We start from the raw sequence: 55,388 nt of genomic DNA on the forward strand, positions 1-55,388 counted from the left end.
TCTCGCGCGTGCTGCACAGATCCCATTGGTCCTGCCGACCAGCGCCGAAGCCTGCCCCATGGGTCTGGCACCGACGACGAGCACCCTGCTGCAACTGGCTCTAGGCGACGCGCTCGCCATCGCTCTGCTGGAAAAGCGCGGGTTTACCGCCCGCGATTTCGGAGCTTTTCATCCCGGTGGCCTTCTCGGCGCCCGGCTACGCCCCATCAGCGACCTCATGCATACCGGCGACGCCCTGCCTCTCGGACAGGGCAGTCTCCCCCTCCGCGCCGTTATTCTCGAGATGACACGCAAGTCATTCGGGTGCATGGGTGTCATTGATGACAATGGTGAACTTCAGGGCCTTATCACAGACGCTGATCTGCGCCGCGCCCTCTCCGGCGACCTCGACGCGACCACGGCGGCGGACGTCATGAATCCCGCCCCCGTCACCGCAAGCGCCGACACACTGGCGCAGGACGTGCTGCATCTCATGAACCAGCGCGAGCGCCCCATCACAAGCCTCTTCATCGTGGACGCAGCACACCGTCCTGCGGGAATTGTCCATATTCACGACCTCCTGCGCAGCGGCCTGTCATGAGCGATCCCACGCCCGATAATGGCGAACACCGCATCCGCCGGGAAGATTTCGACCCCAACCGGACCGAAAGTCTCGCCCGTCTCGACAGCCTGCGCCGTGCCGCCTTCCAACGGATTCGACAGGCCCCCAATGCTCAGGAGCTCGCCCGACGCCGCTCGCTTCTGGGTTTCGCCAAATGGGCACTGCCGGGGTTGGCCCTCGTCCTTCTCAGTTCCATTGCCGCCTGGCCCGAGATTTCCCATCTCATGAACCAGAACCGCGCCGCCCTGAAGGAAATGGCCCGTCTGCGCGTAGAAAGCGGCAATATGGAACAGGCCACATATCGCGGCCTCGACGCCCACGACCATCTTTACATGATCACAGCCCGCACCACCCACCAGCAGGGGCCCGATCGCGTAGACCTTGTTGAGCCGGTTGCCGACATCCAGCTTTCGGGGAATTCGTGGGCACATATCAAGGCTGATCGTGGCGTCTATATGCAGCACGAACAGACGCTCGATCTCGACGACAACGTCGTGCTCTACCGCGATGACGGCTTTCTCCTGAATGGCCCTTCCGCAGATCTGGACCTTAAGGCGGACGTCATCGCCTCGCGGGACTGGGTCCATGCAGAAGGTCCGTTCGGCACGCAGGATGCCCAAGGCTATTTTCTGGACCAGCATGCGGGTATCATGCAGTTTACGGGACCCGGACTAACGGTCCGCAACGATGATAACGGCCCTCCGAGTGCGGCGGCCCGCCTGCACCTGCAAGGACTGAAGACAGAGAAATGACCCGCCGTTCCGCAGCCTTCCTTCCGCTTCTGATTGCCCTTCCTGTGGCTCTCTCTTCCGCCCCTGCCCATGCGGACGGATTGGACATGTCCCACGGTGAAGCGGTGCAGCTCTTCTGGAAAAAGGAAGAAGTCTACGACCGCAATGCCCAGACCGTGACACTCACGGGCGGAGCGCGGGCCGTGCGCGGGGATACGACGGTCGATGCGGACACGCTGATCGGATATCTGCGCAAGAAAGCGCCTGCTCCCGGTCAGCCCGCACCTGCGCCAACACCGGCCGATGGCAAAAGCGCCAGCAGCAATGACCCGATGGGCGGTTCGCTTGAACTGTACCGGATCGAAGCGCGCGGCAACGTCCATATCTACAACCAGACGGATCAGGGCTGGGGCGACCGTGCGCTGTACGACATGGATCAGGGCGTCATGGTCATGACCGGCAAGCATCTGAAGCTGACCACACCGCAGGACGTTCTGACGGCCCGCGACGTCATGGAATATCATTCCAAGACGCGCATGTCAGTTGGGCGGGGCGATGCGACCGTCACAACCAATGACGGCAAGCAGGTCAAGGCAGACGTACTCGTCTCGTTCAGCAAACCCAACGACGCGCCTGCTCCGGCACAGTCTGCAAAACCGGGACAGGCGGCCGCAGATTCGTCCAATCCGATGGGCGGCGGTTCCTCGAAGCTCGACCGGGCCTATGGCTGGGGACATGTCATTTTGCGGACACCGACCCAGACCGCCACGGGCGATCGTGGCGTCTATGTTTTCGATACTCAGATCGCCCGCCTGATCGGCCATGTGCATGTCACGCAGGGGCAGAACCAGAACAATGGCTCACAGGCCATCGTGAACATGAAGACCGGCATCGCAACCATGCTGCCGGGCACGGATTCCCCCATTCAGGGGCTCGTCGTGCCAAACGAGGCCAACAGCAGCCAGGCACCCAAGTGACAGACAGCCATATCCCCTCTCAGCCGCCCGCAACCGGCCTGGTCGCAAGCGGCATCGGCAAGTCCTACAAGAAGCGCGCCGTCGTCAAAAACGTCTCGCTTCAGGTGCAGCGCGGTGAAGCAGTCGGCCTCCTCGGCCCGAACGGTGCGGGCAAGACGACCAGCTTTTACATGATCGTCGGTCTCGTTCAGCCTGATACCGGCACCATCACTCTGGATGGCGCGGACATCACGCAGCTTCCGATGTATCGCCGCGCGCGCCTTGGCGTCGGCTACCTCCCGCAGGAAGCCAGCATTTTCCGTGGCCTGAATGTCGAGCAGAATATCATGGCCGCTCTTGAGGTCGTCGAGCCCGACCCGGAAAAGCGTGACCTGATGCTCAACGGCCTTTTGGCCGAGTTTGGCATCACCCATCTTCGCCGCTCTCCGTCGCTGGCCCTTTCGGGTGGTGAGCGCCGTCGTCTGGAAATCGCCCGGGCGCTGGCCAGTCAGCCGAACTACATCCTGCTCGACGAACCGCTCGCCGGTATTGATCCGATCGCCGTCGGAGAAATCCGCGATCTCGTTTCGCATCTGAAAGATCGTGGCATCGGCGTGCTGATTACGGACCATAACGTCCGCGAAACGCTCGAAGTCATCGACCGCGCCTATATCATGCATGGCGGTCAGGTGCTGATGGAAGGCACGCCCGAAGCCATCGTTGCGAACGAAGATGTCCGCCGGGTCTATCTCGGAGAGAATTTCTCGCTGTAACATGCCGGGATGCTTGTCCCGGGCCTGATCCAGCGTCAGTCGCAGTCTCTCGTCATGACGCCTCAGTTGCGTCAGGCGATTGCGCTTCTGCAATACACGCAGTTCGATCTCGCCCAGCATCTGCGACAGGCCTGTGAAACCAATCCACTCCTTATTCTGGAGGCGGGCGACACAGCGCCTGATCCCGTATCCGCTTCGGAAGAATTTCACGACGACGACCCGGACCGCTTCACCACAGCCTCTGATCGTCCGGAAGCCGCGGCCCCGCTTCCATCCGCCCGGGACGATCTGATCCTCCAGATTCGCCTCTCTTTTCCTGCGGACAAACAGGATGCGGCGCTGCATCTTCTGGACAGTCTGGATGAAAGCGGCCGCCTTCCCGTTTCGGTAGCGGATCTTGCAGGCGACCTTCGCATGGAGGCGACAAGGCTCGAAGCGATCCGTCAGACCCTCATGTATTTTGAACCTGTCGGGCTTTTCGCCCGATCGCTTGAAGAATGCCTGGCCGCACAGCTCCGGGTCCGCAATCGCCTCGATCCCGCGATGCAGATTCTGCTCGATAATCTTGACCTCCTCGCCCGGCGGGACTGGCGCAGGCTGCGGGAAAAATGCGCTCTTGAACAGGATGACCTGCTGGAGATGCTCGCTGAGATTCAGGCGCTCGATCCGCGTCCCGGACTGACCCTACCACCGCCTGAGCCCCCCATCGAACCCGATCTGATCGTCCGCCCCAACGGCACTGGCTTCCGCCTGACCCTCAACACGCGCCTGCTGCCAAAACTCCGACTTGATGACACGATGCGCGCACAACTCAATGGGGACACGGACGCCGGTAAGGCCCTCCTCATCTGTGCGGCAGAAGCCACGGCCCTGATCCGCGCGCTGGACAGCCGCAAGCAGTCCCTGCTCACGGTTGGCCGCGCCATTGTGCAGCATCAGGCCGATTTCCTGCGCGATGGCCCCAGCGCCCTGCGCCCGCTGAGCATGCGCGACATCGCCGGGCGCACAGAGCTGCATGAAAGCACCATCAGCCGCATCGTCAGCAACAAATATATCGACACCCCGCGGGGTACTGTCCTTCTCAGGCTGTTCTTCTCGACAGCCCTAACGTCCGAAGACGGCACGTCCCAGAGCGCCCATGCGGTCCAGCATCGTCTTCAGGCTCTTGTTTCGGCTGAAGGGGATGACGTTCTATCCGACGATGCCCTGACAGTTCTTCTGCAAAAGGAAGGCTTCTCCATCCAGCGCCGTACTGTTGCGAAATATCGCGAAGGTCTTGGCATTGCGAAATCCAGCCAGCGCAAGCGGCTGCGCCGGACATCTTGAAAACCTTTTATGTCAAACCATGTTTAACACACGGCGATATTTTTATCGCTTCATGCCCTGACAAGGAATTACATTTCATGGCCGATCATTCTCACGCACTTCCCTCCCAGCAGCAGCTCGAACATCGTCTTAAAGAAGTTGAACGCGACCTTGCACGGGCTGAAAAGTCAGAACCCGAACGCATCCACGCTCTCAAAGCCGAAATCAAGAAAATCCAGGCTGAACTTCAGGACTGACCACATCCCTGTTTTGCCTTTGGCGGCATTCTGCCGGGAACAATGCTCTCATTTGGACAGAATGCCGAACCTTCCCATCCTGCGCTTTGGTGGCTAGCGTCCTGCGTCATGTCTCCATGACGTCGAAGCAGGATAGTCCCACTGTCTATTATTGAAATTCCCTGGAGACCTCCCGAACAGGCACTCTCCGCCATGACTGCCGAACCTTGGGCGGCGTTTCTCGATAGTGGTGGCCCGAACACGGACGCACGCGCGCTCTGGTCCTTTCTCTGCCTTTCCCCTGCCGAAACCCTCGACTGGAGCGCAGCAGATCTTCGCAGGAATGGTATGTCCGTACAGGGCGATGTCTGGATGCATCTTCGTGATATGACCGCAGCCGCGCGCCACTGCCCTGAGGCCGAGGGTGTCATTCCCTTTACGGGCGGGGTGATCGGGATGGTGAGCTACGAGGCGGGCATGGCGCTTGAAAACGTCCCGTCCCGTCATGTTTCTTCTACACCCAGACTGGTGGCGGCCTCCTTTACGGACGTACTGGCTTTCGACCGGCGTGCAGAACGCTGCTGGTGGATCAGCCAGACTTATAACCCAGTACCTGATCTGACCCAACCCGCCGTCCGCTCTACAGCGTTTTCCCTGCGCTTTACACCTGAACAGTCCCGGAATGTCTGGACGGGGGCTGTTCGCAGCATCATCGATTTCATTCGGGCCGGAGATATTTTTCAGGCCAATCTGACGATGCGCTGGATTGCGAACTGTGTTGACGATTTCGATGAACATGCTGCCTATCAGACGCTGCGGCAGACCTCTCCGGCTCCATTCGGGGCGTATCTGAAAACACCGGATTTTTCGCTGCTCAGTGCTTCTGTGGAACGGTTCATTTCACTCTCGCGGGATGGGCTGATTGAGACGCGCCCCATCAAAGGTACCATTGCCCTGGGGCACACTCCGGAAGACACAGCCCGGAACAGCCGGAAACTGCTTGCGGACGAAAAAGAGCGTGCCGAAAACCTGATGATTACGGATCTGATGCGAAACGACATTGGTCGTGTCTCGCAAATTGGTTCCGTCTGCGTTCCGCAACTCTCGAATGTTGAGCAGTTCCCACACGTCCTGCATCTGGTCTCGGCCGTTCAGGGACAGCTCCGTCCCGAGCTGGACGCCATTGATCTGCTTCAGGCCACGCTTCCGCCGGGTTCCGTCACGGGGGCACCGAAAAAACGGGCCATGGAGATTATCGACCTTCTGGAATCTTCGGCTCGTGGGGCCTATTGCGGCAGCCTGTTCCGTATCGGGAATGATGGTGCGATGGACAGTTCCGTCATCATCCGCAGCATGGCGAGATCGAGCGATACCGTTTCCGTCGGCGCAGGGGGCGGCATTACCGTACTGTCAGATCCGATGCGGGAATATGAGGAAATGCTTCTGAAAGTCGCCCCGATCCTGAAGGCGTTTGAAGCATGAGCACGACAGTCTGGCTCAATGGGTGCCTTCTGGACATTGCAGATGCACATATTGCCCCGAATGACCGGGGCTTTCTGCTCTCGGATGGTCTGTTTGAAACAATCCGCGTTGCTAACGGACAAATGCCTCATCTGGCACGGCATCTCGCACGGCTGGAAGAAGGATGCGCGATCCTTCGTCTGCCTGCGCCGGACCGGACTCTGCTAATACAGGCCATATCCGACCTACTGCACGCCACGAAGCTGTCAGATGGATCACTGCGTCTGACGGTCACGCGCGGCACCGGACCGCGTGGCCTTGTGCCGCCTGCCACGCCGCATCCGACAGTTCTCATTCAGGCAACGGCTTCCTTAATGACCGTGCCGCCCCCCGTCAGGCTGGGTCTCAGCCGCTACCGGCGCGATGGAACTTCACCTCTGGCACGTGTCAAATCGATTGCCTGTCTTCCCTCCATCATGAGCCGTATGGAAGCCGTCGCAGCGGGAATGGACGATGCGCTCCTTCTGGGAACGACAGGGGCTATTGCTGAAGCCAGCGCGGCCAATATCCTGTTTTTGCGAGAGGGATGCTTACAGACGCCCCCCATCCCTGACGGCACCCTGCCGGGAACATCGCGCGCCCGATTACTGGAAGACGACTTCTGTACGGAAGGCCGTCTTCTGCCGCAGGAGCTCAAAACGGTGACGGGGGCGTGGCTGGTCAATGCGTTGTCCCTGACAGCCGTTTCGAGCATCGACGGCCATGATCTTTCCTTGCACGCAGAACTGGACCGGCGATTACGCGCGTTTCTGTTCCCTGCCTGAACCGGCCCCGCTGACTGCGCTTATTTCAGCGCGGCAATCGCCGTCATTTCGACGCGCCATTCCGGAACGGCCAATTTTGCTTCAACCGTGGCACGGGCTGGTTTGCTGTCGGTATCCAGCCACGCATCCCAGGCCCGGTTCATCGCCCCGATTTCCGCGATATCCGTCAGGAAGATCTGCACCGACAAAATCCGGCTCTTATCCGTCCCCAGCGACGCCAGAAGCGCGTCGATCTGGCGCAGGATATCGACCGTCTGTCCTTCCGTATCGAGCGTGGCATCGTCCGCGACCTGACCGGCCAGATAGGCCAGCCCGTTATGGACAACAACACCCGCAAGACGTTCTTCTTCGAGATGACGGGAGATATCGGCGTTTTTGCTCATGGGTGCGGACCTTATGAAGGGAATTACTGAAGAAGCGTCGGGATCATTTCATGCTCGAGGATGGCGTCGAGTGCGCTTTCCTCGTCTTCCGCAACGGCCATCGGTGTGCCGTCGGCGGCATGGATGGCCACGAGCATTTCGCCGTCATGCATGACGGATCTGACATAGGCGAGGCGGGACATGCCCAGCGTCAGAAGCTGCGGCCCCGTGATGCGGCGCAGATCCGCAGGGAGTTTTTCGTCCGAACGATCACCGTTTTCGAAGGGATTGTTCAATTCAGGTTCCTTTTGGAGCCGCAGCGGCTTCTGCCGCCCGGCCTTGGGTTCAGTCTGTAAAAGATAGGGTCGGGCGACCGGTCTTACTCGTCGTCGATATCGCGCGCAGGACGCGTCGTACGACGGGTTTTCACGACGGGTGGGACCACTTCGTGATGAACCGTCGGCGCGGGTGCCGGGCTTCGCCGTCCCTGCGAAATCGCAATCCGCTTGACCCGAACTTCGGGCTCGGGACGCAGAAGATCGATATGCAGCAGGCCGTTATCAAGCCACGCTCCGCCGATTTCGATGCCTTCTGCCAGTACGAAGGCTTTGTGGAACTGCCGCGCCGCAATGCCGCGATGCAGAAAAATGCGCCCCTGACTGTCATCGGTCTGACGCCCGCGAATCACGAGTTGGTTGTCTTCCTGCGTGATCTGAAGGTCGTCCATGACAAAGCCCGCAACCGCCAGCGTAATCCGCAGGGCCGTGGAGCTGAGCTGCTCGATATTATAGGGGGGATAGCCGTCGGACGTCGATTTGGCAGCACGCTCAAGCATCTGCTCGAGGTGGTCGAAACCGAGGAACATCGGGGACGTGAACAGGCGACCGGACATAGGGCGAGAGCCTCCTCCATGAGCGAGACGTAAAACAGAGCCAGTCCCATTATGCGGCAACCGGCTGACCCTACGATATGGTGTCCACCCCTGCGGATGCAAGCTCTGCTCTCAACGGAGCACATGCAAAACCGACGTTAATGGCATGTTGCCCTGCATGTTGCACTGGCATTTGACGCCCACGCTCGCTACATCGCAGGGCATGAGCGAATTCGATTTCCTGTCCGGCATCGACAATGTGCCGCCCACCCCGATCCTGATCGCCCCCCAGCCCGTGCTGCGGGAGGTCACCCGCGACGTCCGCCCCGAGGATATCGCCTTCATCCGCGATCAGCTTCCGGGCATGTTTTCCGCCATGTACAAAGCCCCCGGCATCGGCCTCGCCGCGCCGCAGGTTGGTCTTGGCATGCGGTTTGCTCTGGTAGATGTGGCCGAAGAAGATGCGCCGCGTGAGCCCATGCTGCTGATCAATCCGGAAATCGTTACAGATTCAGAGCAAATGGCAGCTCGCGAAGAAGGCTGTCTTTCGTTGCCCAACCAGTATGCCGAAGTCGTCCGCCCCGAATCGATCCGCGTGCGCTACCGCAACCTCGCGGGAGAGACGATCGAGCGTGATGCATCCGGCCTTCTCGCCACCTGCATCCAGCACGAGATGGACCATCTCGACGGCATTCTGTTCGTCGATCATCTCTCGACGCTCAAGCGCAACATGATCATGCGCCGTCTTGCCAAAGAGCAGAAGCTCGGAAGGCGCTGATTTCCGATGCGGCTGATTTTCATGGGAACGCCGGACTTCTCGGTCCCGGCGCTGCACGCTTTGCTCAACGCTGGGCATGAGGTGGTTGCGGTCTATACACAGCCGCCGCGTCCTGCAGGGCGAGGCAAGGCACTGCGCCGCTCGCCGGTTCATGAAGCGGCCGAAGCCGCTGGGATCGAAGTGCGGACACCCGCGCGCGTTCGTCGGGACGCGACAGAGCACGCCGCTTTCGCCGCCCTGAATGCTGACGCCGCCGTAGTCGCCGCCTACGGCCTCATTCTACCCAAGGAAATGCTGGATGCCCCGCGTCTGGGGTGCCTGAACATCCATGCGAGCCTTTTGCCGCGCTGGCGTGGCGCCTCGCCCATCCAGTCCTCCATTCTTGCCGGAGACAGCCAGAGCGGCGTCTCCATCATGCAGATGGATGAGGGCCTCGACACCGGCGCGGTTCTACTGGAAGAGATCACGCCCATCAGCGCGACCGATACCGCCAGTACACTGCATGATCGTTTGTCCGAAATCGGCGGCCGTCTGGTTGTCCGCGCGCTTGCCGAACAGCCGACGCCCGTGCCGCAGTCCGCAGACGGTGTGACCTATGCCGAGCGCCTGACACGCGATGACGGCCGTATCGACTGGACACGCACGGCAGCCGAGATTGATCGTCAGATCCGTGGCCTCACGCCTTGGCCCGGCGCATTTACGACGCTCGATGGTGTTGTGCTAAAAATCGGCACGGCCACTCCGCTGCCGGACGCAGTCCACAACGCCCCCCCCGGCACCACGCTCGACGGCGCGCTGACGATCGCCTGTGGCACCGGTGCGATTCGAATCGACCGCCTTCAGAAGCCGGGCCGCAGCATGATGTCCGCCGCCGACTTCTTGCGTGGTCAGCCTGTGCCGAAAGGGACGGGACTTGTCTGACGCACAGGCTCAGGAGCATGAACCTTCCGGCCTGAACCGCTGGGCCTTACGCATCGAATATGACGGCACCGGCTATCTGGGCTGGCAGAAGCAGAATGACGGCGTCTCCATTCAGAGCCTGATCGAAGCTGCCGCGTCGAAACTGGTCCGCAACCGGCCCGTGCCCAGCATCACTGCCGGACGCACGGATGCCGGGGTCCATGCCGCAGGGATGGTCATCCATCTCGATTTCCCGGATGACGCCCCGACCGACGCCCGCCAGATCCGCGACGGCATGGGATATCATCTCAAGCCCCACCGCGTTGTTGTGCTCGAAGCCGCGCAAGTCGGGCCAGAGTGGAATGCGCGCTTTTCCGCCACATGGCGCAGCTATCGCTACACGATCCTCAACCGCCCTGCCCGTCCCGGTCTGATGGAAAACCGGGTGTGGCATATCAAGCGTCCGCTGAATGTGGATCTCATGCAGCAGGCCGGGAACCATCTTCTCGGCCCGCATGATTTCACATCCTTTCGTGCGGTCGCCTGTCAGGCCAGAAGTCCCGTCCGCACGCTGGACATTCTGACCATCCGTCGCGAGGGCGAACTGGTCATGATCGACACGAAGGCGCGCTCTTTCCTACATCATCAGGTCCGCAACATGGCCGGAACCCTGATGATGATCGGCGCGGGGCTGTGGCCGGTCGAAAAAATGATTGAGATTCTCGAAGCGAAAGACCGCTGCGCCGCAGGGCAGACGGCGCCGCCGGAAGGACTTTGTCTGATGGATGTCGGCTATCCCGACAATCCTTTCAGCAGGACCTAAAACGAGATCCCGAGCAGATCCACCACCGCATTGTAATGCGGCGGCAGAAGCCACAGAACCCAGAGAAATGCGGCCACCGGCAGGGTCTGAAGAAGCGTCATAACGAAGGCCTGCCACCCTGTCGTCAGAAGCCCGACTTTCGTGACGTACCAAGTCAGCCACAGCGTATAAAGCTGTGCCCCGAAGGCGAGACCGGCCAGCGCCTGACCGGAGGCCGCAGCCCCCGGGAACACGAGATGCAGCACACCCTGCGCCACAATAAGCATGACCAGTGGCAACCAGCCGCACCACAACGAGGCTGTCGCATAGCGCGTCCACAGCCCCTTGCGGCTTAGAAAAACCGCATAAAGCTCTGAAACCACAAGCTGCAACAACGTGCAGACCAGCGGCACCACCGCCCGTACCAGCCCCATGACCCGTTCGGCAGGAGGCAGCATAAACGCCATCCACACGCCAATAAGCGCCAGTGCGATTGTCGGCGCCAGAGCCGCGAACAGCGCCCCGGCTCCCGGAGCGAAACAGTTGATGCCTTCGGAACGCCCGCGCCCCAGCAGCCACACGCCCAGCGGAATGGCCATGTTCCCGGAGGGAGGAAACGACCCCTGCCGTCCAGAATTCACAGCCCGTATCCTTCCATGAACGCCAGATAGATCCGCGTCAGATCCTCAAGCGTTTCAAGTCCCACATGCTCGTCCCGTTTGTGCATGGTCGCCCCTACGAGACCGAATTCCGCAACCGCGCAGTAGCGCGAAATGAAACGCGCATCGGATGTGCCGCCGCCGGTATCGAGCCGGGGCGTACGACCCGTCACATGACGCACGGCATCCGACAGACACGTTACGGCCTCTCCGGGCTGCGTCAGGAAGGCCTCACCGCTGATGGATACCTGCACTTCTGCTAAAGGCGCGTGACGCCGGACAACATCCTTGATCCACGCAGTCAGCTCAGCACCCGTGTGAAGGTCATTGAAACGGATGTTCAGCCGTCCGATGGCCTGCGCCGGAATAACATTGGTCGCGGGATTGCCGACGTCTATGCTCGTGACCTGAAGCGACGACGGATCAAACCATTTGCTGCCCGCGTCCAACTCGCGCGCCGTCAGTTCGGAAAAAGCTGCCAGAAGACGATGAACCGGGTTATCCGCCAGATGCGGATACGCCACATGCCCCTGAACGCCCTGAACGGTTACAACAGCATTCATGCTACCGCGTCGGCCGATCTTGATGACATCACCGAGTGCTTCGGGATTCGTAGGTTCGCCCAGCAGACAGAAATCCGGAAGATGTCCCTGTTCCACCAGCCACTCGATGACTGGCTTCGTCCCGAAATGCGCGGGGCCTTCTTCATCTCCCGTAATCAACAGGGAAACGGAACCCTTCAGCGGTCCCTCCTCCAGACGCCTGGCCACGGCGGCCACGAAACAGGCCACACCGCCCTTCATGTCCGCAATGCCGCGTCCATAAAGCCGACCGTCCTGAACCACGGCGGCAAAGGGATCATGCGCCCAGCCTTCGCCCGGCGGCACGACATCCGTATGCCCCGCAAAGCAAAGTGTGGGATGCCCCGTCCCCAGCCGTGCGTACAGGTTTGGCGTAGGGGCCTCTGCGGGTCCAAAGGGAAGATGGACTGTCTCAAAGCCCATCCCCTCCAGCACACCTGCCAGAAGCGCCTGCGCACCCCCATCGGCCGGAGTCACGGACGGACAGCGCAGCAGATCCCGCGCCAGTGTCACGGGGTCTGTCGGCAGGTGTGATCCGCTCACGACACTCAGTCGCGCAGAAGGTCGTTGATGGAGGTCTTGGAGCGCGTCCGCTCATCCACACGCTTGACGATCACCGCACAGGCCAGCGATGGCATGCCCGGCTCTTTCGGCGGAAGTGTACCCGGAATGACGACGGAATAGGCCGGGACGCGGCCCATGAAAATCTCACCTGTCGCACGGTCCACGATCTTGGTGGACGCGCCGAGGAACACACCCATCGACAGAACGGAGCCCTTCTCGACCACGACACCTTCAGCCACTTCAGACCGTGCACCGATGAAGCAGTCGTCCTCAATGATAACCGGAGCCGCCTGCAACGGCTCCAGAACGCCGCCGATCCCTGCCCCACCGCTGATATGGCAGTTCTTGCCGATCTGGGCGCAGGAGCCAACGGTCGCCCAGGTGTCGATCATCGTGCCGCTGTCGACGCGTGCGCCTACGTTCACGAAGCTCGGCATCAGCACCACATTCGGCGCAATGAAGGCGGAACGGCGCACGATCGCACCCGGAACGGCGCGGAAACCGGCTTCGGCGAAACGGAACTGGTCCCAGCCGTCAAACTTCAGCGGAACCTTGTCGAAGGCCGGTTCGCCGCCGCAACCGCGTTCCATGACGCGGCTGTCGTTCAGACGGAACGACAGAAGGACAGCTTTCTTCAGCCACTCATGAACGACCCAGCCGTTTTCGGAAGGCTCAGCAACGCGCAGGGTTCCGGCATCAAGCCCGGAAAGGGCTTTTTCCACGACGTCACGGTCTTCACCTTCCGTACGGGCGCTGAGAGTCGTACGACGCTCCCACAGGGCTTCGATGGCAGTACGAAGAGGTGCATTCGGCATCAGGTCGGTCCGGTCAGAAAAGCAGAAATCCGCCGGAACATGCGGTTCCCGACGGTGCATGTCAACGGATCTTTGCCTCGGATTTCGACCTGTACACATTCGCACGTTGTTCATGACTTCTTAACCTGCCACGCTTATGAAAACCGGGGGCTTTGACTGGCTGGCCCGACCAGGAGCTTTCTGCGGGATATGTCACCCTTGCCTGATATGCGTTCTTTGATGTCCCAGTTCATGAACACGTCTGCGTCCGACAGGACGCCGCAGGACCTGCGAAACATGCTGGCGTCCACGCTGGAAAGCCGCGAGAGATGGCGTTCCCTGCTGTATCAGGCTGTGGATCTGGTCTTCGAGACAGACAGTCGCGGCCGGATCATTCTCATTTCCCCGGATACCTGGCTCGGACAGCCAACCACGGCCTTTATCGGGCGTCCCTTCAGCGCCTTATGCGCCTCTATAGACATCCTGCAGCCTCATGCAGGAACGCCCGCCTCCATCACGCCCCCACAGGGGTCCCCTCTGACCGTAATCCTGTCTTCCTGCCCATTTCATGATGATGAAGGACGCGTTACCGGCACACGCGGCACACTCACAACCGTTTCAGCGCCGCTTTCCAGCCTTGCAAACGGAGCCGCCCCGCTTCCTGAACATGATGGAATCGCAATTCTTGCTGCGGTAACGACCGCTCTGCGCAAGGCTATCGTACCTCGACTGGCCGCCGCTGCTACCATGGAAGCCCTGCTGGAGCCCCTCGCCGCCGAGGGAGCACTGTTGGATACAGCAAATCCCAACACGCTCCTGTACAGTTCCTCAGGCCTGACAGACGATATTCAGGCCGTTCTCTCCGCAAGCCTTACTCAAACAGGGACAATCGTTTTCAGAGCTGGCACGCGTTATGCCATGATCTCCCGGGAAAACATTCGCAGTCTCGAACAGATGTGTTTGATTGTCTGGCGTGCTACCCCATGGTCATCGCTGGAAAGGCAACTCTGTCAGGCCGTCTGTTCCCTGCTGGCAGGTTTTTGGGAGCTGGATAGCATTCATCGCCGGCTCCTGCTCGACTCCGATTATGACATTTCGTCCAATCTGTTGAACTGGCAGGGTTTGAAGGCGGAAATAGAACGCCGCACGCGCCGTCTGGATCAGGAGGTCATGCCCGCAACCCTGATCATCGCGCGCGTCCCAGGTCTGACAGAGCTGTCAAAAACACGAGGTTTTGAAGCAGGCGAAGAAGCGCTCAAACAATGTGTCGCGCTCCTCCGCAAGGCGGTCCGTCCAACGGACGCCATAGGGCGCATCAGCAATAATATTTTCGGGCTTTGGATGGATGGCGGCGACCGCTTTGCAGCAGCCGAACGGGCCGAACGCATGACAGCGCACGGTATTCCCATTTTGATCGACCCTCCCGTCCACCTTCCGTTACAACTCGGGCTCGTCTCCCGTGAAGCCAACGCCGAGGAAACCCCTGAAACCCTGCTGGAACGCGGAATGCTGGCCTTGCGGGAAGGCCTGGCCGAGAACAGAAAATGGCGCTTCTCACATGAAGCGCCATAATCCTTGATCCAAGCTATTGTAAGGCCGATTAAGCCTTGATGAGCGTTCCGGGCCCTGCCCGCGTGAAAAGCTCCAGCAAACAGCTATGAGGCACCCGACCGTCCAGAATGACGGCGGCCTTAGCCCCTTGGCGAACGGCCTCGAGGCAGGTTTCGACCTTCGGAATCATGCCTCCCGAAATCGAACCATCAGCAATCCGGCGCAGAGCCTCTTCAGCACTCAGCTCCTCGATAAGCTTACCGTTCTCATCCAGCACTCCTGGAACGTCCGTCAGCATCAAGAGGCGTGAGGCATGGACCGCGCCAGCGATCGCACCTGCCGCCGTATCCGCGTTGATGTTGTAGGTTTCACCGTCTGCACCCACACCCACCGGAGCAATCACGGGGATCAGCCCGGCCCCGAGCAACGCATAGAGAACCCGCGGATCAATCTTTTCCGGCTGTCCTACGAAACCGAGATCAATAACCTTCTCGATCTCACTGTCCGGATCGCGCTTCGTGCGTGTCAGACGACGTGCCTGAAGCAGACCGCCGTCCTTACCTGAAATGCCGACAGCCAGCGCTCCGGCCCGGTTAATCAGCTCAGCGACCTGTTTATTGACGCTGCCAGACAACACCATCTCGATCACATCGACCATCGACTGGTCCGTGACGCGAAGCCCGTCGATGAACTCGGAGCGGATTTTCAGGCGGTCCAGCATTGCACTGATCTGCGGTCCACCACCATGCACCACGATCGGATTGATCCCGACCAGCTTGAGCAGAGCGATATCATAGCCGAATGCATGTGCGAGCTTGCCCTCACCCATGGCATGACCGCCGTATTTAACGACAATCGTATCCCCGGCATAACGGCGCAGGAACGGTAGCGCACTGGACAGGATGGCTGCCTGAGCCTGTGCCTCTTCAGCATTCACAACCGGCGGCACATCCGGCAGTTTATCGCTATGGGTCTTACTGGTCATGATCCGGACTGTCCTTCCCCTGACGTCTGGAGTGGCGCGGCAAAACGGGCAATTTCTGCCCGCAGATCTTCGATCCCGAACCCGGTCTCACTGCTTGTGGAGATGATCCGCGGATAGGCGGCGGCATGCTTGAGCGCCAGCGCCTCGACTTCCGCAATCTTCGTAGCAAGCGCTTTAGGCCGTACTTGATCGCACTTAGTCAGCACGATCTGGAACACCACGGCCGCACGATTCAGCAGTTCCATGACGTCCTTGTCGGATTCCTTGAGCTCAATCCGGGCATCCAGAAGCAGGATGACGCGCTCCAGCGTGGTGCGCCCCCGAAGATAGGCGAACATCATGTCCTGCCAGTCTTCCTTGACCGACTTCGCAGCCTTGGCAAATCCGTAACCTGGCATGTCCACGAGAGACACGCGGTCAGCAAGGTTGAAGAAGTTGAGCTGCTTGGTTCGCCCTGGCTCGGAAGACGCTCGTGCCAGAGCACGACGCCCGGTCAGCGCATTGATCAGGCTCGATTTGCCGACATTGGAGCGACCAGCAAAGGCCACCTCCGGCCGCCCAATGGGTGGAAGCTGGTCGATCTTCTGCGAGCCAAAGAAGAATTCGCATTCTCCCGCAAACAAAAGCCGCCCATCCTCGATCTGGGCCTCAGTCGGAGGCCCGGGTATTTCTTTCATCATGCCTCAGGTCCGGGATACCGGAACGGGAAGAGCGGTCCGGCGCTGGATAAACATCTGCTGTGCGACCGTCAGCAGATTGTTCCATGTGTAATAGACCAGAAGACTGGCCGGGAAACCGGACATGAAGAACACATAGGCCAGCGGCATGAACTGCATCACCCGTGCCTGTGCCGGGTCAAGGCTCGCAGTCGAACTGGTCTGACGCTGCAGCAGCCAGAACGTCAGGCCGAGCGCCGTACCCCAGATGCTAACATGCAGGAATGAGGAATACTGCGTTGGATCAAACGGCAGCAGGCCGAACAGGTTGAACACGTTCGTCGGGTCCGGCATCGACAGATCGCGGATCCAGCCGAAGAACGGCGCATGACGGGCATCGATGCTGATATTCAGGATTTTATACAGGCAGAAAAAGATCGGGGCCTGGATCAGCATTGGCAGACAGCCGCTGGCCGGACTGACCTTCTCTTCACGATACAGCGCCATAACCTTCTGGTTCATGGCCATCGGATCGTCTTTGTTCTTCTCCCGAATTTCCTTGACCTTGGGTGCCAGCAGACGCATCCGCGCCGAAGACTGGGCAGCCTTGGAGGCCAGTGGGAAGAGAACGATCTTGACGATCAGCGTCAGCGCCATTAGCGCGAGGCCGAAATTGCCGATATGCAGATACAACCAGTGCAGAAGCGTCAGCAGCGGACGGGTCAGGAAGCTGAACCAGCCGAAGTCGATCGCCTTGTCCAGATCAGGAATCCCGAGCTGTTTGCTGTAAGACTGCAACAGGCTGAGAACCTTGGCTCCGGCGAAAACATGACTCTTTTCGGTAATGGAGCCGTTGGGCATGATCTGCTGGGGAGCCTGCGTCGCCATGCCAACCTGATAGGATGCAGGCGCACCGGGAACGTAGGCAAAGCTCGCTGCAACAGGTGTACCGTCCGCAGGCGCTACAGCCGTCAGCCAGAACTTGTCACTGATGCCATCCCAACCACTCGTCCCTGTGGATGACCAAGAGACATGATCCGGATGGTCAGCACCTTTACGAAGATTTTTGTAGCTCTCGTCCTGCATCCGACCGCCGATGACGGCGATAGGGCCTTCATGTGCGGTGAAAGCCCCTTCCGGTGCTTCATAATCCCGCTGTACGCGCTGGAACGGCACAAGTGCCACCGGCTGTGCGGAGTGGTTCTCAACCGTCTGGTTCACGGCGAACATGTAGTGCTCGTCCAGTCCGATCTGAATGGAGAACACCAGCCCCTGCCCGTTATCCCAATGCAGCGTCACCGGGTGATCCGGCGTCAGCGTCTCGTCAGTGCTGTCCCAGACCGTATTCAGATCCGGCACGCGAGCATTGGAGCCCGGAGCATTTGTCCAGCCAATCACGACGAAATTGGGATGCGCGCTTCCCGCCTTGTCCAGCAGCCGCACCAGCGGGCTGTTTTTGGCAAGGGTCTCGCGATATTTCGTGAGGATCAGATCATCCAGCACCGCGCCCTTCAGATTGACGGATCCCTGCACGTCCGGCCCGTCGAGCGGAATACGTCGCGCGGAAACCTGAGTTTCCGCAGTTGGCTCAGACGCGGTCGCAACAGGCGTGCTGGCCTGAATCTGCGCTGCGGGCGCATGAGGGACGGGATGGGGATCGTCCTGGTGGGGCTTCGGCATGAAATAGTCGAAACCAATCAGGATAAGGGCCGAGAGAAGTGTGGCCGCAATAATGCGCTTGATGTCCATCGGGCGGATGCCGGTCTTTCGTCTCACTGAATGGGGCTTGCGCTTCAAGTGGCCGAAAACCGCATCCAAAACAATAGGTGAAGGGTGTTTTTAATGCCGGTGTGGCTTCGGAGGCAGATCCGTACCTCCCTCCGACCAGGGGTGGCAACGCCCGATCCGGCGCAGTGCAAGCCAGCCACCACGAATGGGGCCATGCTCACCGATCACTGTCAGCGCATAGGTACTGCAGGTCGGATCGAACCGGCAATTGGTGCCGATGACTGGACTGATGAAGAGCTTGTAGGCGTCAATAAGCGACAACATCAGGGCCGTGACGGCGTTCCTGATGAGCGACACAATCATTTCGCCCGATTCCGGGCATGACTGGAATTCCCGGAAGGTTTTTCACGGAAATTGACATCCAACCCTTTACGAAGGGCCTGTCGCAGATCGTCTTTAAGAAGGGAGAACTCGCGTCCCCGGGTCTTGTCTCGTCCGATCAGAACGAAATCGCCGGAAGGCAGACCGTCTTCTCGCGCAACGAGGCGGAGAGCCTCGCGAAGGCGACGGCGGGTGCGGTTACGGATGACAGAATTACCGACTTTTTTTGTAACTGTGAAACCCACTCGGGTTTCGGTCGCTGTGTCATCCGGCAGGATCTGCACAACCATACCGGGAGTGGCGACCTTGCGCCCTTTCCCGGCTACACGCAGAAACTGCGGCCGTTTTTTCAAACGGCTCGGTGTATGGGTTGTGCCGATCTGGGTCGAACTCAGGCGGAGAGCTTCTTGCGACCCTTGGTGCGACGGTTGGCCAGCACGCGGCGGCCGCCGACGGTTTCGCTACGCGTACGGAAACCGTGACGACGCTTGCGAACCAGCTTGGAGGGTTGATACGTGCGCTTCATGACGTTGATCCTTAAAAACCAGGCGGACGCCTCAACTGCTGGACATCCGCGTCGATCGGGCGCACGAAACGCCCGGTGATTGAGACCCGGGCTTGTAAGCACGCAGGCCCTTCATGTCAATGCCAGAGCTAAAGGAACCTGAACCATGTCCGATTCCGACAACATCCCGACTTTCGGCACAACGCCTCAGGAGGCGGCAGCCTTCCGCCACGACCTGCGCAATGCCTTGGCCCCTGCCCTGCTCTGTGCCGATATCCTCAGCAGCAACAAGGACGGGGCGGTCAAGCAGAACGCGCAAACGATCGTCGACGCGCTGGAGAAAGCTCTGAAACTACTGAAAAACTTTACGCCTTCTCGATAAGCTCGATTTTGTAGCCATCGGGATCTTCGACAAAGGCGATAATAGTTGTGCCAAATTTCAGCGGCCCGGCCTCTCGCGTCACTTTGCCGCCACCGATACGGACCGTTTCAACAAGAGCTGCCACGTCCGGAACGCCAATCGCGAAATGTCCGAAGCCGGTTCCGACTTCGTAGTCGGATTCCTGATCCCAGTTATAGGTGAGTTCGATTTCGGCCTGCCCGTGTTCGTTATCATCGAATCCGATGAAAACAAGCGTGTAGCGCCCTTCCCGGACCTCCTTGCGACGAAGCTCCTTCATGCCAAGGAGCTTGTAGAATGCCAGACTCCGGTCGATATCCCGGATTCTCACCATCGTATGCAGAAACGTACTCATCACTTGTCCTTCAGATCTTCCGGTGTCAGCCCATACAGAAACAGCCCGTAACGATCCGCCAGTTTCACGCAGCCGTCAGGGTCCGTCATGAGCGTTACTCCCGGCTGGAACGCAACGCCCCGCAATCCGTTCCGGGCTGCGTTTTCCAGTGTCTCCGGCCCGATCGTCGGCATATCCGCTCGAAGATCCTGTCCGGTTTTGGGCATCTTTACCAGAACGCCACCACTTCCTGCCTGCATCAGACGTCCGCAGCGCCCCAGCATAGCGTCGGTGCCCTCCAGAGCCTCGACCGCCAAAACAAGCCCGTTCTGGACCACACATCCCTGACCGATATCAAGGACAGCCATCGCTTTGAGGACATCGACGCCACGCGCAATGTCCTGTCGGGCCTGTGCGTCAGGCAGAACACGTCCCAGTGTCCCTGAACGACCCGTGGCATGTTCGAGAAATTCGTGCGCGCCCCGGACAAGAAATCCTTCTTCGCCCAGGACACGGACGATTGCGCCGAGAAGCCCGTCATCGCCGGAAAAAATCGCCCGCCCGAGACGTGCTAGAATGCGCGCGCCCTCAGCGTCGGGACGCAGATCCCGCCATGCAGGGCGACGGACCGGTCCGATCAGGACCAGTTCGCGACAGTTGTTTTTCTTGAGAGCGCCGAGAATATCGCCTGCAGCAGCAAGGCGAATGATCTCGTGCGGGTAAGGATCAAGCAGCCCGCGATCGGCGAAATCACGGAAGCCAATGACGAAAACCTTGCGCCCCTTGGCAATGGCAGCAGCGGCGACCTGCGAGGGGAGCGGTCCCGAGCCAGCCAGAATGCCGATGCAACCCCGATCGCCCACGCTCAGGCGCCTTCGGTTTCGGACTGCCCTTCCTGACGCGCAACCCGTGTCAGGCCACGACGACTTGGCGCTTCCATGAAGTCCAGCATCTCAGCAATGCGCGGGAGATGCCCGTATTCTGCCCTGACTTCAGCAATACGGCTTTCAAGAACAGCTTCCGTCGCACCATGACGAGGGTAAAGCGTGCGGAACGCACGGCGCATAGCCTGCATTTCCTCAGGACCAACGCCCGAACGTTTCAGGCCGATCCAGTTCAACCCGACCAGACGAGCGCGATTGCCCAGAACGCTTCCGTAAGGAATGACGTCCATTTCCACACCGCAGACGCCACCGACGACAGCCCCGCGCCCGATGCGGACGAACTGGTGCAATGCCGCCGATCCCATAACCTTGGCATCATCATCGATCTCAACATGGCCGCCCATGACGACGTTGTTGACGATGATGACACGGTCGCCGAGGACGCAGTCATGCGCCACATGGGAGTTGGCCATGATCAGACAGTTAGCGCCGATGCGCGTAAGAGCATGACCCTGCGCCGTACCACGATGGATCGTCACATTTTCACGGATGACCGTATTGGCGCCCACTTCGCAGAGTGTGGGTTCGCCAGCATATTTCAGATCCTGTGGGGCAAGGCCGATCGTCACGAACGGATAGACTTCCACGTTTTCGCGCAGGGTCGTGTATCCATCCACAATAACTGATGCGTGCAGACAGACCCCGTCACCAATGGTCACGTTGGGGCCAACCAGACACCAGGGACCGATACGCACGTTTTCGCCGATGCGCGCACGCGGATCAACGAGAGCGGTCGCATGGATTTCGGCGGTTTCGGGACGCTTCCCTGCCATCTGCATCAACGTCAACCCATGATCATTGCACTGAAGGTCGCTTCGGCCACGGCCACGCCATCAACGCGGGCCACACCTTTGAACTTCCAGACATTGGCGCGGGAACGCTCCTTGTCCACATGAATGCGGAGTTGGTCTCCGGGGCCAACAGGGCGGCGGAACTTCGCGTTTTCGATCGTCATGAAATAGACCAGCTTACCTTCAAAGGCTTCCCCCAAAGTCATCACAACCAGCGTAGCTGCGGTCTGAGCCATGGCTTCCACGATGAGGACGCCCGGCATGACGGGATGAGAAGGGAAATGCCCCTGAAAGAACGGTTCGTTGACCGTCACGTTCTTGATGCCGATGGCGGACTGCCCGGCATGGATCTCGACCATCTTGTCGATCAGCAGGAACGGATACCGATGTGGGATCGACTGCATGATCTTGAGAATGTCGATGCTCTGCGGAAGCTGATGGCCTGCAGCGGCGGCGTCTGTCGCGGGAGTCATCTGTTCGGCTGGAGCGTCCACTCGGTCCATCGTTTCACCATGCCCTTCAAGCGGTGTTGTCTGTCAATTGCTACCCAGTGGCAGCGCGAATGGCTTCCCTTAGCAAACCTGAGGGGGAGTTACCATCCGCGCCACAGAGCGGCTAGTCACTGCTTTTGCGGGAAAGCTTCCGCAAGGTGGCGACATTCCGGAAAAACTCGCGGAACGGCATGGCAGGGCTACCGATAACGTCGGCACCTGCATCCACGTCCGACATGACGCCACACTGGGCGCCAATCCGGGCTTTGGAACCAATCTTGATATGCCCGATCAGACCGGCCTGGGCGGCAATAGTGACAAAATCACCCAGTTCCGTGGAACCGGAAATCCCCGCCTGCGACACCACGATGCAGCACCGTCCCAGACGGGCATTATGTCCGATCTGTACAAGGTTATCGATACGGGTGCCTGCACCGATCAGCGTATCCCGCATGGAGCCACGGTCAATCGTGGAGTTGGCGCCGACTTCCACGCCATCTTCGAGAACAACCAGACCGAGCTGTGGAACGGTTTCAAACCCTTCCGGCCCGACGGCGAACCCGAAACCATCCTGTCCAATACGGACGCCGGGATAGAGCGTAACGCGATCGCCGATACGCGCATGAGAAATGGCGGCATGCGCACCGATACGGCACCGCGAACCGATTTCAACACTCTGACCGATGCTGACATGACTGGCCACGACGGTGTCACGACCAATACGGACTCCGCTTCCGATAACGGCAAAGGGACCGATTTCGACATTCTCGCCAATCTCTGCATCATCTGCAACGCAGGCTGTTGGATGGCGGATTCCGGTGGACTTGGGATCAGGATGAAACAATGTGGCGACACGGGCCCAGGCGAGGTAAGGCGCCTTGCAGACCAGTCCAGCCGTATCCGGCGGCAGCTTGTCGGAAAACGCTGGCGACAGAATGACAGCACCCGCTTTCGTTTCGGCCAGAAGCGGCAAGTACCGACGGTTATCGAGAAAGCTGACCTCGTCAGGTCCAGCCACATGCAGAGGAGCAACGCCCCGAAACGCTGCTACATTTTTGCCTGAGGCAGACGCAACGATCTCGCTACCAGAGGCCTCAGCCAGTTGCTCTAGACCAAAAGGCCCGGAACGCTGGAAAAAACGGCTATCGCCGGGACGGGTCTCGTTTGCTGTCATCTCAGACACGGTCACTCGCTTCAGTGATGCTGACGAAGAACGGACTCGCTCGGTGCAGAGGCAGGAGCCTGCTGGGGCTGTGCACCCTGAGCCTGTGATCCCTGTGCCTGTCGCTGTTCGTCAGCGGTCGTCGGCATCTTGCCAGAACGAGCGAGTTGCTCAGGGTCCACACCGTCGCCGGGGATGAAGACATGCGGCAACGCCTTGTTGAGTTGCGCACCCACTTCCTCGGTAATGTCCTGACCACCGACATGCAGTACGACCTGCTCGGCATGCAGGATCAGGTTCATGTTATGCGCGGCTGCAACGGCGGCGATGATGCCGTTGGGCTCTTCCAATTCGCGCTCGATCTGGTGCATGGCGACCTGAGCCGCTTCCTGAATAATCCGGGCCTGACCGCCGAAATCATGCTGGTCCTTGGCGCGACGTTCCTGAAGGTGACGCTCCCGCAACTGGATCTGATCGGATGTCAGGGTCCGGGCCTGAGCCTGCAGTTTTTGCTGCTCGCCACGCCATGCAGCCTCTTCACGCTGGACGGCCTGCGCCAGACGGTCCCGACGCGCACCCAGAACCTGCTGGATTTCCTGCCATGCACTGGAAATCTGCATGACGGCCTGAACATTGATCACGCCGATAATGGCAGCCGGAGGGGGAGCGCCTTTCGCGATGCTCGGAGGAGCCGGGATCGGAGGAAGAGGCAGGACGGGAGGAGCCTGCTGCTGATCGGAGGGAGCGGCTTCCTCTTCCTCTTCAGGAGCCGCTTCCGGAACGCGCCGCTGCACGGGCCGCGGCGGCGGGGCATCAGGATGAGCGGCCTTGGGAACGAACCAGCCACCGTTGCCGCCAGCGGCCTGCGCGTGAGCACCCGGAGCGGAGACAAGAATCGACGCAGCCAGAAGCGCGCCGGCCGAAACCGTGCGCATCAGGGAATTGAGGGTCATGACCACCTCTTGGCAAGGGGTTGGAAAACAGGATGGCAAGGGTTCGGACAGATCAGAACTGCTGACCGAAACCAAAACGCAGCGGATACAGACGGTCACCATGTTCTTTGCGGATCGGCACGGCGCCATCAATGTTCACGAGGCCGAACGGGCTCTTCCACGACACGCCAAGACCGCCGGAAACGCGCGGGATCAGATTGTCGCCAGTGATCGGGGTGTAGTTGTCCCCGTCGTTCGTGCGGTTTGTATAAAGATGCTTGACGCGCAGGCCCGCAAGACTACCCGCATCAATGAAGCCACGACCGGAAATCCCGAGATCGTCACCCATGGGCAGCGGGAAGTTAAGCTGTGCGGAGGCCGTATACATGAAACGACCACCCAGAAGATCTTCCTGCCCCTGAGCCGGGATATAGACGCCATTAACCTTGATGTGGCCCGAACGCGGTCCAACACCACCCTGAAGGAAGCCTCGCAGGTTCTCGCCACCAAGATAGAAGTTATCAATGATGTTACGGTTTCCGTTGGAACTCCAGTCACCCATGTAACCGACGCCCCCCTTAAACTGGAAGGTCCAGTCGTGGTTTCCGGTCAGGTCATCGAGCGGCAGGTAATAGGCACCATCAGCCTTCACGCGGGCATATTTGGAGTTACCGCCCAGACCTGCGAAGTCACCACCGACCTTGAACATATAACCGGAGTGCGGCTTGGCCCGTTGGTCACGACGATCATAGGTTATGGAGGTGCTGAGCTGCGACAACAATGACCATCCAGCAGACTGCTGGACATAGATCGAGGGAACCCACTGAATCAGGCTCGGGTCCTGTGCCACGGCAGAAGCATCGTAGAAATTACCGACCTGACGATCGACAAGGGTGTAGTTCCAGGACTGCGACAGATAGCGGTTATAGGCGTAACCCAGACGCAGGCTCATGCCGTACTGAGATTCTTTATAGCTCTGATACGTCTGGTAGTTGTTCTGGATGAAGTAGAAATCTGCACCCGCCACAAGATTGCGATTCAGGAAGTACGGATCCGTGATCGAGATGTCGGCCTGTTTTTCATAATAGGCGACCGTTCCCGAAATACCGGCATCTACGCCCGTTCCGAGCAGGTTGTGCTGCTTGATCGAGGCGTTACCAAGGATACCCACGTCCGTCGAGTAACCACCACCCAGCGAGAATTCACCAGTCGGTTTTTCCACCACGTTCGCGGAAACGTTGACGCGGTCAGGCGCTGAACCCTGCGTCTGATCAACGGAAACAGAACTAAAATATCCGAGGTCCTGAAGGCCCAGCTTGGAATATTTACGATCGAACGGGGTGTACGGGTCCCCTTCCGCCATCGGCAGGTTTCGGCGGATTACATCGTCATGCGTAATGGTGTTACCGTTGATGTCAATGCGCTCGACATAAACATGCGGTCCCTCTGTCACATCGAACAGCAGGTCAACAACGTGCTTTTCCGGGTTCCGGGCGATTTCCGAACGAACCATAGCGAACGGGTGACCTGAGGCCTGCAACCATTCCTGCATGTTCTTGGTATTGTTCTGGATCGCCGTGCCATCATAGATCTGGTGCGGGAACAGCTCGACATGCGGACGAAGCATCTCGGGCGTCACATGGCGTACGCTGGAGCGGACATCCATTTTACCCAGGCGGTACCGATCACCTTCATGAACGGTGAAGGTGATGTAGAAAGATTTGTGATCTGGAGCGAGTTCACCCGTCGCGTCAACCATGTGGAAATCCACAAAGCCGTTATGCAGGTAGAAACGGCGCAGCAGCTCTGCATCGTATTTAATGCGTTCTGGATTATATTCATCCGATGACGAGAAAAACCGGTACCAGTTCGACTCTTTAGATGAAATGACCTGTGCAAGACGTGCTTCACTGAAGGCATGATTGCCAACGAAAACAATCTTCTTGATGAGGGTCTGCTGCGCCTCGTTGATGTTGAACACCACATCAACGCGATTATGGGACAGCCTGACAATCTGCGGCGTAACTGTCGCGCCGAAGCGAGCCTTGCTGGCATACTGGTTCAGGATCTTCTGCCGGTCAGCAGCCGTGGTTTCTGCCGAGAAGACCGCGCGAGGACGCAGGCTGATTTCCTTGCGGAGGTCCTCGTCCTTCAGCGCGTGATTGCCTTCAAACACGATGCGGTTGACGATCGGGTTTTCGACAAGATCTACGAGCAGCGTATTGCCATCGCGGTGCAGCGTGACGTCCTTGAACAGACCGGTAGCGTAAAGCGTCTTCAGCGAACGGTCGAGGTCGTCCTGGTTGAACGTATCACCCGGCTGGGCGACCATATAGGACAGCACCGTACTCGTCTCGATCCGGGTATTTCCCTTGACCGAGATAGCCTGAATGATGTTTCCGCCGGGGGCTGATGCCGGGGCCTGATGACGAACGGAACGCGCCTGAGCTGTTCCGAGGACGACCGGCAGCAGGCAGGCTGATGCGAGAAGCATCAGACGCGTGTTCGAAGACCGGGAACCTCTTGACCGTGATCCTGACAAACCGGCTTTCCTTGTAACATATTTTTTGCAGGCGACTGACACGTTACGCCACTGGCCGAGGTATCCGATAACCCCTACCCCGCGCAAGATGCCCTGACGTGTTCGACTGTATCACAAGTCTTTTCAGAATATTTAGCTTACTGCGTGAAAGATCCAGTGAAACAGTCCGATATTGGTCAGATCGTTGAATGTCGAGAAGAGGAAAAGGGCGCCAATCAGCGCCATTCCGACCTGCATGCTGACATCCTGGACCCTGCGCGAAACCGGACGGCCACGAACGAGTTCGCACGCATAAAAGACCAGACGACCACCATCGAGCACGGGAATTGGAAAGAGATTGATCAGACCAAGATTGATCGAAAGCAGCGCCATGAAGGAAATGATGCTGGCCAGACCGTAGCTGGCGACCTGTCCCGAGAGCTGCGCAATGCGAATCGTACCACCCAGCTCTTTGGAGCTCCGCTGGCCACTGATGATCTGCCAGACGCCTTGCAGCGTCATGACCGATTTATCCCAGGTTTCCTCCATGCCCATGATGAACGCAGAAGGAAGCGAAACAGGACGTCCGCGGGAAATGGCGAACGCAACCCCAAGGCTGCCCGTCTCATGCCCACCGCTTTTCACGCTATCAAACGTGACAGGCAGGCTGAGATCTTCGGTGCCACGGTGCACTCCAAGAACTGTCTGCTGCCCCGGATGAGAGGACACGGTGTTCATCACGTCCTCGGCACCGAGGATATGGGTCTCTCCGATCCGGGTGATCACATCGCCCGGCTTGATGCCAGCATGATCCGCAGGGCTTCCTGCTACAACCTGTGAAATATCTCCGTGGATTTCTGGCTTCCCGACGACTGCGAACAGCACCGTAAACGCCAGAATGGCAAAGATGAAATTGAAGACCGGCCCCATGAGAATGACGATCGCCCGCGACCCCACAGGCTTGTCGTGGAACGTCCGTCCCGGAATCCATGCAGCTTTTTGTTCTTCAGTCGCATCTTCCGGGCCTTCAAACCCGTGCGGCTTGACGAAACCACCCAGAGGAATGGCGCTGATCCGCCATTCAGTCCCGGATTTGTCATGCCAGCGATAGAGTGCGGGGCCAAAGCCGATGGAAAACGTATCGACCTTCACGCCACGCCAGCGCGCCGCCAGATAATGCCCAAGCTCGTGAATGAAGACGAGAATGCCCAGAATCAGGACATAGGCCAGAATGGTACGCAAAAGATCATGCATTCAGGGCGGTCTCACTGACGTGGTTTCGCAGATGTCCACTGGTCCGCAGGATATGGGTCTCGGCAAGCTCCCGACCCAGCGCATCCCAGTGCAGAACATCATCCAGGGTTCGGAGTTCGGGATTTTCAGTCATGGCTTGAAGAGCAGCGTCGATTGTCTCGCCAATGCCAAGAAATCCGATACGACGGTTCAGAAACGCCTCGACAGCGATTTCGTTGGCAGCGGAGAACACGGCAGGAGCCGCTCCGCCCGCTCGCAGAACCTGCCGGGCAAGACGAAGAGGAGCGAACCGCACTTCGTCCGGGGCTTCGAACTCAAGGCGGCCGTAGGCAGCCAGATCAAGGCGCCCACAGGGTGTCTCCATACGTCTGGGCCAGGCGAGCGTATGGGCAATAGGAATGCGCATGTCCGCAGATCCCATCTGGGAGACGAGACTGCCATCACGGAACTGCACGAGACCGTGCACAACAGACTGCGGATGAACCAGAACGTCGATCCGGTCTTCGGTCAAGCCAAACAGCCGTGCGGCTTCGATGACTTCCAGCCCCTTGTTGGCCATGGACGCCGAATCGATCGTAATTTTGGCGCCCATCGACCATGTCGGATGCTTCAGGGCCTTTTCAGGAGTGGCTGCGCGCATCTCTTCAAGCGTCGACTGCCGGAAAGGGCCACCTGATGCTGTCAGGATGATTTTTTCGACGCTTTGCATATCGCAGGCCCCCAGAGACTGGGCGATGGCGTTATGTTCCGAATCGACGGGCAGAAGCGTGGCTCCGGCTTCAGACACGGCACGCAGCATGACATCGCCCGCGCAGACGAGCGCTTCCTTGTTGGCGAGGGCCACGGCATGTCCGTTGCGAACGGAGGCCAGTGTGGGTTCCAGACCTGCCGCGCCGGTAATCGCGGCCATAGTCCAGTCCGCTTCCATGGCACCGGCTTCGATAACGGCCTGGCGACCGGCAGCAGTCCGGATGCCGCTACCTGCAAGCAGTGATTTCAGTTCGTCATGACGGCTTTCGTCATGCAGGACGGCCACCTCAGCATTCAGAAGCCGGGCCTGTTCGGCCAAAAGAGCCGCGTTGCAGCCTCCGACCAGCGCCCGCACTTCGATCTCATCCGGGATCCGGGCAAGAAGGTCCACCGTGGAAGTTCCAATGCTGCCGGTGCTGCCCAGCACCGTGATGCGTCGGCCTGTGGGGCGTGCAGAACCGTCAGTCATGAAAAGAACTCCCGTGAGAAATAGGTGAATGTACAGGAATGATGGACCAGAAAGGCTGTGTCGCCACCGCGAGCGATAACAGGGCTGCCGCAGGAGCCGCGGCAAGAAGGCCGTCAAAGCGGTCCAGAAGGCCGCCATGCCCGGGAATGAGACGTCCTGAATCTTTGACGCCCAGTCGACGTTTGGCAGCGCTTTCCAGAAGATCTCCACTTTGGGAAAAAACGCCCAGAACCGCCCCACAAAGCAGACCGCCAATCTGCGTTCCCGGTGCAGCCAGCCAGGCGACAAGGCCGCCCGCCAGAGACGCTCCAAGCAGCCCTCCAATTGCACCGGAGCGGGTTTTGCCCGGAGAAATGGATGGAGCCAGCTTGGGACCGCCGAAAACGCGGCCCGTCAGATATGCGAAACTGTCGCTCGCAATCACAACGGACAGAACGAAGAGAACAGACGCCATTCCGAAAGACAGATGACGGAGCCACAGAAGCGACAGGCCGCCGACAATGGCAACGATGACCGGAACACTGGCGGGAAAGCCAAAAATCAGCGTGGGCCAAATCATCCAGAAGGCGGCGCTCCACTCCCCTTTCAGGGCGGCAAGGCCAGCAATCACGGGCCAGGCGAGCAGCAGAGCGCCGCGCCACGTCTTCAGGGGCTGGCGGACAAGCGTCTCACCTTCCCAGACCAGACCGAACATCGCCAGCAGGATCAGGGCATCATAGACCAAACCGCCACGCCAGATGCAGAAAGCGGCGACCGGCACGAGGACCGCTGCCGACAGAAGACGCAGCCGCAGATCGGACCATCGTGCAGAAGCACTGCTCATGCGGGACGCCCACCAAACCTGCGCTGGCGACCGGCAAAGCGCGACAGGGCCTCCAGAAATTCAGCCTCCCCGAAATCGGGCCAGAGTACGTCCATAAAGATCAGCTCGGCATATGCACTCTGCCAGAGCAGAAAATTGGACAGTCGGGATTCACCACTGGTCCGGATCACCAGATCAGGGTCAGGCATATCGGCCGTCTGAAGCGCGTTGTGGAGCGTGGATTCGTTGATGTCATCAACAGCAATTCTGCCAGCAACAGCATCTTCGGCGAGGCGGCGGGCAGCCTGCACAATCTCTGCACGTCCACCGTAAGACAGTGCGAGCGTGAGGGTCAGCGTCGTGTTATGTAGCGTCAGAGATTCAGCACGGCGGAGTTCTTCGCGTAGCGGCCCTTCGAACCTCTCCGGCTCACCGATAATCCGCAACCGCACGCCCTGCGCGTGAAGTTCGTTGATCTTGTGTCGCAGATAAAAACGCAGCAGCGACGTCAGATCCCCGACTTCCTTTGTGGAACGGCGCCAGTTCTCGGAAGAGAATGCATAAAGCGTCAGATAGCGCACGCCCTGGCGGATGGCTGCGCGCACGCACTCCTGTACGGACTCGGCCCCTTTACGGTGCCCTGCAATAACCGGAAGTCTGCGCGCACGTGCCCAGCGACCGTTTCCATCCATGATTACGGCAACATGGACGGGAACAGTGCTGGCTCCCCCATCAGCAGAAGGGGGAGCTGTACGTTCGGAGCGGGGAAAAGATCCTAAGGGCAAATGTGCAATCAGACCTGTTTGATCTCGCGTTCTTTGTCCGCGAAAATATCGTCCACTTTCTTGATGTACTGGTCCGTCAGCTTCTGGATGGCATCAGTCCAGGTTTTCATGTCGTCCTGACTGATCTCACTCTTCTTTTCCAGCGCTTTGGTCTGCTCCATGCCGTCACGGCGCACACCACGCACGGAAATTTTGCCGTTTTCGGTGTAACGGGCGGCAGCACGAGCCAGTTCGTTACGACGCTCTTCGGTGAGGGCCGGAATGGGAACGCGGACCGTCTGACCGTCCGTGGACGGGTTGAGCCCGAGGCCGCTATCACGGATGGCGCGCTCGACAGCGCTGACGACCGTGCGGTCCCAAACGGAAACCGTAAGCATCCGTGCTTCAGGAACGGCGATGGAGCCCACCTGTGACAGGGGCACTTCAGACCCGTAGGCTTCGACGCGGACCGGCTCCAGCAGGTTCGGGCTGGCGCGACCCGACCGCAGACCGGAAAGGTCCCGGCGCAGACTTTCGATCGCACCGTCCATACGACGGGTCAGATCGGCGATGAGGTCATTCAGGTCAGCAGACATGAGCTGTTCCTTTCAGTTCGACGTTGGTCTCAGGATAAAACCTGAAGATTTCGTTGAAAATGCGAAGATCAGTCCGCTTCGATGATCTTGGTGAAAAGCCCTTCCCCACGCATGACGGCGCTGAAAGAGCCAGGAGCATGCATGTTGAAGACCACGATGGGCAATTTGTTTTCGCGGGCAAGACTGATGGCTGCAGCATCCATCACGTTCAGATCGCGGGCAAGGACTTCGAGATAGGTCAGGCGGTCGTAACGCGTGGCATCGGGATTGCGGCGCGGATCGGCAGAATAGACGCCATCCACCTGCGTTCCCTTGAAGAGGGCGTCACACTCCATTTCGTTGGCACGCAAAGCGGCGGCTGTGTCCGTCGTAAAGAACGGATTGCCTGTCCCGGCTGCGAAAATAACGACGCGGCCCTTCTCCATGTGACGCACGGCACGACGACGGATATAGGGTTCGGCAATAGAGGCCATCTGGATCGCGGTCATGACACGCGTTTCCATGCCACGACGCTCCAGCGCATTTTGCAGCATCAGCGCATTGATGACGGTTGCCAGCATACCGGCATAATCACCCTGCGCGCGATCCATGCCCTTGGCGGCTGCGGCCAGACCGCGGAAAATGTTGCCACCTCCGACGACGAGGCAGACTTCCACCCCTGAAGCCCTCACTTCAGCAATGTCGGCAGCAACCATGTCCACCATCACGGGATCTACCCCTGACGGACCATTGCCCATCAGTGCCTCGCCGGACACCTTGAGCAGGACACGTTTGTAGGAGGAGCTCTGTTCTGGGTTTTCGGTCGTCATGCCCGTCTCCGGCTGGATGTGGTGTCTTGATTTGCGCCCGTCATACAGACGCAGCGGGATTGGAACAAGCGATGTCAGGATGCCGGATTTCAAACACACCGGCACCTGTCTTTTTCAGTCGTCCAGACCAATGGCACGCAGCCGGGCCTTTTCCTCGTCCCATCCTGCACGCTCTTTGACGTTCAGGAAAAGATGGCACTTGCGGTCCAGCAGTTCCTGAAGCTCCATACGGGCCCGCGCACCAAGGGATTTGATCTTGTGGCCGCCTTCGCCAATCAGAATGGCCTTGTGTCCGGGGCGGGACACATAGATCGTCACTTCGATCCGCACCGAGCCATCGGGGCGTTCCTTGAAACTCTCGGTCTCAACGGTGGCCTGATAGGGAATTTCCTCATGCGTCTGCATGAAGATCTGCTCACGAACCAGCTCAGCCGCCAGAAGACGATCGGGCAGGTCCGTCAGATCGTCTTCCGGGTACAGGAACGGACCTTCCGGCAACTCGGTCGCCAAACGGCCCATGAGGTCGTTCACACCCTCGCCCGAACGCGCACTCAACATGAAGACATGCTCGACGCTGATAAGACCACCGATCTCCTGCGTCAGGGGGAGCAGTTCGCCGCGCTCCACGAGGTCCGTCTTGTTCAGGACGAGCCAGATGCGTCCCTTGCTCTCCGCAAGTTTCGCGATGATTTCGCGAACATCTTCGCGCAGGCCCGACTTTGCATCCACCAGAAGCAGGGTCAGATCCGCATCCTGCGACCCTGACCAAGCCGCATTGACCATGGCCCGGTCAAGACGGCGGCGCGGCTTGAAGATACCTGGCAGGTCAACGAGAATGATCTGGGCGTTGTCCTGCATGACGATGCCCAGGGTCCTGAAACGGGTCGTCTGCGCCTTGGGGCTGACGATGGACAGCTTGGCTCCGGCAATCCGGTTGAGCAGGGTGGATTTCCCTGCGTTCGGAGCGCCGACGAGAGCCACGAAACCGCAGCGCGTGGTCATGTTCTGATCCTTTGTTGATGACATCTCAGGACGCCACATTCTGACCGAGACGTTTCAGCAGGGCGGTTGCCGCTGCCGTTTCTGCCAGCCTCTTGCTGCCGGCTTCTCCCGTTCCCGTCTGCCCGAGGGTCGTCACGCTGACGCGGAAGACGGGCGCATGGGAGGGACCGTCCGAAGACAGGAGTTCATAATTCGGGAGCGGCAGCCCCTGCGACAGCATATATTCCTGTAACAGGGTCTTGGGTTCCTTGTGGGGCCGGTCGGCAGTATCGAGCCGGTGCTGCCAGTACTGGCGGACCACACGGCGCGCCGGTTCCAGACCGCCATCCAGATACAGCGCTCCCAACAGGGCTTCCATTGCGTCAGCCCGGATGCTGGAGAGACGTCGGATGCCTGCATCTTCCTCATGCGGAGAAATCTGAAGCGATGCTGAGAGTCCAACCTGATCGGCGATCTCGGCCAGAACCGTGCGGGATACCAGATGGGCATGACGCGGTCCGAGCGCGCCTTCCTGCTCATCCGGATAGCGTTCCAGCAGCCACTCAGCCATCAGTAGACCCAGAACACGATCCCCGATGAACTCAAGACGCTCGTTCGAGCCCGTGCCCTTGGGACGCTGGCTGCGACGCGCCCGACGAGGATCGCGGCCGGACACGGCGGAGCGATGGGTCAGGGCTTCGCTCAGCAGTTCAGGCTTTGCGAAATCATGCCCGAGTGCTGTCTGCATCGACGCAAGGGCGTCCGTAGAAGAGAGCTTCATGTGACGGAATGCAGGAAGCGGTTCCAGCGGATTTCGGTCGGCCAGTACCAGAACTGCCATGCGGGATGACGCATATCCATTGAGAACAGGACGATCGGCGCACGACCGACAAGGTTCTGCATGGGCACGAAACCGAGATCGTCAGGGCCATCGCCCTGAAAACGGCTGTCGGCGCTGTCGTCGCGATCGTCGCCCATGGCGAAGAAAGATCCCTCTGGAACGACGTATTCCGGTGTGTCGTTTGCGAAGCCGTCATCCGTCAGCTTGAGAATATCATGCACAACCGGCGGCCGCCCTCCGCTTCCGGGAAGGCTTTCGCGATAGAGTTCACCACTGAGAAGGCGGTTGTTCTCATCCAGCACTTCGTAATGACCAAGAGACGTACGGGGGACTTCGATTCCGTTGAGAATCAGATGCCCTCCCGTGACCTGAATGTGGTCACCGGGAAGGCCGACAATGCGCTTGATGTAATCAACGGACGTATCACGCGTGAAGCGGAAGACAGCGACGTCGCCGCGGTGAGGCTCGGAACCAAAAATCCGGCCACTGAACAGATTTGGCGAAAACGGAAAAGAAAAGCGGGAATATCCGTAACTGAACTTCGAGACCAGAACGAAATCGCCGATCTGCAGCGTCGGGATCATCGAACCGGAAGGGATATTGAAAGGCTCCACCACAAGGGAGCGCACGGCAAATACCGCCAGCAGCAGCACACAGAAATAACGGATGCTTTCGCCAAGCGTCTCTTCGCGGCGTGCGGGCTTGTCACCCGTACTTTCTGAACCCTGCACGGGCCTGTTCTCCTTGATCATCAGACGCTCTTAACGCAGCTTGGCAGCGTTGGCGAGCGCTTCAATCGGACCGGACTGTCCGGACAGTCTCAACGGAACCGATTGTATGATGACCTGCGCGAGCGCGAAGGGAGGATCGTCCGTCAGGCTGACGAGAAGCTGGGCGCTCTGTCCCGGGGGCGTCAAATGGTTCAGGACTTCCCTCGCCCTTCCGGAAAGTTGCAACTCGGGAGCGCCGCTCGGCCCGTTACAAACACCAATATCCTGAAGTTGGACACCATGAGCAAAGCCGGTTCCCAGCGCTTTAACGCAGGCTTCCTTGGCAGCCCAGCGCTTGGCGTAACTGCCCATGCGAGCAACGCCCGAAAGCCGGTCGGCATGGTTGCGTTCGGCCTGCGTGAAAACGCGGCTGAGGAAGCGGTCGCCAAATCGTTCGACGCTTTTCTCTATGCGCGAGATCATGCACAGATCCGTCCCCATACCGAGGATCACGACTTCATCCCTTGGCGCGCTCGACCTGCATGACGCCCACAGCCGTTCTGAAGGCCGCGATCATGGACGAGAGATGGCGCAGATCCTTCACTTCCAGATCCACCAGAATTTCCATGAAATCGAGCTGCCGGTTCACGATCTTGAGGTTGAGGACGCTACCATTGTGTTTTGCGGCCACATTCGTCAGGGTCGCGAGGACTTCTGGTTCGTTGGCAGCAACCACCGACAATCGGGCCGTATAGGGCTCGGCGCCCTGACGGCGACCAAGGGCTTCGTAATCCCAGTCCACTTCCAGAAAACGCTCGGGTGTATCTGCAAAACTGGACAGGTTCTGACAGCCACGCCGGTGGATGGTGACACCCTTGCCCTGCGCGATGATGCCGACAATCGGGTCTCCCGGCAGCGGCCGGCAGCAGCCCGCGAAACTGATGGCGATCCCTGAACCGATCCCCTTGATCGTGCTTCCGGAATGCGCTGTCGTTTTCGGAGCACCATGCCCCGAGCCCAGCATAAGGGACTGCCCGAAACGAGGTGAGAGACCCGGCACCATCCGGGGCGCACGGACGCTCTGCCGCAGTTCGGGGTAAGCGGTGTTGACGACGTCCTTGGGGCCAAGCTGGCCGTTCCCGACCGAGACATACAGATCTTCAACCGAAGCCTGACGGAGTTCCTTAAGGATACCGTCGAGCACCTTTTCAGAACCGTCCACGCCTTCCTGACGGAAAGCCTTTGCGATAGCCGCACGGCCGTTATCGATATAACCCTGCCGCTGCTGCTGCGTCACGAAACGCCGGATACGGGCACGGGCCTTGCCTGTTGCGACGAAGCGCTCCCACGACGGAGAGGGCGTACCACCACGGGCGGTCATGATTTCGACCTGATCGCCGTTTTGCAATTCGTGCCGCAGCGGCATCAGGCGCCCGTTGACCTTAGCCCCCACGCAGGTATCACCGACCTGGCTATGCACGGCATAGGCGAAATCAACGGGAGTGGCGCCGCGCGGCAGGGAAATCAGCTGCCCCTTCGGGGTGAAACAGAAAACCTGGTCCTGATAGAGTTCCAGCTTGGTGTTTTCGAGGAACTCGTCAGGAGCCTGACTGTCCTCGAGGATTTCCAGAAGATCCTGCACCCAGCGCAGCTTGCGGGTTGGCGCACCAAAGGCGGACGACAGGGCCGCAGCCTCGCGCTCGCTGGGGGTCGCGTGTTCCTTATAAGCCCAGTGAGATGCGACACCGTTTTCTGCCAGATCGTGCATTTCGGCGGTGCGGATTTGGACTTCGATTTTCTGGTTGCGCGGATGACGCAGGGTCACCCCGGTATGGAGGCTCTGGTAACCGTTGGCCTTAGGGGTAGAAATATAATCCTTGAAACGCCCGGCGATCATCGGATAGGCGCCGTGGATCGCTCCGAGCGCCATGTAACAGGCGTCACGCGTGGGAACGAGCAGGCGGAAGGCCATGATGTCCGAGAGCTGTTCGAACGCCACGTTCCGGCGCTGCATCTTTTCCCAGATCGAGTAGGGCGATTTTTCGCGCCCCGTAACTTCGACCCTGTCGATTCCGGTTTCCGTACACAGGGCCATTAGTTCCTGACGGACCTGCTCAATAACGTCAGCCCCCTGCCCGCGCAGGAAGTTCAGACGCGCACGGATCGTCGCATCCGCCTCGGGTTCAAGCTGGGCGAAAGAAAGGTTTTGAAGCTCCGTCTTGACGCGGTCCATACCGATGCGCTCGGCGAGAGGCGCATAGATGTCCATCGTCTCACGGGCGATACGCTGCCTGCGGTCCGTGCGCTGCACATAATGAAGTGTGCGCATGTTGTGCAGACGATCAGCCAGCTTAACGATCAGAACGCGGATATCCCGCGACATGGCCAGAACGAGCTTGCGGAAATTTTCGGCCTGTTTGGTGCGGTCGGACTGGAGTTCGAGCCGCGTCAGCTTCGTTACCCCGTCAACGAGCGCTGCGACGTCTTCGCCAAAACGGGCTTTCAGGGAATCACAGGAAACACCGGTGTCTTCGACGGTATCATGAAGCAACCCCACCATGATGGAGGTCGCATCCATACGGAAACCCGCGAGGATATTGGCAACGGCAATGGGGTGCGTGATGTAGGCATCGCCATTATCGCGACGCTGTTCGTTATGGGCGTTGGCTGCGACATCATAGGCAGCCTCAATCTGCGCGAGATCGGCTGACGGATCGTAGCTTTCGATTCGCCGCAGCAATCCGGCGATGGACGGCTTGAAATCCCCGCTTGCTACAGGCGGGGACGTCGTTGGAGGAGATGCTGCATCAGGCATGAAGCATATCCTCCCTTCAGTGTACGCAAGTAGAGATCAGCGACGACCCCGACCACCCAGTTCGGCTTCAATGGCGGCAGCTTCGTCGGCAGACATATTCTCGGCCATGTGAGCGTGCTCTTCTTCTGTCGAGACATCCTGCAAGCCAAAAATATTCTGGTCCGTCGGGATGAGATCCAGAACTTCCTCGTCAACGGGCTCCGGCTCGGGGGCACGCGCCAGAGAGCGAATGATGCCGTCGCGCAGAACAGGGAGGCTTACCTTGTCTTCAGCGATTTCACGCAGGGCGACGACCGTGTTCTTGTCGTTTTCACGATCCAGACGAATTTCTTCGCCGCGCGACAGGCCACGGGCACGCTGGGCGGCCAGCAGGACCAGTTCGAAACGGTTAGAAACCTTCTCGATGCAATCTTCGACGGTTACGCGCGCCATGCCACAGGCCCCCTTCGGGTAAAACAAAAGAATAAAATAAGAGAGAACGCTGGCAATAACATGCGGTTCATGCGAATGCAATCGGCGCCTGCCCTACCTCCAGAATTGAACCCGAGTGCCTCCAAGCCCATTCCCCGCTGGAGGGCAGCGTCAGCCCCTGTCGCACGGGGCAACATATTTTATATATTCAGGATTACACACATGCTTTTGCGCCAGAACGAACGCACTGCCCTTTTTATCGACGGCGCCAGCCTCCACCATGCAGCTCGCAATCTGGGATTTGAAGTCGATTTCCGCAATCTGCGCCAATTGTTCGAGAATGCCTGCCTGTTTCAGCGCGCCTTTTATTATGCCGCCATGCCTGAGACAGAAGACTACTCCCCCCTTCGCCCTCTGACCGACTGGCTCTCCTATAACGGCTATCATCTTGTGCTGAAAACTGCCCGGGAGTTTACGGATCATTCAGGAAGACGGCGTATCAAGGGAAACATGGATGTCGAACTGACAGTGGATCTTATGGAACAGGCGGCCCGCCTTGATCACGCTGTGATCATAAGTGGCGATTCCGACCTGCGCCGTGCCGTAGAAGCGGTGCAGGCGCGCGGGGTCCGGGTTACGGTCATTTCATCGATGCGTTCGACGCCACCCATGATCGGAGACGATCTGCGGCGTCAGGCGGATCTGTTCGTGGAACTGGCTGACATCGCGCCGTCGTTCACGCGGCGTCAGGCTGAACCGCGTAACCCTCCCCGACAGGGGCCGGTTCGTCATCCTGCCGATATCAACAGTGACGAGACCAGCGATTCATGACCCTTTGGGCTTCTACCGGAACGACCTCCGCCCCTCCGCCCCTTCCTGCTTTCCCGGAAGATGGTCGGTCAGGAACTCGGCCAGGAACAGGGCCACTTTCAGCCGAAATGCTGATTGTCTGCCTCGATCCGGAAGACGCCAAAGAAATACTGGCGTCTTTTCTGGACGCCAACAGCATCGTTTTCGACGCGGCTCTTGCCGGACCAGAATCCATTCTGGGACGGATCACCAGTGTGATGCAGCCTCTGTCGCCACAGCCGCTGGCGCTTCCGTCCGAACTCGAAGCCTGTAGCGCCACGCTCTGTGCCGAGCTTCAGAGCATGCCCAGACTGAAACTGGTCCTCACACTCGGTATCAGCGCACATATTGCAGTTTTGGGGGCGTGCGGCATTCCATTGTCTCGCCTTGATTTTCGGCCCGGCGAAATCACCCATCTGCCCGATGGCCTGCTTCTGGCCGATGGGTGCCACTTTCCGAACAAACCCTTTCCAGCGGATATGATGGCGCAGCGCCGTTCGGCGCTAACGGAGCTTTCGCCCAAGATCCGCGCGGCATTGCGTCCGACCATCTGAGACGCCAACGGGCTCTGGAGCAGAGCCCGTTTATCTCCGTCTCCGGGGCAGAACACGACACAGTAGCAGTACCGCAAGCCCTGCAAGATACGGCGCAGACACATCATTCAAGGTCTTGAAAGACAGAAAGAAGTGGATGCCAGCCAGAACTGCCACCGGGTAGATCAGCCGGTGTAAAAATTTCCATCGGCGTTTCATCAGACGCATGGAAAACGCGTTGGAAGTCAGCGCGAGCGGGATCAGCAAAACCAGCGCAACCATTCCAAGAATAATGAAAAGGCGATGTGTGATGTCGGTCCACAGGACGCCCCAGTCGAACCCATGATCCAGCCCGACATAGGCCAGCAGGTGCAGACTGGCATAGAAAAATGTCAGAAGCCCGGTCAGACGACGGTATCGAAGCAGGTTGATGCCTGCAAAACGTTTCAGCGGGGCCAGTGCCAGACAGGCCAGAAGGAAACGGAAGGCCCACAGACCCAGCGACCGCTCGAACACGTTAACCGGATCCGCACCAAGAGCACCATGCTGTCCTTGCCAGACGAGCCAGAGGGCCGGAATCATGCCGATCGGATACAGAATCACGCGCCAGTGCCGTTTTAACATGCGACCTACGGCTGCTGGGGACCGCGTAGAATCGGACGACATCAGAAGTTTTTCCGCAGGTCCATGCCGCGATACAGATCCGCCACCTGTTCACCGTACCCGTTGAACATCAATGTCGGCTGCCGGGCAGCGCCGAACAGGGAATGCGCGCCTATGACGCGTTCTGTCGCCTGACTCCAGCGAGGATGATCGACCTGTGGATTGACGTTGGCATAAAAACCGTACTCGTCAGAGGCGAGGCGTTTCCATGTTGTGGGCGGTTCATGATCCAGAAGACGGATGCGCTGAATCGATTTGATGCCTTTGAAACCATATTTCCATGGAACGACTAGACGGATGGGCGCGCCGTTCTGGTTCGGGAGCGTCTCGCCATAAATGCCGAGCGCAAGGAGCGTCAGTGGATTCATGGCTTCGTCCAGACGCAAACCTTCCACATAAGGCCACTGGATACCCGAAAGGCCGCCATTTTGGCCGGGCATTTCCGAAGGGCGCAGAACGCTCTCAAAAGCAACATGGGTGGCCCGAGGATCGGGATCGGCGTCCTTTAGCAGACTCGCAAGCGGAATACCGTCCCACGGGATGACCATGGACCACGCTTCGACGCAGCGCATGCGGTAAATACGCTCCTCCAGTGCCGCAGAACGCAGAAGCTGCTCAACATCCAGACGGACAGGCTTTCGGACAAGACCCGTGATCTCCAGCGTCCAGGGCAATGGATGGAAACCCTCCGAATGGGCCGCAGGGTCAGCCTTGTCCATGCCGAACTCGTAAAAATTATTATAGTGCGTCACGTCTTCGTGCGGCGTCGGCGTCGGCGTCAGGTTGCCAGAATACGGGCCGGGATGCGTCTGGAGGGATGCGGCGTTTGCCGTGGTGGCAAGCGTAGTCAAAGCTGCCGCGCCGCCGATCAGGGCGCGTCGGGAGAGGTACATCTCCTTGGGAGTAATCTCGGAAGGCTGCGGTCTGGGGTAGTGAAACAGTGCCATGATCAATTTCCGGACTTTGAGAAACTCTGGCACCTATGATGCGTGAGTCTGTCGTAACGCATCATAAGGAGCCAGTATCCATGCCCCGTCCTAAAATCGGTTTTATCGGCTACGGAGCGATGGCCCAGCGTATGGGCGCAAATCTGCGAAAGGCCGGCTATCCGGTGGTGGCGTTCGCGCCTTCGGGGGGCAAGGATGAGACGGAAATGCTGTCCTCACCCCGTGCGATTGCCGAAGCGGCCGAGATTATCATTTTCTGCGTGCCGAACGATGCAGCGGAAAATCAGTCCCTGCACGGCGAGAACGGAGCACTTGCTGCTCTGACCGCGGAGAAACTCGTCCTCGATACGTCCACCGTCTCACCGGATCAGGCGGACGACTTTGCAAAACTTGCCATTGAACATGGGTTTTCCCTGCTCGATGCACCTATGTCCGGCAGCACGCCTGAAGCCGAGAGCGGCGACCTGGTCATGCTTGTGGGCGGCGACGAGGCCGTCGTGAAACGGGCACAGCCGGTTCTGGACGTTATCGGCAAGCTGACGATCCATGCTGGCCCCGCAGGTTCTGCTGCACGGCTGAAACTGGTTGTGAACGGAGTGATGGGGGCCACGCTCAACATCGTGGCCGAAGGCGTATCCTACGGGCTTGCCGCCGGGCTGGACCGTGATGTCGTGTTCGAGACGCTACAGCAGGTGGCCGTCGTCAGCCCGCATCACAAGCGCAAACTGAAGATGGGCCAGAACCGGGAATTTCCTTCCCAGTTCCCGACCCGTCTCATGTCCAAGGATATGGGACTTCTGCTGGATGCCGGTCGCAAGGTCGGCGCGTTCATGCCGGGCATGGCCGTCGCCGATCAGGCGCTGGCCCTCTCAAACCGTCTGCATGCGGATGAGGATTACTCGGCTCTCATCGGTGCGATGGAACACAGCGTTGCCAATCTTCCCCATAAATGAGAACGATATGCGGGAGCAGCCGTCCCTGAGGACGGTCACCTCGTTTTATTCTGCCAAGGAGTGACATCATGGCTTTCGAACTTCCCCCCCTGCCCTACGCAGAAAACGCCCTTGCCGGTGCTGGCATGTGCCAGGAAACGCTGGAACTGCACCACGACAAGCACCATCAGGCCTATGTCACGGCCCTGAACGGTTTCGTGGAAAGCAAGCCGGAACTCGCTGGCAAGACGCTTGAGGAGATCATCACGTTCTCCTACGGCAAGCCCGAAATCGCTCCGGTGTTCAACAACGCGGGCCAGCACTGGAACCACGTTCTGTTCTGGAAGAATCTGTCTCCGAAGGGCGGCAAGATTCCGACCAGCCTGGAAACGAAGATTGCTGAAGACTTCGGTTCCGTTGAAGAATTCAAGAAGCTCTTCAAGCAGGCTGCCACGACGCAGTTTGGTTCGGGCTGGGCGTGGCTGGTGCTCGACAAGTCCGGCAAGCTTGCCGTGACGAAAACGGCAAATGGCTCCAACCCGCTGGCCGAAGGTCAGGGCAAGGCGCTGCTGGGTCTCGATGTGTGGGAGCACGCCTACTACCTCGATTTCCGCAATCGTCGTCCGGACTATGTCACGAACTATCTGGACAAGCTCGCCAACTACGAGTTTGCGGAAGCTGAACTGAAGTCTGCCTGATTCCTTTCGGGTTCACTCGGATCAAAAAAAGCCCCGTCCGGCTGTCCGGACGGGGCTTTTTTCATGTACCGGGCCTAAAAATTCCAGTTCAGGAATCGCTGGCTGGCTTTTCACGCGATGTAATGTTCGTGATCGTGCTGCGGACAATCTTTACGCGCACACCCTGTGCGATTTCGACATCCACTTCGTCGCTGTCATCGCGGGTTGCCTGCACGACACCGACGATACCGCCTGCCGTCACAATCCGGTCACCGCGACGCAGGGAGCCCTGCTCGTCACGGAGCTTGCGGGCACGCTGCTGCTGCGGGCGGATCAGCAGGAAATAGAACACCACGAAGATGAAAATCATCGGGGCGAACTGAAGCACCTGCGGATTGGAGAGCAGACCACCACCATCGGCGGCCTGGGCGGAAGAAATGAACAGACTGCTCATGGATGTAAAGGTCCAGTCTTGAGTGAAGCTGGCGGGGACCATATCGTCCGGGGGCTGCCCGTCAAGCGTGGCGCCGATGTCTTTTGATCTCAACTCCTTTCAGCCCGGAACCGTTTTCCATGACCGACCACGCCCTGCTCAGCGCTCTCGAACGTATTGCCGCCAGTCTGGAGCGTATGAGCCCGCCCCCGCCAAGTGCGGATATCCTGCACAAACATGATGCCTTTCTGTGGCAGGCCGCATTGGGTGTTCTGACGCCGGTGGAGAAGGTTTCGGGCGTGCCGCTATCGCTGTTGCAGGGCGTGAAACGGCAGATGGATCAGGTAATGGCCAATACACGGCATTTTGCCGAAGGATTCAGCGCCAACAATGTCATGCTGTGGGGGGCGCGCGGGATGGGGAAGTCCTCATTGGTGAAAGCGTCCGTCGCGGCTGTGAACGAGGAGCAGCGGGCGAAGAGCGGCGGGACGCTGGCGCTGATCGAGATCCAGCGTGACGAACTTTCCTCTCTGCCCAAGCTCCTAGCCGTTCTGCGCACGACAAAGCGCCGCTGCATCCTGTTTTGCGATGACCTGTCCTTCGAGAGCCAAGATGCGGATTACAAATCTCTCAAATCCGTGCTCGACGGCGGCATTGGCGGTCGACCCGAGAACGTCCTGATCTATGCGACGTCGAACCGGCGACATCTGATGCCGCGGGACATGATCGAGAACGAGACGGGCAGCGCGATCAACCCATCCGAGGCAATCGAGGAGAAAGTCTCGCTTTCGGACCGGTTCGGCCTTTGGATCGGGCTGTATGGTGCCACGCAGGATGATTATCTGACGATCGTGGAGGCTTACGCAGCTTATTACAAACTGCCGGTTCCGCGCGATGAACTCCGCCGTAAAGCACTGCAATGGGCCATGGCACGCGGCAGCCGGTCCGGCCGCGTGGCATCGCAGTTCATCAGCGACCTGGCTGCGGAACTAGGTATTCCGCAGCACTGAAAACGGATCCACCCCGTCATAAAAAAGGCGGGGATTAAACCCCGCCTTTTTTATGATCCAAACTTAGAACGAGGCGCTGACTGTGCCGAAGAATTCGCGGACGGGGCCGCGTTCCATGGACTGGTAGTCGCCCACTGCAGGGTTATCGTTCTCACCCATCATGGAGATGTATTTGGTGTTGAACAGATTATAGACGTTGAAGCTCGCCGTGACGTCCTTGAGAACGCTGAGCTTGCCGAAACGGTACTGGGCACCAGCATTGGCCAGCCAGTATCCGCCAATCGACGTGTCGTTCATGAAGCTATAGTAACGGCGGCTGTAGTAGTTCGCATCAAAATGCGCCGTCATGCCCTTCCAGCTATAGGCGACGGAGGTCTTGTACATCCATGCCGGGTAGTTGACGATATTCTTGCCCGCCAGCGCGTAATAGCCGCCAACCGTATCGACGTTCCGGTCGTAGGTACCCTTGTTGTAGCTCAGGTTGTTGCTGATACTCAGACCGTCGATGGGAGTGATGGTGATGTCGCCATTCGCACCCGTCATGGAGATATGGCCGAAATCAATGACCTGCGAAACAGGATTGGTCAGGGAGCCCACGGCAGCGGCCAGAATCGGATGGATCAGGCTGGCGTGATAGACCGTCGCGTTCACCTGAAGCAGCTTCGACGAATAGCGATAACCACCAAGATAGACCCAGGCCTTTGACGGTTCGAGAGACTTCTTCTGGGCCTGGAACGTCGCCTGATCCTGCACGGAATAGACCGAGTTCGCGACGCCATAGGCCGAGACCTCGTAGGCGCGCATGTTTTCGGCCACGTCGACATAGATCTCGTGGTGACGGTTGATGTGCCAGTCCAGATTGACATGTGGCAGGAAGGCCTGAGACGCCGTAAGCGACCCGTTAGGCAGCGCATCGGCACCCGTCCAGTCGGAATTATTATACTGCGCACCGCCGGATGTGGTGGCAGTCATGGATTTGAAACCGGCATGCAACGTCAGACCTTCAGCCAGCTGGATGCTGTCCTGAAGGTGAAACTGCATGACGTTGGTGTTCCACTGGAAGTTATAACCCTGCAGATAGGCTGGGCCATAAACGTCATAAGGCCCGACAGCCTTGAGCGGTGCGCCCTGCCCCAGAATGGGCTGACGATAGTTGAAAACACCGGCTTGCTGGTTGTTGTTTTCATACCAGACACCGCCCTCAATCGTATGACGGCCCCATTTGTAACGCAGGCTGGTATCGAAACCATAACGCTCCTGACGGTTCTGCCAGACTTCTTCGGACAGCGGAGCGCCCCCCTCGACCTGATCGGCCGGATCGCTGTCGGTATAGCTATAATAGCCCGTCTGGCTGTGGCCGTAGAGCGTGGTATTCCAGGTTAGATGGTCGGTGAGAGCAAGGTCGAAATGCAGCCCCCCCATGTAATTGGTTTCGGCCTGACCACCATCATACATGGCAATATTAGAGCCATCGATGCCGGGAACGCTGTTATAACCCGCCGGGTAAGGACGCGTGCCGTTGGCGATGCCGTAAGCCAGACCGTAATTTGGATAAAGATGTGGCGTGCGCCAACCGAGATTCTTCAGAATACCGATGGACGTATCGGGATAGTTCCACTGGGCAAGGCTGGACCAGTTGAAGAAAGCGGACATGCGGCTGCGTTCGTTGATCGGCTGCACGAGCTTGGCATCGACCTGTTGCATGAACTGGTCGCCGCTCCCCATCCACATGCCCTCGTCGGTTCGCGCATAGGAGGTGTAGAGCTTCGTGCCGGTCTGGTTCAGCTTTCCGGAATCCAAACGGACATAGGTACGGTAGGAGCCATAGCTGCCAAAAGACTGGCTCACCTTGCCGCCCCGTTTGTCATCGGGGTCCGAGGAACCGATCTGGATCGTCCCGCCCAGCGTGTTCATGGAAGGCAGTTCAACAGATCCTGCGCCCTGCGACATGCGCATGGACTGGATGTCATCGGGAATGATGGCTGAGGCGAGGCTCATGCCGCTGACGGACTGGTAGGTCTGGTCGTTCAGGGGAACGCCATCAACCGTCACACCCATCTGGTTCATGAAGAAGCCGCGGACGTAAAGATTGGCGCCGAAGCTGTCGATACCGAACGGATCGGTGGAGGTGAAGCTTACGCCCGGCGTACGATCCAGCATCTTATAAGCGCTGGTTCCGGGGACGTACTGCCGCATGATGGCTTTGGAGACAGCCTGTTCGGCATCGCGCCCGGTCAGTTGCCGCCCCGTAACGGCGACGCTTTCGGTCGCGCGGGATTCCAGAGCCTCGGTCTTGCGACGGATGGGTTTGGGCCGATCCGCACCATTCCGTACAGGTGCAGCGGAAACGGCTTTCGGAGAAGCTTTCGAAGCATGATGTTTCGCCGGATGCGCGGACACCGAAACCGGCGAAGCATCATCGCCTACCGGAAGAGGCTGATGCCCAGCCGCCAGAGCGGACTGGCGGACTGCAAACAGTGCGATTGAGGACAGCAGCAGGGATCTGGTTCGCACCGTGGACGAAACTCCGGAATCTGGGTTTTATAAACTTTGGGAAGCGGTGTCCTAAACGTGCCTGCACACCGCGAAAAGCGCCAGCATTGCTAGATGATGTTTCAATGACACGAAAAAGGTGGTTTTTGTGCCGCATGTTGCGGGAAAGACGCGCTCTGTGAGAGTGAATGATCGCTTCCTGTGGTGGGGCTTTGCCTGTTAGGTTTGTCTCCAGCAAGACGATGTCGCGGTTTCATCACGGATCAGGATACTCATGTCGCAGACGCTTTCTGTCTCTTCTGCTGCCGAAAACTCTCCTTCGGACACGGACCGGGTGATCGACCCGAATATCGGCGAATATTCTCCTGTGGAGGATGTGGTTCGCAAGACAGGAGATCTACGGCGCGTCCTGTCCAACCCCGACTACTGGTATCCGGTGGCGTGGTCGCGTGAACTCAAGCGCGGCAAGACCATTGGCACGCGCTATGCCGGACAGCCGATCGCGCTTGTACGCCCGATGGACGGCAGCGTATTCGCGCTGGAAGACCGCTGCGCACATCGTCAGGTGCCACTGAGTCTGGGCAAAGTCAGCGGTGAAGCGGTTCAGTGCTGTTATCACGGCTGGGCCTACGGACGCTCCGGGCGCTGCATTGACGTCCCATATCTGGGCAAGGGCAAGCTGCCAAACGGCGTGCGGACCTATCCGTGCCGCGAGGAAGGCGGGTTGATCTTCATTTTCCCGGGTGATCCCGCGAAAGCCGAGAGCGTGCCGTTTCCGCAGATGGGATCGGTCGGCAATCCCGAATACAAGACACGCCGCTTCGGCGAGACGGTCGCGTGCCATTACAGTTTCATGCATGAAAACCTGATGGATATGAACCATCAGTTCATGCACATGAAGCAGATGGGCCAGATGAAACCGCGCTTTCTGGGCGGACGAGATGAGCCAACGCTGGTCGAGGCGCGCTACAGCTTTGCCCGGACCGGCGGCAAGCAGCCCTGGGGTGAGACGTTCATTTTCGGCGAGCGCCGGGATGCGAGCGAAAAATACGCCCATAAAGACGTCATGACGATCCGGACTGAATATCCGTACCAAACGCTGCGCATCGCCACGGGTGATGAACCGCCGGTCATGGATCTGTGGATCGTCTATGTCCCGCAGGATGCGGAACAGAAGACCTGCCGCGTCTTCGGACTGCTCTCGATCCGTCGCCCCAAGGCGAAGCTGGTTCTGGACATTGCCTGGCCGTTCCTCATCGCATTTACAGAGCGGATTTTCAAAGAAGACCGTGACATTGTGGAACTGGAACAGGCGGCGTGGAACGAGCAGGGTGGCGACCGCAACCAGGAAGTCTTCCCGGTCATCAACATGCTGCGCCGACTTCTCGCCCGATGTGGCGTTCCTACCGACAAACCTACAGAGCAGCAGGCTCCACAATCCTGATATGACACCTGAACTCAAAGCAGGGTGCCTCGTTCTGCGCGCCCTGCAGCCGGAGGATGCCCCGGCCGTCCATCGTCTGATCAATGACTGGAGCGTCGTGCGGATGCTCAGTCGCCTGCCCTTTCCTTACCCGCGCGATTTGGCGGAACAGTGGATCGATTCCACGCGCCATGACAGTGCGCAGGGCAGTGCCCATCATTTTGCCATTACCCGTGATGGATCGCTTCTGGGCGCAATCGGCCTCGTTCTGTCCGAGGACCGGCGGTCCGGCTCGCTGGGATACTGGCTGGCTCCGAGCGCTTGGGGACAGGGACTGACCACTCAGGCGGCCCGGCGCGTGATCGAATGGGGACTGACAGTTCTACGTCTGGAGAAAATCACAGCAGACGCGGCGCAGGATAATGCCGCGTCTCTGGCCGTTCTGGGCAAGCTCGGTTTTACAAAAACAGGCATATCCAGTCGACGCTTCGTGTCACGCGGGCAGGATTGTCCGATCGATCTGCTCGAACTCCCCCGGACGGCGTTTCTTTCGGAAGTGCAAAAGCCGATTGAGGCTCCCGTGCAGCAGGCCAAAGTGACTCCTGTCGTTGTGGAGGCACCTAAGTCGCGGACGCTGTTGGTCGTGGCAGCCGCCCTTCTGGACACACAGGGACGAATTCTTCTTGCCAAAAGACCGGAAGGCAAACGCCTCGCGGGCCTATGGGAGTTTCCCGGCGGCAAAGTTGAGCGCGAGGAAACGCCAGAGCAGGCATTGATCCGGGAAATGCGCGAGGAACTTGGCCTCGATCTGACCGGCTCCTGTCTGGCACCGTTCACGTTCGTCAGCGAAAATGCCGGGCCGTTTCATCTGCTGATGCCGCTTTATGTCGTGCGCCGCTGGCGGGGTGTCCCCACCCCGCGCGAAGGTCAGACCCTGGAATGGGTTCCAGCATCGGATCTGGGCCGCTATCCCATGCCAGATCCAGACCTGCCCCTGATCCCGCTTTTGCAGGAGCTTCTGGGCTAGGCTCAGGACCTATTAAAATATTGAACTGAGCGAGACGTTGTGATTCACAGGCTTACCGATGGAGGTAAGGCTGTGAGTGACGTATTTTTGCTGTCTGAACGCCAGATGGAGCGGATTGAGCCGTTTTTTCCTCTGCCGCATGGAGTGCCCCGTGTGGATGACCGGCGTGTTTTGAGCGGAATCGTTTACGTGATCCGCAACGGGCTTCAGTGGAAAGACGCTCCGAAAGCGTATGGCCCGCACAAGACTTTATACAATCGTTTTATTCGCTGGAGCCGCCTGGGTGTCTTCGACCGGATCTTTGTCGCCCTGACAGAACAGGCTGGCCGTTCAAAGCGCCTGATGATCGATGCAACACACCTCAAGGCACACAGAACGGCGGCGTCTCTACTCAAAAAGGGGCTTTTCCCCGCCATATCGGACGGACAAAAGGCGGCCTGAACTCAAAACTCCATGCCGTGTGCGATAGTCAGGGCAGGCCTGTTCGCCTCTATCTGACAGCAGGACAAGTCAGTGACTTCAAAGGCGCAGACGTGCTGCTGGCAGATCTCCCCGAAGAGACAGAAGAAGTCATCGGGGACAGAGGCTATGACAGCAACCGGATCAGGTTATCGCTTGCAGAACGCAATATCACTGCCTGTATTCCCCCGAAAAAGAACCGGAAATCAAAGCTGCCTTACGACTGGCATCTGTATAAAAAGCGCCACCTCATCGAAAACATGTTCGCGAAACTCAAAGACTGGCGACGTATTGCGACCAGATACGACCGATGCGCTCATATCTTCATGTCCGCAATCCATATCGCAGCAACCTTCATCTTCTACCTCAAAGAATGAGTCCTGAGCCTAGGTCAGTCGTTCAGACGGAAAACCTGCTGGGGCGCCCCCGCAACATCCGTGCGGAACACGAACAGCGAACCGGCCTGCGGCTCCTTCGCCAGCGTTTCAGCATCCAGTCCCTTGCGGGCCGTTGTCACGAAGACGGTCTTCAGGTCGTCTCCTCCAAAAGCCACCTTGGTCACGTTTGTAACCGACATGGAAATGGACGACAGTGCCGTGCCATCCGGCCTGAAGCGTACCACCCGCGAACCACCCCACACGCCGCACCAGAGCGTGCCCTCGCTATCAGTCACGATCCCGTCAGGATATCCCTGTTCCAGTCGTGCAAAAACCCGCTCGTTCGCAAGTTCGCCATCGGGCTGAATGTCGAAAGCATAAATCGTCTGTTCCGGGCTGTCGCAGACGTAAAGCGTCTTTCCGCACGGGGAAACAGCAGGACCATTGGAGACAGTATAGCCTTCATCATGATGGGTTATGTTCAGGCCGCTTCCTTCATGCACAACGCGATAGATCGAGCCGGAAGGCTGCTCCTCGCCATCATCCATAGTGCCGAACCAGAGGCGTCCCTGCGGGTCGACACAGCCATCATTCAGGCGGTTACCGGTTTTTTCAGGTTCGACAAGTTTGTGATCGGAAAAAGTGCCATTCTTCGGATCAAAACGGCGCAGTCCGTCAGGCATACCGGCCAGAAACGTCCCATCTTCGACCGGTAGCAGAAAAGCCACGCGATCCGGCGCGCTCCAGCTTTCGTGCGCGCCGGTCCCGGGTGTAAAGCGATGAATTTTCGCCTCTGGAATATCGACAAAATAAAGCGATTTTTCGCCGGAAATCCAGACCGGACCTTCCCCCAGTGTCGCACGCAGGTCCAGAAGGCATTCTGGCTGATGAAGCGGGTTGGTTGTCATGGTTCCTCCTGATGAAAACCAGAATTCAGAATAGGTTTGTTCTCGACAACGCGGGACGAGCCGTTACGTTCTGTCGCGAAGACTATCAGGAGCGGACACATGCTTCAAAAAACTGCCTGTTTTCTCGTCATCGGCAACGAGATCCTCTCAGGACGCACACAGGATGCCAATACCCGCGTTCTGGCTCAGGCGCTCAACGCGCAGGGCATCCGGCTCATGGAAGTCCGGGTCATTCCCGACATTGCAGAACGGATCATCCGCACGGTCCGCGAATGCAGCGGGACTTTCGATATCGTGTTCACGTCAGGCGGAATCGGGCCGACGCATGACGACATCACGGCGGAATGCGTGGCCACCGCTATGGGCGCCCCCCTGGTCCGCCATGCAGAAAGTTTCCGCCTGCTGGAGGCGGCGCTTGGGGCAGATCGCTTCAACGCGGCCCGACAGCGCATGGCCTATCTGCCGGAAGGCTCTACTCCCATCCTCAACACGGTGTCCGTGGCACCCGGCTTCAGCATCGGCAATGTGCATGTGATGGCCGGAGTGCCGTCGATCTTTGCATCCATGGTCGCATGGCTGGTCCCACAGATGGAAAAAGGCGCTCCCCTCGTTTCCGCAAGCTGGCATGCCGCGGGACTGAAAGAAGGTGATTTCGCCTCTGATCTGGCCACGTTGCAGGAGGGCTTTCCGACGATTGATCTCGGCTCCTACCCTTATCACCTGCCAGACGGCGCAAGTGGCGTGGCACTCGTGGCCAAGGGATATGACAGCGCGATCGTCGGGAAAGCCGCACAGGCGATCCATGATCTCATCATGGCGCATGGACGCGAGCCGTTGGCGGGTGAACCGCCGCACAGACAGACAGTCTGAAAAACAAAAGCCGCTGCGAAGGAGCAGCGGCTTTCAGGAACGCCTCAGTGCAGAGGAGCGCGGGTCATGGACAGGAACTTGTCCCGACGCTTCTGGATCAACGCCGGGCCCGTAAGTCCCTTGAGGGATTCGAGTTCTTCGAAAATCGCATTTCCGATCGCCTTGACGGCCTCTTCCGGCGCACGCTGGGCTCCACCGATGGGCTCAGGAACGATCCGGTCGATCACGCCGAGGGACTGAAGGTCCTGCGCCGTCAGCTTGAGCGCTTCGGCTGCGGCTGGAGCCAGCTTCGGATCACGCCACAAGATGGAGGCCGCAGCTTCCGGCGAAATCACGGAATAGATCGAGTGTTCGAGCATCAGGATGCGATCACCCGCGCCGATGGCAATGGCACCGCCGGAGCCGCCCTCGCCGATCACCGTCACGATCAAAGGTACCGGGGCTTTGAGGCACACATCAATCGACTTCGCGATGGCCTGAGCCTGTCCGCGCGCTTCAGCGTCGATTCCGGGCCATGCACCGGCAGTGTCGATGAAACTCAGGACCGGCAGCCCGAAGCGTCCGGCCATTTCGATCAGGCGCTGTGCCTTACGGTAACCTTCAGGACGGGCCATACCGAAATTGTGCTTCAGGCGCGTCTCTGTGTCGTGACCGCGCTCGGTACCGACAACGACAACCGGCTCGCCACGGAAACGGGCCAGACCACCGATCATGGCGTCATCATCACCGAAGGCGCGGTCGCCGGACAACGGCGTGTAGTCCGTCGTCAGCAGACGCACGTAGTCCAGTGCTTTGGGGCGCTGGGCGTGACGGGCCACCTGCACTTTCTGCAGCGGCGTCAGCTTGGAATAGGTCGAGCGGAGCTGCTTGTCGGCCTTGTCGGACAGACGGGCAATCTCGTCATCGATATTGATGCCGCTGGTGCCTGAGGCCTTGCCCTGGCTGCCCATCTGGCGGAGTTCGTCGATTTTGGTCTCGAGTTCGGCGACCGACTTCTCGAAATCTAGGAATTGGCGCATGGCCTGCCCGATAGCACGCCTGTGCGTCGGGAAACAGTCCCTGCGACATGCGGAATGATCCTGTCAGTCTTCCGCAACCTCAGACGCACCTTTGCGGGCGAGCGGATGATGCGCGCTCACCGCCTGTCGCAGACGCTCCGACATGACCTGCGTATAGATCTGAGTGGTAGCGATATCCGCGTGCCCCAGCAGCATCTGAAGTGCCCTCAGATCGGCACCATGCGCGAGAAGATGGCTGGCAAAAGAGTGCCTCAAAACATGCGGACTGACGCGATCGGGGTCCAGCCCGGCCTTGAGGGCACAGGCGAGCAGAATCTTGTCGAATCCCTGTCGCGTGAGCGATTTTTGCGGATTGCGTCCTGGAAAAAGCCACGGACTGGCCACATCCCTGTCGAAATGCACAAGCTGGTCGGCAGCCTCTCGCGCGCTCCGGGACAGAGGCACCAGACGTTCCCGCCCGCCCTTGCCGCGTACCAGCAGCATCGGGCCGCGCACATGCACACAGGTCGCAGGCAAAGCGAGCAGTTCGGAAATGCGCAGCCCGGTCGTGTAAAGCAGTTCCAGCGCAGCACGGGAGACGATGTCCCGACGTTCGTTTTCGTGTCCTCGTGTGCCGGTGTCGAGCAGAAGGCGGATTTCCGCCTCGTCGAGCGGTCTGGGCAGGGAAGACGCGATCTTCGGAGCCTGCTGCCGCTCGGTCGGGTCATCCTCACGCACCGATTCGAGCATCAGGAAACGATAGAACTGACGCAGGCAGGACAGTCGACGCGCTGCGGTCCGTGCTGCCAGACCGGCACGGGACAGTTCGGCCAGATAGGACTGAACCTCTCTCCCCTGCGCGTCGCAGAGGGCTACAGGTGCGCAGTGTGCCGCAAAATCGGCAAGATCGGAAGCATAAGCCTGCCGGGTTTTCAGCGCCGCACCACGCTCTGCAGCCAGCATCTCAAGGAAGGCCTCGACATGTCTGCTGTCACCGGAGCGCGGCATGAAGGGTTGGTCAGTGCCCGGAAGCGGAAGCTGGTGCGACCGGAGCCGCAGGCACGGACTGGGCTGGGGCGGCCTTGGGAGCCGGCATCGTCGGGAGCGGCGTCGAAGGGGTCAGGGGCGCGGCGGCGGAGGCGGCAGCTGGAGCCGCTGGAGTCGTGCCTGATGCGACGACAGGAGCCGCAGGTGTCTGGGCCGTCGTCTGAACAGCGTTCTGGGTTGTCGGCACGGGCGGCATGGCGGGCAGCTCGGCCTGCGGTGCAGCGGAACTCGCGAAGGCCGCGCCCGACAGGTCTTTGTGCGCCATGGTCTGCTGTGGCGGAGTAGCAGTCATGCCCAGACGCAGGAACGCTCCACCAGCGCCCAGAACGAGAAGGACGGCGACAGCTCCGCCGATGAACGGCAGACGGAAAATGGAACGATCAATATTGGCCATAAAAAAGGTCTCGAAGTGAGGACAGGACGTGCCCCTTCTCCTATGATAGGTAGCAGAGCATGTCACGCCTGCCTTTCTCCCTTTCAGCCAAGCCGGAACCCTTTTTCTCATCCGACGGCGTACCGTCACGCACGGTCGTCCTTGTCGGGATGATGGGGGCTGGCAAAACCACCATCGGGCGGCGCCTTGCCCAGATCTGCGGCCTGCCCTTCGTAGATGCCGACGTCGAAATTGAACGCGCTGCCGGATGCTCGATTCCCGAAATCTTCGCACGACATGGCGAAGCCGCATTCCGGGACGGGGAACGGCGCGTCATCCAGCGCCTTCTTGACGGGCCGCCCTGCATTCTTGCGACGGGTGGTGGGGCGTGGATGGATGCCCAGACCCGTCGGTTGGTCCGTCGCCATGCCGTCTCGATCTGGCTGCGCGCACCCGTGCATGTGCTGATCAAACGGGTTGCAGGCCGCCCGGGAAGACCGCTTCTGGCTCAGGGACGCCCTGACGAAATTCTGGAGCGCCTCGTCGGGCTACGCTATCCGGTTTACGCCGAAGCAGACATCATTATCGATTGTGGAGACGAGACCGTGGAACAGGGCGTGCATCGGGTACGGGAAGTTCTGGAGGAATATCGCAGGCCGGAGACGGTGCATGTTGCGCTCAGCCATCACAGCTATGACGTGGTGATCGGGCCCGATCTCATTTCCCGTGCCGGTGCCCTGCTCGCCCCGCATCTGCCTCAGAAACGCGTGATCGTCATTACTGACGAAATCGTAGCGGAACTGCATCTGCCGCGCCTGCTGACGTCTTTCGAGGAAACAGGCATTCGCGCAGATGTGATCTCGGTTCCGGGCGGCGAGGAAAGCAAATCCCTCGCCTGTTATGGAGACGTGATGAACCGGCTTCTGTCCACGGGTATCGAGCGCAAGACAACCATCGTCGCGCTGGGAGGCGGTGTGGTCGGGGATCTTGCAGGTTTCGTCGCAGCGACGGCCCTGCGCGGACTGCCTTTCGTGCAGATCCCCACGACACTGCTTTCGCAGGTGGACAGCAGCGTCGGCGGCAAAACCGGGATCAATGCCGCAGCAGGCAAGAACCTGATCGGGGCGTTCCATCAGCCTGTCGCAGTTCTGGCGGACACCTCCGCTCTGGCCACTCTTCCACGCCGTCAGCGTATCGCCGGGTATGCCGAGATCGTCAAATCCGGCCTGATTGCAGATCCGGACCTGTTCGCATGGTGCGAAAACTACGGCCAGAACGTTCTGGCGGGTGAACCCGCATCACTTGCGGAAGCGGTCCGTCGCGCATGCGCTTTCAAAGCGGCCGTCGTGGCTGCTGATGAGAAGGAGCAGGCCTCCGTCGGAGGACGCGCCCTGCTCAATCTCGGGCATACTTTCGGCCACGCTCTGGAAGCCGAACTGGAATATGACGGGCGTCTTCTGCATGGCGAAGCGGTTTCGATCGGCATTCATCTGGCCATGGCGCTCTCCGTGGAGATGGGTTACGCCCCCGCCGAAGACCTGAGTCGACTGGACCGGCATCTGCGCAGTCTGGGCATGCCCGTGAGCTT

General features: G+C 59.2%; 62 protein-coding genes (2 of these 62 running past the window's edge). 23 read left to right on the forward strand and 39 right to left on the reverse strand.

Features of this window, described 5'->3' with window-relative positions:
- From ABDK74_RS04185 to ABDK74_RS04220, 8 genes are all read left to right on the forward strand, one after another.
- Window positions 1-580, forward strand: partial view of a KpsF/GutQ family sugar-phosphate isomerase gene (locus tag ABDK74_RS04185; RefSeq protein ID WP_346002827.1) — the 3' portion only. It extends 419 nt beyond the left edge of the window; 580 of the gene's 999 nt are visible here — the last part of the coding sequence; its start codon lies beyond the left edge, outside the window; the stop codon is at window positions 578-580.
- Complete coding sequence (gene lptC / locus ABDK74_RS04190; RefSeq protein ID WP_346002828.1) at window positions 577-1,353, forward strand: LPS export ABC transporter periplasmic protein LptC; 777 nt, start codon at window positions 577-579, stop codon at window positions 1,351-1,353. Before ABDK74_RS04185 ends, lptC begins: the two co-directional genes overlap by 4 nt.
- Window positions 1,350-2,309 (forward strand): LptA/OstA family protein, encoded by a 960-nt coding sequence (locus tag ABDK74_RS04195; protein ID WP_346002829.1) that lies wholly within the window; start codon window positions 1,350-1,352, stop codon window positions 2,307-2,309. Before lptC ends, ABDK74_RS04195 begins: the two co-directional genes overlap by 4 nt.
- Window positions 2,306-3,061 carry an LPS export ABC transporter ATP-binding protein gene (gene lptB, locus ABDK74_RS04200; RefSeq protein WP_062033450.1) on the forward strand — a complete coding sequence of 252 codons (756 nt, stop codon included), beginning with the start codon at window positions 2,306-2,308 and terminating at the stop codon, window positions 3,059-3,061. Before ABDK74_RS04195 ends, lptB begins: the two co-directional genes overlap by 4 nt.
- Window positions 3,062-3,070: 9 nt before the next feature.
- Entirely contained in the window at window positions 3,071-4,387 is a 1,317-nt protein-coding gene (gene rpoN, locus ABDK74_RS04205) for an RNA polymerase factor sigma-54 (protein ID WP_346002830.1), read from the forward strand.
- A 77-nt stretch (window positions 4,388-4,464) separates the two neighbouring features.
- On the forward strand, window positions 4,465-4,623 hold the full coding sequence (locus ABDK74_RS04210; protein ID WP_346002831.1) for a hypothetical protein: 159 nt from the start codon (window positions 4,465-4,467) through the stop codon (window positions 4,621-4,623).
- A gap of 156 nt (window positions 4,624-4,779) precedes the next feature.
- Window positions 4,780-6,084, forward strand: a complete 1,305-nt coding sequence (locus tag ABDK74_RS04215; RefSeq protein ID WP_346004161.1) for an anthranilate synthase component I family protein — start codon at window positions 4,780-4,782, stop codon at window positions 6,082-6,084.
- On the forward strand, window positions 6,081-6,887 hold the full coding sequence (locus ABDK74_RS04220; protein ID WP_346002832.1) for an aminotransferase class IV: 807 nt from the start codon (window positions 6,081-6,083) through the stop codon (window positions 6,885-6,887). Before ABDK74_RS04215 ends, ABDK74_RS04220 begins: the two co-directional genes overlap by 4 nt.
- 20 nt (window positions 6,888-6,907) lie before the next feature.
- On the opposite strand, the gene ABDK74_RS04225 is transcribed toward ABDK74_RS04220, so the two are convergent.
- From ABDK74_RS04225 to ABDK74_RS04235, 3 genes are all read right to left on the reverse strand, one after another.
- Window positions 6,908-7,270 (reverse strand): RidA family protein, encoded by a 363-nt coding sequence (locus ABDK74_RS04225; RefSeq protein ID WP_346002833.1) that lies wholly within the window; start codon window positions 7,268-7,270, stop codon window positions 6,908-6,910.
- Between the two features lie 23 nt (window positions 7,271-7,293).
- The gene (locus tag ABDK74_RS04230; protein WP_194254375.1) at window positions 7,294-7,545 is read right to left on the reverse strand and encodes a DUF1150 family protein; all 252 of its coding nucleotides are present in this window, start codon (window positions 7,543-7,545) and stop codon (window positions 7,294-7,296) included.
- An 83-nt stretch (window positions 7,546-7,628) separates the two neighbouring features.
- Window positions 7,629-8,141: an Hsp20 family protein gene (locus tag ABDK74_RS04235; RefSeq protein WP_077802432.1), complete on the reverse strand. Its 513-nt coding sequence runs from the start codon at window positions 8,139-8,141 to the stop codon at window positions 7,629-7,631.
- 202 nt (window positions 8,142-8,343) lie between these two features.
- Between ABDK74_RS04235 and def the strand changes: the two genes are divergently transcribed.
- Genes def through truA form a run of 3 tightly spaced genes read left to right on the forward strand, consistent with a single transcriptional unit; the run spans window position 8,344 to window position 10,621 of the window.
- Complete coding sequence (gene def, locus ABDK74_RS04240) at window positions 8,344-8,898, forward strand: peptide deformylase (protein WP_194254374.1); 555 nt, start codon at window positions 8,344-8,346, stop codon at window positions 8,896-8,898.
- 6 nt (window positions 8,899-8,904) lie between these two features.
- A complete protein-coding gene (gene fmt, locus ABDK74_RS04245; RefSeq protein WP_346002835.1) occupies window positions 8,905-9,819 on the forward strand; it encodes a methionyl-tRNA formyltransferase in 915 nt (304 codons plus the stop codon).
- Window positions 9,812-10,621, forward strand: coding sequence for a tRNA pseudouridine(38-40) synthase TruA (gene truA, locus ABDK74_RS04250; RefSeq protein WP_346002836.1), 810 nt, complete (start codon window positions 9,812-9,814; stop codon window positions 10,619-10,621). The genes fmt and truA overlap by 8 nt, the downstream gene beginning before the upstream one ends.
- Here the strand turns inward: truA and ABDK74_RS04255 are convergent.
- Genes ABDK74_RS04255 through dapD form a run of 3 tightly spaced genes read right to left on the reverse strand, consistent with a single transcriptional unit; the run spans window position 10,618 to window position 13,219 of the window.
- Window positions 10,618-11,241 carry a hypothetical protein gene (locus ABDK74_RS04255; protein ID WP_346002837.1) on the reverse strand — a complete coding sequence of 208 codons (624 nt, stop codon included), beginning with the start codon at window positions 11,239-11,241 and terminating at the stop codon, window positions 10,618-10,620. The two genes, truA and ABDK74_RS04255, sit on opposite strands and share 4 nt — an antisense overlap.
- A complete protein-coding gene (gene dapE, locus ABDK74_RS04260) occupies window positions 11,238-12,383 on the reverse strand; it encodes a succinyl-diaminopimelate desuccinylase (RefSeq protein WP_346002838.1) in 1,146 nt (381 codons plus the stop codon). Before dapE ends, ABDK74_RS04255 begins: the two co-directional genes overlap by 4 nt.
- A 5-nt stretch (window positions 12,384-12,388) precedes the next feature.
- Complete coding sequence (gene dapD, locus ABDK74_RS04265) at window positions 12,389-13,219, reverse strand: 2,3,4,5-tetrahydropyridine-2,6-dicarboxylate N-succinyltransferase (protein ID WP_099285558.1); 831 nt, start codon at window positions 13,217-13,219, stop codon at window positions 12,389-12,391.
- A gap of 189 nt (window positions 13,220-13,408) precedes the next feature.
- On the opposite strand from dapD, the gene ABDK74_RS04270 reads away from it, so the two are divergent.
- Entirely contained in the window at window positions 13,409-14,770 is a 1,362-nt protein-coding gene (locus ABDK74_RS04270) for a GGDEF domain-containing protein (protein WP_346002839.1), read from the forward strand.
- Window positions 14,771-14,798: 28 nt separating this feature from the next.
- Here the strand turns inward: ABDK74_RS04270 and argB are convergent, their stop codons facing one another.
- From argB to rpmH, 6 genes are all read right to left on the reverse strand, one after another.
- Window positions 14,799-15,734: an acetylglutamate kinase gene (gene argB, locus ABDK74_RS04275; RefSeq protein ID WP_194261559.1), complete on the reverse strand. Its 936-nt coding sequence runs from the start codon at window positions 15,732-15,734 to the stop codon at window positions 14,799-14,801.
- Entirely contained in the window at window positions 15,731-16,411 is a 681-nt protein-coding gene (gene yihA, locus ABDK74_RS04280; RefSeq protein WP_194254485.1) for a ribosome biogenesis GTP-binding protein YihA/YsxC, read from the reverse strand. The genes argB and yihA overlap by 4 nt, the downstream gene beginning before the upstream one ends.
- 6 nt (window positions 16,412-16,417) lie before the next feature.
- Window positions 16,418-18,139 (reverse strand): membrane protein insertase YidC, encoded by a 1,722-nt coding sequence (gene yidC / locus ABDK74_RS04285; RefSeq protein ID WP_346004162.1) that lies wholly within the window; start codon window positions 18,137-18,139, stop codon window positions 16,418-16,420.
- A gap of 90 nt (window positions 18,140-18,229) precedes the next feature.
- Window positions 18,230-18,481, reverse strand: a complete 252-nt coding sequence (yidD, locus tag ABDK74_RS04290; protein ID WP_346002840.1) for a membrane protein insertion efficiency factor YidD — start codon at window positions 18,479-18,481, stop codon at window positions 18,230-18,232.
- The gene (rnpA, locus tag ABDK74_RS04295) at window positions 18,478-18,852 is read right to left on the reverse strand and encodes a ribonuclease P protein component (protein WP_346002841.1); all 375 of its coding nucleotides are present in this window, start codon (window positions 18,850-18,852) and stop codon (window positions 18,478-18,480) included. The genes yidD and rnpA overlap by 4 nt, the downstream gene beginning before the upstream one ends.
- A 38-nt stretch (window positions 18,853-18,890) precedes the next feature.
- A complete protein-coding gene (rpmH, locus tag ABDK74_RS04300) occupies window positions 18,891-19,025 on the reverse strand; it encodes a 50S ribosomal protein L34 (RefSeq protein ID WP_062033507.1) in 135 nt (44 codons plus the stop codon).
- Window positions 19,026-19,170: 145 nt separating this feature from the next.
- On the opposite strand from rpmH, the gene ABDK74_RS04305 reads away from it, so the two are divergent.
- On the forward strand, window positions 19,171-19,386 hold the full coding sequence (locus ABDK74_RS04305) for a hypothetical protein (protein ID WP_346002842.1): 216 nt from the start codon (window positions 19,171-19,173) through the stop codon (window positions 19,384-19,386).
- Here ABDK74_RS04305 and gloA read toward each other — a convergent pair.
- The 19 genes from gloA to rpoZ all read right to left on the reverse strand — a co-directional run bounded on the left by gloA (window position 19,370) and on the right by rpoZ (window position 37,802).
- Complete coding sequence (gene gloA, locus ABDK74_RS04310; RefSeq protein WP_346002843.1) at window positions 19,370-19,759, reverse strand: lactoylglutathione lyase; 390 nt, start codon at window positions 19,757-19,759, stop codon at window positions 19,370-19,372. The two genes, ABDK74_RS04305 and gloA, sit on opposite strands and share 17 nt — an antisense overlap.
- Window positions 19,759-20,601 (reverse strand): LpxI family protein, encoded by an 843-nt coding sequence (locus tag ABDK74_RS04315; protein WP_099285353.1) that lies wholly within the window; start codon window positions 20,599-20,601, stop codon window positions 19,759-19,761. The genes gloA and ABDK74_RS04315 overlap by 1 nt, the downstream gene beginning before the upstream one ends.
- A gap of 2 nt (window positions 20,602-20,603) precedes the next feature.
- A complete protein-coding gene (gene lpxA, locus ABDK74_RS04320; RefSeq protein WP_206033437.1) occupies window positions 20,604-21,461 on the reverse strand; it encodes an acyl-ACP--UDP-N-acetylglucosamine O-acyltransferase in 858 nt (285 codons plus the stop codon).
- 5 nt (window positions 21,462-21,466) lie between these two features.
- Complete coding sequence (gene fabZ / locus ABDK74_RS04325) at window positions 21,467-21,946, reverse strand: 3-hydroxyacyl-ACP dehydratase FabZ (protein WP_086649100.1); 480 nt, start codon at window positions 21,944-21,946, stop codon at window positions 21,467-21,469.
- 142 nt (window positions 21,947-22,088) lie between these two features.
- A complete protein-coding gene (gene lpxD / locus ABDK74_RS04330; RefSeq protein ID WP_346004163.1) occupies window positions 22,089-23,138 on the reverse strand; it encodes a UDP-3-O-(3-hydroxymyristoyl)glucosamine N-acyltransferase in 1,050 nt (349 codons plus the stop codon).
- Between the two features lie 20 nt (window positions 23,139-23,158).
- Entirely contained in the window at window positions 23,159-24,079 is a 921-nt protein-coding gene (locus ABDK74_RS04335) for an OmpH family outer membrane protein (RefSeq protein ID WP_346002844.1), read from the reverse strand.
- Window positions 24,080-24,131: 52 nt separating this feature from the next.
- Window positions 24,132-26,552 carry an outer membrane protein assembly factor BamA gene (gene bamA, locus ABDK74_RS04340; protein WP_346002845.1) on the reverse strand — a complete coding sequence of 807 codons (2,421 nt, stop codon included), beginning with the start codon at window positions 26,550-26,552 and terminating at the stop codon, window positions 24,132-24,134.
- Window positions 26,553-26,732: 180 nt separating this feature from the next.
- Window positions 26,733-27,833, reverse strand: a complete 1,101-nt coding sequence (gene rseP / locus ABDK74_RS04345; RefSeq protein ID WP_346002846.1) for an RIP metalloprotease RseP — start codon at window positions 27,831-27,833, stop codon at window positions 26,733-26,735.
- Window positions 27,826-29,052, reverse strand: coding sequence for a 1-deoxy-D-xylulose-5-phosphate reductoisomerase (gene dxr, locus ABDK74_RS04350; RefSeq protein WP_346002847.1), 1,227 nt, complete (start codon window positions 29,050-29,052; stop codon window positions 27,826-27,828). The genes rseP and dxr overlap by 8 nt, the downstream gene beginning before the upstream one ends.
- Entirely contained in the window at window positions 29,045-29,875 is an 831-nt protein-coding gene (locus tag ABDK74_RS04355) for a phosphatidate cytidylyltransferase (protein WP_194254359.1), read from the reverse strand. Before ABDK74_RS04355 ends, dxr begins: the two co-directional genes overlap by 8 nt.
- A complete protein-coding gene (uppS, locus tag ABDK74_RS04360) occupies window positions 29,872-30,546 on the reverse strand; it encodes a polyprenyl diphosphate synthase (RefSeq protein ID WP_194254479.1) in 675 nt (224 codons plus the stop codon). The genes ABDK74_RS04355 and uppS overlap by 4 nt, the downstream gene beginning before the upstream one ends.
- 101 nt (window positions 30,547-30,647) lie before the next feature.
- The gene (frr, locus tag ABDK74_RS04365) at window positions 30,648-31,214 is read right to left on the reverse strand and encodes a ribosome recycling factor (protein ID WP_346002848.1); all 567 of its coding nucleotides are present in this window, start codon (window positions 31,212-31,214) and stop codon (window positions 30,648-30,650) included.
- 68 nt (window positions 31,215-31,282) lie between these two features.
- Window positions 31,283-32,023, reverse strand: coding sequence for a UMP kinase (pyrH, locus tag ABDK74_RS04370; protein ID WP_346004164.1), 741 nt, complete (start codon window positions 32,021-32,023; stop codon window positions 31,283-31,285).
- A 114-nt stretch (window positions 32,024-32,137) separates the two neighbouring features.
- Entirely contained in the window at window positions 32,138-33,025 is an 888-nt protein-coding gene (era, locus tag ABDK74_RS04375) for a GTPase Era (protein ID WP_194254356.1), read from the reverse strand.
- 25 nt (window positions 33,026-33,050) lie between these two features.
- Window positions 33,051-33,785 carry a ribonuclease III gene (gene rnc, locus ABDK74_RS04380; protein WP_194254355.1) on the reverse strand — a complete coding sequence of 245 codons (735 nt, stop codon included), beginning with the start codon at window positions 33,783-33,785 and terminating at the stop codon, window positions 33,051-33,053.
- Window positions 33,782-34,597 (reverse strand): signal peptidase I, encoded by an 816-nt coding sequence (gene lepB, locus ABDK74_RS04385; RefSeq protein ID WP_408874465.1) that lies wholly within the window; start codon window positions 34,595-34,597, stop codon window positions 33,782-33,784. Before lepB ends, rnc begins: the two co-directional genes overlap by 4 nt.
- A gap of 9 nt (window positions 34,598-34,606) precedes the next feature.
- Window positions 34,607-35,068, reverse strand: coding sequence for a holo-ACP synthase (gene acpS, locus ABDK74_RS04390; RefSeq protein ID WP_346002850.1), 462 nt, complete (start codon window positions 35,066-35,068; stop codon window positions 34,607-34,609).
- A gap of 4 nt (window positions 35,069-35,072) precedes the next feature.
- A complete protein-coding gene (locus ABDK74_RS04395) occupies window positions 35,073-37,370 on the reverse strand; it encodes a bifunctional (p)ppGpp synthetase/guanosine-3',5'-bis(diphosphate) 3'-pyrophosphohydrolase (RefSeq protein ID WP_346002851.1) in 2,298 nt (765 codons plus the stop codon).
- A gap of 36 nt (window positions 37,371-37,406) precedes the next feature.
- Window positions 37,407-37,802 carry a DNA-directed RNA polymerase subunit omega gene (rpoZ, locus tag ABDK74_RS04400; RefSeq protein WP_194254351.1) on the reverse strand — a complete coding sequence of 132 codons (396 nt, stop codon included), beginning with the start codon at window positions 37,800-37,802 and terminating at the stop codon, window positions 37,407-37,409.
- A 201-nt stretch (window positions 37,803-38,003) separates the two neighbouring features.
- Here rpoZ and ABDK74_RS04405 point away from each other — a divergent pair, with 201 nt between their 5' ends.
- Both ABDK74_RS04405 and ABDK74_RS04410 read left to right on the forward strand, forming a co-directional pair.
- On the forward strand, window positions 38,004-38,612 hold the full coding sequence (locus tag ABDK74_RS04405; protein WP_194254350.1) for an NYN domain-containing protein: 609 nt from the start codon (window positions 38,004-38,006) through the stop codon (window positions 38,610-38,612).
- Entirely contained in the window at window positions 38,609-39,184 is a 576-nt protein-coding gene (locus ABDK74_RS04410; protein WP_346002852.1) for a hypothetical protein, read from the forward strand. Before ABDK74_RS04405 ends, ABDK74_RS04410 begins: the two co-directional genes overlap by 4 nt.
- Before the next feature lie 30 nt (window positions 39,185-39,214).
- On the opposite strand, the gene msrQ is transcribed toward ABDK74_RS04410, so the two are convergent.
- Both msrQ and msrP read right to left on the reverse strand, forming a co-directional pair.
- Complete coding sequence (msrQ, locus tag ABDK74_RS04415) at window positions 39,215-39,829, reverse strand: protein-methionine-sulfoxide reductase heme-binding subunit MsrQ (protein WP_194254348.1); 615 nt, start codon at window positions 39,827-39,829, stop codon at window positions 39,215-39,217.
- Window positions 39,829-40,773, reverse strand: a complete 945-nt coding sequence (gene msrP, locus ABDK74_RS04420) for a protein-methionine-sulfoxide reductase catalytic subunit MsrP (protein ID WP_346002853.1) — start codon at window positions 40,771-40,773, stop codon at window positions 39,829-39,831. The genes msrQ and msrP overlap by 1 nt, the downstream gene beginning before the upstream one ends.
- An 80-nt stretch (window positions 40,774-40,853) precedes the next feature.
- Here msrP and ABDK74_RS04425 point away from each other — a divergent pair, with 80 nt between their 5' ends.
- The gene (locus tag ABDK74_RS04425; protein ID WP_346002854.1) at window positions 40,854-41,726 is read left to right on the forward strand and encodes an NAD(P)-dependent oxidoreductase; all 873 of its coding nucleotides are present in this window, start codon (window positions 40,854-40,856) and stop codon (window positions 41,724-41,726) included.
- A gap of 68 nt (window positions 41,727-41,794) precedes the next feature.
- A complete protein-coding gene (locus ABDK74_RS04430) occupies window positions 41,795-42,403 on the forward strand; it encodes a superoxide dismutase (RefSeq protein WP_194254345.1) in 609 nt (202 codons plus the stop codon).
- 88 nt (window positions 42,404-42,491) lie between these two features.
- On the opposite strand, the gene yajC is transcribed toward ABDK74_RS04430, so the two are convergent.
- Window positions 42,492-42,836 (reverse strand): preprotein translocase subunit YajC, encoded by a 345-nt coding sequence (gene yajC, locus ABDK74_RS04435; protein ID WP_194254478.1) that lies wholly within the window; start codon window positions 42,834-42,836, stop codon window positions 42,492-42,494.
- A gap of 119 nt (window positions 42,837-42,955) precedes the next feature.
- Between yajC and ABDK74_RS04440 the strand changes: the two genes are divergently transcribed.
- The gene (locus ABDK74_RS04440) at window positions 42,956-43,825 is read left to right on the forward strand and encodes an ATP-binding protein (protein WP_346002855.1); all 870 of its coding nucleotides are present in this window, start codon (window positions 42,956-42,958) and stop codon (window positions 43,823-43,825) included.
- 63 nt (window positions 43,826-43,888) lie between these two features.
- Here ABDK74_RS04440 and ABDK74_RS04445 read toward each other — a convergent pair whose 3' ends face one another.
- Window positions 43,889-46,108 carry a TonB-dependent receptor gene (locus ABDK74_RS04445; protein WP_408874498.1) on the reverse strand — a complete coding sequence of 740 codons (2,220 nt, stop codon included), beginning with the start codon at window positions 46,106-46,108 and terminating at the stop codon, window positions 43,889-43,891.
- Window positions 46,109-46,592: 484 nt separating this feature from the next.
- Here ABDK74_RS04445 and ABDK74_RS04450 point away from each other — a divergent pair, with 484 nt between their 5' ends.
- The 3 genes from ABDK74_RS04450 to ABDK74_RS04460 all read left to right on the forward strand — a co-directional run bounded on the left by ABDK74_RS04450 (window position 46,593) and on the right by ABDK74_RS04460 (window position 49,604).
- Window positions 46,593-47,762, forward strand: coding sequence for a Rieske 2Fe-2S domain-containing protein (locus ABDK74_RS04450; RefSeq protein ID WP_346002857.1), 1,170 nt, complete (start codon window positions 46,593-46,595; stop codon window positions 47,760-47,762).
- 1 nt (window position 47,763) lies between these two features.
- Window positions 47,764-48,768 (forward strand): bifunctional GNAT family N-acetyltransferase/(deoxy)nucleoside triphosphate pyrophosphohydrolase, encoded by a 1,005-nt coding sequence (locus ABDK74_RS04455; protein ID WP_346002858.1) that lies wholly within the window; start codon window positions 47,764-47,766, stop codon window positions 48,766-48,768.
- 72 nt (window positions 48,769-48,840) lie between these two features.
- Window positions 48,841-49,604, forward strand: a protein-coding gene (locus tag ABDK74_RS04460) for an IS5 family transposase (protein WP_346002506.1) whose coding sequence is annotated in 2 segments (ribosomal slippage) — window positions 48,841-49,174 and window positions 49,174-49,604 — 765 coding nt in all. Because the reading frame shifts where the segments join, the coding sequence is not laid out codon by codon here.
- A 14-nt stretch (window positions 49,605-49,618) separates the two neighbouring features.
- On the opposite strand, the gene ABDK74_RS04465 is transcribed toward ABDK74_RS04460, so the two are convergent.
- Complete coding sequence (locus tag ABDK74_RS04465) at window positions 49,619-50,512, reverse strand: SMP-30/gluconolactonase/LRE family protein (RefSeq protein ID WP_346002859.1); 894 nt, start codon at window positions 50,510-50,512, stop codon at window positions 49,619-49,621.
- Window positions 50,513-50,611: 99 nt separating this feature from the next.
- Here ABDK74_RS04465 and ABDK74_RS04470 point away from each other — a divergent pair, with 99 nt between their 5' ends.
- Window positions 50,612-51,382 carry a competence/damage-inducible protein A gene (locus ABDK74_RS04470; protein ID WP_346002860.1) on the forward strand — a complete coding sequence of 257 codons (771 nt, stop codon included), beginning with the start codon at window positions 50,612-50,614 and terminating at the stop codon, window positions 51,380-51,382.
- 44 nt (window positions 51,383-51,426) lie between these two features.
- Here the strand turns inward: ABDK74_RS04470 and ABDK74_RS04475 are convergent, their stop codons facing one another.
- The 3 genes from ABDK74_RS04475 to ABDK74_RS04485 all read right to left on the reverse strand — a co-directional run bounded on the left by ABDK74_RS04475 (window position 51,427) and on the right by ABDK74_RS04485 (window position 53,821).
- Window positions 51,427-52,401, reverse strand: a complete 975-nt coding sequence (locus ABDK74_RS04475; protein ID WP_346002861.1) for an acetyl-CoA carboxylase carboxyltransferase subunit alpha — start codon at window positions 52,399-52,401, stop codon at window positions 51,427-51,429.
- A gap of 63 nt (window positions 52,402-52,464) precedes the next feature.
- Complete coding sequence (locus tag ABDK74_RS04480) at window positions 52,465-53,388, reverse strand: tyrosine recombinase (RefSeq protein ID WP_346002862.1); 924 nt, start codon at window positions 53,386-53,388, stop codon at window positions 52,465-52,467.
- 10 nt (window positions 53,389-53,398) lie between these two features.
- The gene (locus ABDK74_RS04485; RefSeq protein ID WP_346002863.1) at window positions 53,399-53,821 is read right to left on the reverse strand and encodes a hypothetical protein; all 423 of its coding nucleotides are present in this window, start codon (window positions 53,819-53,821) and stop codon (window positions 53,399-53,401) included.
- A 59-nt stretch (window positions 53,822-53,880) separates the two neighbouring features.
- Here ABDK74_RS04485 and aroB point away from each other — a divergent pair, with 59 nt between their 5' ends.
- Window positions 53,881-55,388, forward strand: partial view of a 3-dehydroquinate synthase gene (gene aroB, locus ABDK74_RS04490; RefSeq protein WP_346002864.1) — the 5' portion only. It continues 184 nt past the right edge of the window; only the first 1,508 of its 1,692 coding nucleotides appear in the window; its start codon is at window positions 53,881-53,883; the stop codon falls past the right edge of the window.

The sequence above is a fragment of the Gluconobacter sp. OJB genome, from assembly GCF_039638275.1.
In the GTDB taxonomy this organism is placed as follows: Bacteria; Pseudomonadota; Alphaproteobacteria; order Acetobacterales; family Acetobacteraceae; genus Gluconobacter; species Gluconobacter cerevisiae.

Bases quoted from the DNA above. Each gene is read 5' to 3' on its own strand.
- ABDK74_RS04235 (WP_077802432.1), bottom strand. From the start codon at position 8,141: ATGTCCGGTCGCCTGTTCACGTCCCCGATGTTCCTCGGTTTCGACCAC.
- ABDK74_RS04475 (WP_346002861.1), bottom strand. From the start codon at position 52,401: ATGCGCCAATTCCTAGATTTCGAGAAGTCGGTCGCCGAACTCGAGACC.
- lepB (WP_408874465.1), bottom strand. From the start codon at position 34,597: ATGATCAAGGAGAACAGGCCCGTGCAGGGTTCAGAAAGTACGGGTGAC.
- ABDK74_RS04480 (WP_346002862.1), bottom strand. From the start codon at position 53,388: ATGCCGCGCTCCGGTGACAGCAGACATGTCGAGGCCTTCCTTGAGATG.
- ABDK74_RS04430 (WP_194254345.1), top strand. From the start codon at position 41,795: ATGGCTTTCGAACTTCCCCCCCTGCCCTACGCAGAAAACGCCCTTGCC.
- ABDK74_RS04210 (WP_346002831.1), top strand. From the start codon at position 4,465: ATGGCCGATCATTCTCACGCACTTCCCTCCCAGCAGCAGCTCGAACAT.
- uppS (WP_194254479.1), bottom strand. From the start codon at position 30,546: ATGGATGGAAACGGTCGCTGGGCACGTGCGCGCAGACTTCCGGTTATT.
- ABDK74_RS04470 (WP_346002860.1), top strand. From the start codon at position 50,612: ATGCTTCAAAAAACTGCCTGTTTTCTCGTCATCGGCAACGAGATCCTC.
- yidC (WP_346004162.1), bottom strand. From the start codon at position 18,139: ATGGACATCAAGCGCATTATTGCGGCCACACTTCTCTCGGCCCTTATC.
- ABDK74_RS04270 (WP_346002839.1), top strand. From the start codon at position 13,409: ATGTCACCCTTGCCTGATATGCGTTCTTTGATGTCCCAGTTCATGAAC.
- rpmH (WP_062033507.1), bottom strand. From the start codon at position 19,025: ATGAAGCGCACGTATCAACCCTCCAAGCTGGTTCGCAAGCGTCGTCAC.
- rpoN (WP_346002830.1), top strand. From the start codon at position 3,071: ATGCTTGTCCCGGGCCTGATCCAGCGTCAGTCGCAGTCTCTCGTCATG.
- ABDK74_RS04440 (WP_346002855.1), top strand. From the start codon at position 42,956: ATGACCGACCACGCCCTGCTCAGCGCTCTCGAACGTATTGCCGCCAGT.
- ABDK74_RS04355 (WP_194254359.1), bottom strand. From the start codon at position 29,875: ATGAGCAGTGCTTCTGCACGATGGTCCGATCTGCGGCTGCGTCTTCTG.
- rpoZ (WP_194254351.1), bottom strand. From the start codon at position 37,802: ATGGCGCGCGTAACCGTCGAAGATTGCATCGAGAAGGTTTCTAACCGT.
- ABDK74_RS04455 (WP_346002858.1), top strand. From the start codon at position 47,764: ATGACACCTGAACTCAAAGCAGGGTGCCTCGTTCTGCGCGCCCTGCAG.
- yajC (WP_194254478.1), bottom strand. From the start codon at position 42,836: ATGAGCAGTCTGTTCATTTCTTCCGCCCAGGCCGCCGATGGTGGTGGT.
- msrQ (WP_194254348.1), bottom strand. From the start codon at position 39,829: ATGTCGTCCGATTCTACGCGGTCCCCAGCAGCCGTAGGTCGCATGTTA.
- lptC (WP_346002828.1), top strand. From the start codon at position 577: ATGAGCGATCCCACGCCCGATAATGGCGAACACCGCATCCGCCGGGAA.
- dapD (WP_099285558.1), bottom strand. From the start codon at position 13,219: ATGCCGAATGCACCTCTTCGTACTGCCATCGAAGCCCTGTGGGAGCGT.
- lpxA (WP_206033437.1), bottom strand. From the start codon at position 21,461: ATGCAGATGGCAGGGAAGCGTCCCGAAACCGCCGAAATCCATGCGACC.
- rnc (WP_194254355.1), bottom strand. From the start codon at position 33,785: ATGAAGCTCTCTTCTACGGACGCCCTTGCGTCGATGCAGACAGCACTC.
- ABDK74_RS04225 (WP_346002833.1), bottom strand. From the start codon at position 7,270: ATGAGCAAAAACGCCGATATCTCCCGTCATCTCGAAGAAGAACGTCTT.
- gloA (WP_346002843.1), bottom strand. From the start codon at position 19,759: ATGAGTACGTTTCTGCATACGATGGTGAGAATCCGGGATATCGACCGG.
- ABDK74_RS04425 (WP_346002854.1), top strand. From the start codon at position 40,854: ATGCCCCGTCCTAAAATCGGTTTTATCGGCTACGGAGCGATGGCCCAG.
- ABDK74_RS04305 (WP_346002842.1), top strand. From the start codon at position 19,171: ATGTCCGATTCCGACAACATCCCGACTTTCGGCACAACGCCTCAGGAG.
- lpxD (WP_346004163.1), bottom strand. From the start codon at position 23,138: ATGACAGCAAACGAGACCCGTCCCGGCGATAGCCGTTTTTTCCAGCGT.
- ABDK74_RS04410 (WP_346002852.1), top strand. From the start codon at position 38,609: ATGACCCTTTGGGCTTCTACCGGAACGACCTCCGCCCCTCCGCCCCTT.
- fabZ (WP_086649100.1), bottom strand. From the start codon at position 21,946: ATGACTCCCGCGACAGACGCCGCCGCTGCAGGCCATCAGCTTCCGCAG.
- ABDK74_RS04195 (WP_346002829.1), top strand. From the start codon at position 1,350: ATGACCCGCCGTTCCGCAGCCTTCCTTCCGCTTCTGATTGCCCTTCCT.
- argB (WP_194261559.1), bottom strand. From the start codon at position 15,734: ATGACCAGTAAGACCCATAGCGATAAACTGCCGGATGTGCCGCCGGTT.
- pyrH (WP_346004164.1), bottom strand. From the start codon at position 32,023: ATGACGACCGAAAACCCAGAACAGAGCTCCTCCTACAAACGTGTCCTG.
- def (WP_194254374.1), top strand. From the start codon at position 8,344: ATGAGCGAATTCGATTTCCTGTCCGGCATCGACAATGTGCCGCCCACC.
- ABDK74_RS04395 (WP_346002851.1), bottom strand. From the start codon at position 37,370: ATGCCTGATGCAGCATCTCCTCCAACGACGTCCCCGCCTGTAGCAAGC.
- frr (WP_346002848.1), bottom strand. From the start codon at position 31,214: ATGTCTGCTGACCTGAATGACCTCATCGCCGATCTGACCCGTCGTATG.
- dxr (WP_346002847.1), bottom strand. From the start codon at position 29,052: ATGACTGACGGTTCTGCACGCCCCACAGGCCGACGCATCACGGTGCTG.
- ABDK74_RS04405 (WP_194254350.1), top strand. From the start codon at position 38,004: ATGCTTTTGCGCCAGAACGAACGCACTGCCCTTTTTATCGACGGCGCC.
- rseP (WP_346002846.1), bottom strand. From the start codon at position 27,833: ATGCATGATCTTTTGCGTACCATTCTGGCCTATGTCCTGATTCTGGGC.
- yidD (WP_346002840.1), bottom strand. From the start codon at position 18,481: ATGATTGTGTCGCTCATCAGGAACGCCGTCACGGCCCTGATGTTGTCG.
- ABDK74_RS04220 (WP_346002832.1), top strand. From the start codon at position 6,081: ATGAGCACGACAGTCTGGCTCAATGGGTGCCTTCTGGACATTGCAGAT.
- era (WP_194254356.1), bottom strand. From the start codon at position 33,025: ATGACCACGCGCTGCGGTTTCGTGGCTCTCGTCGGCGCTCCGAACGCA.
- ABDK74_RS04465 (WP_346002859.1), bottom strand. From the start codon at position 50,512: ATGACAACCAACCCGCTTCATCAGCCAGAATGCCTTCTGGACCTGCGT.
- ABDK74_RS04335 (WP_346002844.1), bottom strand. From the start codon at position 24,079: ATGACCCTCAATTCCCTGATGCGCACGGTTTCGGCCGGCGCGCTTCTG.
- bamA (WP_346002845.1), bottom strand. From the start codon at position 26,552: ATGCTTCTCGCATCAGCCTGCCTGCTGCCGGTCGTCCTCGGAACAGCT.
- msrP (WP_346002853.1), bottom strand. From the start codon at position 40,773: ATGGCACTGTTTCACTACCCCAGACCGCAGCCTTCCGAGATTACTCCC.
- ABDK74_RS04450 (WP_346002857.1), top strand. From the start codon at position 46,593: ATGTCGCAGACGCTTTCTGTCTCTTCTGCTGCCGAAAACTCTCCTTCG.
- ABDK74_RS04485 (WP_346002863.1), bottom strand. From the start codon at position 53,821: ATGGCCAATATTGATCGTTCCATTTTCCGTCTGCCGTTCATCGGCGGA.
- fmt (WP_346002835.1), top strand. From the start codon at position 8,905: ATGCGGCTGATTTTCATGGGAACGCCGGACTTCTCGGTCCCGGCGCTG.
- yihA (WP_194254485.1), bottom strand. From the start codon at position 16,411: ATGAAAGAAATACCCGGGCCTCCGACTGAGGCCCAGATCGAGGATGGG.